At 36.1% G+C, this 55,037-nt stretch carries 71 protein-coding genes, 1 pseudogene and 1 CRISPR repeat array (2 of these 73 only partly in view); of the genes and pseudogenes, 30 read left to right on the forward strand and 42 right to left on the reverse strand.

Features of this window, described 5'->3' with window-relative positions; translation table 11 throughout:
• From AC4CVF_RS09830 to AC4CVF_RS09935, 22 genes are all read right to left on the reverse strand, one after another.
• On the reverse strand, positions 1–196 hold the 5' portion of the coding sequence (locus AC4CVF_RS09830; protein ID WP_270386930.1) for a DUF2280 domain-containing protein. 311 nt of this gene lie to the left of the window's left edge; the window shows 196 of its 507 coding nt (coding positions 1–196); its start codon is at positions 194–196; its stop codon lies off the left edge, out of view.
• A gap of 58 nt (positions 197–254) precedes the next feature.
• Positions 255–896 carry a putative metallopeptidase gene (locus AC4CVF_RS09835; RefSeq protein WP_490789317.1) on the reverse strand — a complete coding sequence of 214 codons (642 nt, stop codon included), beginning with the start codon at positions 894–896 and terminating at the stop codon, positions 255–257.
• A 159-nt stretch (positions 897–1,055) separates the two neighbouring features.
• The gene (locus AC4CVF_RS09840; RefSeq protein WP_490789318.1) at positions 1,056–1,445 is read right to left on the reverse strand and encodes a PDDEXK family nuclease; all 390 of its coding nucleotides are present in this window, start codon (positions 1,443–1,445) and stop codon (positions 1,056–1,058) included.
• 42 nt (positions 1,446–1,487) lie between these two features.
• Positions 1,488–1,712: a hypothetical protein gene (locus AC4CVF_RS09845; RefSeq protein ID WP_004824747.1), complete on the reverse strand. Its 225-nt coding sequence runs from the start codon at positions 1,710–1,712 to the stop codon at positions 1,488–1,490.
• Positions 1,713–1,767: 55 nt separating this feature from the next.
• Entirely contained in the window at positions 1,768–1,938 is a 171-nt protein-coding gene (locus AC4CVF_RS09850) for a hypothetical protein (RefSeq protein WP_490789319.1), read from the reverse strand.
• 1 nt (position 1,939) lies between these two features.
• Positions 1,940–2,236: a hypothetical protein gene (locus AC4CVF_RS09855; RefSeq protein WP_490789320.1), complete on the reverse strand. Its 297-nt coding sequence runs from the start codon at positions 2,234–2,236 to the stop codon at positions 1,940–1,942.
• An 852-nt stretch (positions 2,237–3,088) separates the two neighbouring features.
• Complete coding sequence (locus AC4CVF_RS09860; RefSeq protein WP_239046280.1) at positions 3,089–3,640, reverse strand: hypothetical protein; 552 nt, start codon at positions 3,638–3,640, stop codon at positions 3,089–3,091.
• Positions 3,641–3,649: 9 nt separating this feature from the next.
• Positions 3,650–4,345: a metallophosphoesterase gene (locus tag AC4CVF_RS09865; protein ID WP_490789321.1), complete on the reverse strand. Its 696-nt coding sequence runs from the start codon at positions 4,343–4,345 to the stop codon at positions 3,650–3,652.
• Entirely contained in the window at positions 4,342–4,698 is a 357-nt protein-coding gene (locus AC4CVF_RS09870; RefSeq protein WP_490789322.1) for a hypothetical protein, read from the reverse strand. Before AC4CVF_RS09870 ends, AC4CVF_RS09865 begins: the two co-directional genes overlap by 4 nt.
• Before the next feature lie 25 nt (positions 4,699–4,723).
• Positions 4,724–5,104, reverse strand: a complete 381-nt coding sequence (locus AC4CVF_RS09875; protein WP_490789323.1) for a hypothetical protein — start codon at positions 5,102–5,104, stop codon at positions 4,724–4,726.
• Complete coding sequence (locus tag AC4CVF_RS09880; protein WP_490789324.1) at positions 5,101–5,571, reverse strand: hypothetical protein; 471 nt, start codon at positions 5,569–5,571, stop codon at positions 5,101–5,103. The genes AC4CVF_RS09875 and AC4CVF_RS09880 overlap by 4 nt, the downstream gene beginning before the upstream one ends.
• The gene (locus tag AC4CVF_RS09885) at positions 5,564–6,019 is read right to left on the reverse strand and encodes a hypothetical protein (protein WP_490789325.1); all 456 of its coding nucleotides are present in this window, start codon (positions 6,017–6,019) and stop codon (positions 5,564–5,566) included. Before AC4CVF_RS09885 ends, AC4CVF_RS09880 begins: the two co-directional genes overlap by 8 nt.
• Positions 6,016–6,279, reverse strand: coding sequence for a hypothetical protein (locus AC4CVF_RS09890; protein ID WP_490789326.1), 264 nt, complete (start codon positions 6,277–6,279; stop codon positions 6,016–6,018). Before AC4CVF_RS09890 ends, AC4CVF_RS09885 begins: the two co-directional genes overlap by 4 nt.
• Positions 6,276–6,560: a hypothetical protein gene (locus AC4CVF_RS09895; RefSeq protein WP_419305018.1), complete on the reverse strand. Its 285-nt coding sequence runs from the start codon at positions 6,558–6,560 to the stop codon at positions 6,276–6,278. The genes AC4CVF_RS09890 and AC4CVF_RS09895 overlap by 4 nt, the downstream gene beginning before the upstream one ends.
• 198 nt (positions 6,561–6,758) lie before the next feature.
• Complete coding sequence (locus AC4CVF_RS09900; protein ID WP_419820061.1) at positions 6,759–6,983, reverse strand: hypothetical protein; 225 nt, start codon at positions 6,981–6,983, stop codon at positions 6,759–6,761.
• A complete protein-coding gene (locus tag AC4CVF_RS09905; protein WP_490789327.1) occupies positions 6,980–7,732 on the reverse strand; it encodes an ATP-binding protein in 753 nt (250 codons plus the stop codon). Before AC4CVF_RS09905 ends, AC4CVF_RS09900 begins: the two co-directional genes overlap by 4 nt.
• Positions 7,729–8,598: a phage replication initiator YdaU family protein gene (locus tag AC4CVF_RS09910; RefSeq protein WP_490789328.1), complete on the reverse strand. Its 870-nt coding sequence runs from the start codon at positions 8,596–8,598 to the stop codon at positions 7,729–7,731. Before AC4CVF_RS09910 ends, AC4CVF_RS09905 begins: the two co-directional genes overlap by 4 nt.
• Positions 8,591–8,953, reverse strand: coding sequence for a hypothetical protein (locus AC4CVF_RS09915; protein ID WP_490789329.1), 363 nt, complete (start codon positions 8,951–8,953; stop codon positions 8,591–8,593). Before AC4CVF_RS09915 ends, AC4CVF_RS09910 begins: the two co-directional genes overlap by 8 nt.
• Complete coding sequence (locus tag AC4CVF_RS09920) at positions 8,950–9,246, reverse strand: hypothetical protein (RefSeq protein ID WP_004820837.1); 297 nt, start codon at positions 9,244–9,246, stop codon at positions 8,950–8,952. Before AC4CVF_RS09920 ends, AC4CVF_RS09915 begins: the two co-directional genes overlap by 4 nt.
• Entirely contained in the window at positions 9,243–9,608 is a 366-nt protein-coding gene (locus AC4CVF_RS09925; protein WP_490789330.1) for a hypothetical protein, read from the reverse strand. The genes AC4CVF_RS09920 and AC4CVF_RS09925 overlap by 4 nt, the downstream gene beginning before the upstream one ends.
• Before the next feature lie 68 nt (positions 9,609–9,676).
• Positions 9,677–10,174 carry a phage regulatory CII family protein gene (locus AC4CVF_RS09930; protein ID WP_056517834.1) on the reverse strand — a complete coding sequence of 166 codons (498 nt, stop codon included), beginning with the start codon at positions 10,172–10,174 and terminating at the stop codon, positions 9,677–9,679.
• A 57-nt stretch (positions 10,175–10,231) separates the two neighbouring features.
• Complete coding sequence (locus AC4CVF_RS09935) at positions 10,232–10,480, reverse strand: hypothetical protein (RefSeq protein ID WP_056517835.1); 249 nt, start codon at positions 10,478–10,480, stop codon at positions 10,232–10,234.
• Between the two features lie 117 nt (positions 10,481–10,597).
• On the opposite strand from AC4CVF_RS09935, the gene AC4CVF_RS09940 reads away from it, so the two are divergent.
• From AC4CVF_RS09940 to csrA, 20 genes are all read left to right on the forward strand, one after another.
• Positions 10,598–11,368: a S24 family peptidase gene (locus tag AC4CVF_RS09940; protein ID WP_490789331.1), complete on the forward strand. Its 771-nt coding sequence runs from the start codon at positions 10,598–10,600 to the stop codon at positions 11,366–11,368.
• Positions 11,369–11,382: 14 nt separating this feature from the next.
• Positions 11,383–11,685, forward strand: coding sequence for a hypothetical protein (locus tag AC4CVF_RS09945; protein WP_490789332.1), 303 nt, complete (start codon positions 11,383–11,385; stop codon positions 11,683–11,685).
• 206 nt (positions 11,686–11,891) lie between these two features.
• Positions 11,892–12,395, forward strand: coding sequence for a hypothetical protein (locus AC4CVF_RS09950; RefSeq protein ID WP_490789333.1), 504 nt, complete (start codon positions 11,892–11,894; stop codon positions 12,393–12,395).
• Complete coding sequence (locus AC4CVF_RS09955) at positions 12,392–12,943, forward strand: helix-turn-helix domain-containing protein (RefSeq protein ID WP_490789334.1); 552 nt, start codon at positions 12,392–12,394, stop codon at positions 12,941–12,943. Before AC4CVF_RS09950 ends, AC4CVF_RS09955 begins: the two co-directional genes overlap by 4 nt.
• The gene (locus AC4CVF_RS09960) at positions 12,936–13,250 is read left to right on the forward strand and encodes a hypothetical protein (RefSeq protein ID WP_490789335.1); all 315 of its coding nucleotides are present in this window, start codon (positions 12,936–12,938) and stop codon (positions 13,248–13,250) included. Before AC4CVF_RS09955 ends, AC4CVF_RS09960 begins: the two co-directional genes overlap by 8 nt.
• A gap of 203 nt (positions 13,251–13,453) precedes the next feature.
• Positions 13,454–13,591, forward strand: a complete 138-nt coding sequence (locus AC4CVF_RS09965) for a hypothetical protein (RefSeq protein WP_419299879.1) — start codon at positions 13,454–13,456, stop codon at positions 13,589–13,591.
• Between the two features lie 3 nt (positions 13,592–13,594).
• Positions 13,595–14,131, forward strand: coding sequence for a hypothetical protein (locus AC4CVF_RS09970; protein WP_490789336.1), 537 nt, complete (start codon positions 13,595–13,597; stop codon positions 14,129–14,131).
• The gene (locus tag AC4CVF_RS09975) at positions 14,128–14,436 is read left to right on the forward strand and encodes a hypothetical protein (RefSeq protein WP_004820819.1); all 309 of its coding nucleotides are present in this window, start codon (positions 14,128–14,130) and stop codon (positions 14,434–14,436) included. The genes AC4CVF_RS09970 and AC4CVF_RS09975 overlap by 4 nt, the downstream gene beginning before the upstream one ends.
• A 12-nt stretch (positions 14,437–14,448) precedes the next feature.
• Positions 14,449–15,567, forward strand: coding sequence for an ATP-binding protein (locus AC4CVF_RS09980; RefSeq protein ID WP_004820817.1), 1,119 nt, complete (start codon positions 14,449–14,451; stop codon positions 15,565–15,567).
• A complete protein-coding gene (locus tag AC4CVF_RS09985) occupies positions 15,564–16,250 on the forward strand; it encodes a 3'-5' exonuclease (RefSeq protein WP_490789337.1) in 687 nt (228 codons plus the stop codon). The genes AC4CVF_RS09980 and AC4CVF_RS09985 overlap by 4 nt, the downstream gene beginning before the upstream one ends.
• A complete protein-coding gene (locus AC4CVF_RS09990) occupies positions 16,250–17,338 on the forward strand; it encodes a hypothetical protein (protein ID WP_490789338.1) in 1,089 nt (362 codons plus the stop codon). The genes AC4CVF_RS09985 and AC4CVF_RS09990 overlap by 1 nt, the downstream gene beginning before the upstream one ends.
• Complete coding sequence (locus AC4CVF_RS09995; RefSeq protein WP_490789339.1) at positions 17,335–17,568, forward strand: hypothetical protein; 234 nt, start codon at positions 17,335–17,337, stop codon at positions 17,566–17,568. The genes AC4CVF_RS09990 and AC4CVF_RS09995 overlap by 4 nt, the downstream gene beginning before the upstream one ends.
• A complete protein-coding gene (locus AC4CVF_RS10000; RefSeq protein WP_419318320.1) occupies positions 17,568–17,831 on the forward strand; it encodes a hypothetical protein in 264 nt (87 codons plus the stop codon). Before AC4CVF_RS09995 ends, AC4CVF_RS10000 begins: the two co-directional genes overlap by 1 nt.
• Before the next feature lie 85 nt (positions 17,832–17,916).
• Positions 17,917–18,270 carry a hypothetical protein gene (locus AC4CVF_RS10005; RefSeq protein WP_490789340.1) on the forward strand — a complete coding sequence of 118 codons (354 nt, stop codon included), beginning with the start codon at positions 17,917–17,919 and terminating at the stop codon, positions 18,268–18,270.
• Positions 18,263–18,655 carry a hypothetical protein gene (locus tag AC4CVF_RS10010; protein WP_490789341.1) on the forward strand — a complete coding sequence of 131 codons (393 nt, stop codon included), beginning with the start codon at positions 18,263–18,265 and terminating at the stop codon, positions 18,653–18,655. Before AC4CVF_RS10005 ends, AC4CVF_RS10010 begins: the two co-directional genes overlap by 8 nt.
• Before the next feature lie 2 nt (positions 18,656–18,657).
• Positions 18,658–19,209 carry a DUF262 domain-containing protein gene (locus AC4CVF_RS10015; protein ID WP_490789920.1) on the forward strand — a complete coding sequence of 184 codons (552 nt, stop codon included), beginning with the start codon at positions 18,658–18,660 and terminating at the stop codon, positions 19,207–19,209.
• Positions 19,209–19,454 (forward strand): hypothetical protein, encoded by a 246-nt coding sequence (locus AC4CVF_RS10020; RefSeq protein ID WP_490789342.1) that lies wholly within the window; start codon positions 19,209–19,211, stop codon positions 19,452–19,454. The genes AC4CVF_RS10015 and AC4CVF_RS10020 overlap by 1 nt, the downstream gene beginning before the upstream one ends.
• Positions 19,454–19,669: a hypothetical protein gene (locus tag AC4CVF_RS10025; RefSeq protein ID WP_004820804.1), complete on the forward strand. Its 216-nt coding sequence runs from the start codon at positions 19,454–19,456 to the stop codon at positions 19,667–19,669. The genes AC4CVF_RS10020 and AC4CVF_RS10025 overlap by 1 nt, the downstream gene beginning before the upstream one ends.
• 208 nt (positions 19,670–19,877) lie before the next feature.
• Positions 19,878–21,158 (forward strand): aspartate kinase, encoded by a 1,281-nt coding sequence (locus AC4CVF_RS10030; protein WP_490789343.1) that lies wholly within the window; start codon positions 19,878–19,880, stop codon positions 21,156–21,158.
• 242 nt (positions 21,159–21,400) lie between these two features.
• Positions 21,401–21,652: a carbon storage regulator CsrA gene (gene csrA, locus AC4CVF_RS10035; RefSeq protein WP_004721174.1), complete on the forward strand. Its 252-nt coding sequence runs from the start codon at positions 21,401–21,403 to the stop codon at positions 21,650–21,652.
• 79 nt (positions 21,653–21,731) lie between these two features.
• Here csrA and rnhB read toward each other — a convergent pair whose 3' ends face one another.
• Both rnhB and AC4CVF_RS10045 read right to left on the reverse strand, forming a co-directional pair.
• Entirely contained in the window at positions 21,732–22,301 is a 570-nt protein-coding gene (rnhB, locus tag AC4CVF_RS10040; protein WP_419327381.1) for a ribonuclease HII, read from the reverse strand.
• Positions 22,302–22,548: 247 nt separating this feature from the next.
• Positions 22,549–22,926: a hypothetical protein gene (locus AC4CVF_RS10045; RefSeq protein ID WP_490789344.1), complete on the reverse strand. Its 378-nt coding sequence runs from the start codon at positions 22,924–22,926 to the stop codon at positions 22,549–22,551.
• Positions 22,927–23,150: 224 nt separating this feature from the next.
• On the opposite strand from AC4CVF_RS10045, the gene AC4CVF_RS10050 reads away from it, so the two are divergent.
• Positions 23,151–23,702 (forward strand): cytochrome b, encoded by a 552-nt coding sequence (locus AC4CVF_RS10050; RefSeq protein WP_419330206.1) that lies wholly within the window; start codon positions 23,151–23,153, stop codon positions 23,700–23,702.
• 72 nt (positions 23,703–23,774) lie between these two features.
• Here AC4CVF_RS10050 and AC4CVF_RS10055 read toward each other — a convergent pair whose 3' ends face one another.
• From AC4CVF_RS10055 to AC4CVF_RS10085, 7 genes are all read right to left on the reverse strand, one after another.
• On the reverse strand, positions 23,775–24,131 hold the full coding sequence (locus AC4CVF_RS10055) for a hypothetical protein (RefSeq protein WP_419327378.1): 357 nt from the start codon (positions 24,129–24,131) through the stop codon (positions 23,775–23,777).
• 69 nt (positions 24,132–24,200) lie between these two features.
• Positions 24,201–25,202, reverse strand: coding sequence for an adenosine deaminase (locus AC4CVF_RS10060; RefSeq protein ID WP_336953147.1), 1,002 nt, complete (start codon positions 25,200–25,202; stop codon positions 24,201–24,203).
• Positions 25,203–25,323: 121 nt separating this feature from the next.
• Complete coding sequence (locus AC4CVF_RS10065; RefSeq protein ID WP_004721188.1) at positions 25,324–26,643, reverse strand: NCS2 family permease; 1,320 nt, start codon at positions 26,641–26,643, stop codon at positions 25,324–25,326.
• 981 nt (positions 26,644–27,624) lie between these two features.
• A complete protein-coding gene (locus tag AC4CVF_RS10070; protein ID WP_490789345.1) occupies positions 27,625–29,022 on the reverse strand; it encodes an efflux transporter outer membrane subunit in 1,398 nt (465 codons plus the stop codon).
• Between the two features lie 18 nt (positions 29,023–29,040).
• Positions 29,041–32,136 carry an efflux RND transporter permease subunit gene (locus AC4CVF_RS10075; protein WP_490789346.1) on the reverse strand — a complete coding sequence of 1,032 codons (3,096 nt, stop codon included), beginning with the start codon at positions 32,134–32,136 and terminating at the stop codon, positions 29,041–29,043.
• Positions 32,133–35,246: a multidrug efflux RND transporter permease subunit gene (locus tag AC4CVF_RS10080; protein WP_490789347.1), complete on the reverse strand. Its 3,114-nt coding sequence runs from the start codon at positions 35,244–35,246 to the stop codon at positions 32,133–32,135. The genes AC4CVF_RS10075 and AC4CVF_RS10080 overlap by 4 nt, the downstream gene beginning before the upstream one ends.
• Positions 35,247–35,249: 3 nt before the next feature.
• Positions 35,250–36,458 (reverse strand): efflux RND transporter periplasmic adaptor subunit, encoded by a 1,209-nt coding sequence (locus AC4CVF_RS10085; protein ID WP_490789348.1) that lies wholly within the window; start codon positions 36,456–36,458, stop codon positions 35,250–35,252.
• Positions 36,459–36,715: 257 nt separating this feature from the next.
• Between AC4CVF_RS10085 and AC4CVF_RS10090 the strand changes: the two genes are divergently transcribed.
• Together AC4CVF_RS10090 and AC4CVF_RS10095 are read left to right on the forward strand one after the other, a co-directional pair.
• The gene (locus tag AC4CVF_RS10090) at positions 36,716–37,234 is read left to right on the forward strand and encodes an RNA polymerase sigma factor (protein ID WP_419820533.1); all 519 of its coding nucleotides are present in this window, start codon (positions 36,716–36,718) and stop codon (positions 37,232–37,234) included.
• A gap of 278 nt (positions 37,235–37,512) precedes the next feature.
• A complete protein-coding gene (locus AC4CVF_RS10095; protein WP_490789349.1) occupies positions 37,513–39,750 on the forward strand; it encodes a TonB-dependent siderophore receptor in 2,238 nt (745 codons plus the stop codon).
• A gap of 182 nt (positions 39,751–39,932) precedes the next feature.
• Positions 39,933–40,562: direct repeats of the CRISPR family, unit length 30 nt; unit sequence TTTCTAAGCTGCCTATATGGCAGTGAACTA.
• Between the two features lie 238 nt (positions 40,563–40,800).
• Here the strand turns inward: AC4CVF_RS10095 and AC4CVF_RS10100 are convergent.
• The 3 genes from AC4CVF_RS10100 to AC4CVF_RS10110 all read right to left on the reverse strand — a co-directional run bounded on the left by AC4CVF_RS10100 (position 40,801) and on the right by AC4CVF_RS10110 (position 44,166).
• Complete coding sequence (locus tag AC4CVF_RS10100) at positions 40,801–42,858, reverse strand: TonB-dependent receptor domain-containing protein (protein WP_419820535.1); 2,058 nt, start codon at positions 42,856–42,858, stop codon at positions 40,801–40,803.
• A gap of 510 nt (positions 42,859–43,368) precedes the next feature.
• The gene (locus AC4CVF_RS10105) at positions 43,369–43,548 is read right to left on the reverse strand and encodes a ribbon-helix-helix protein, CopG family (RefSeq protein ID WP_336953158.1); all 180 of its coding nucleotides are present in this window, start codon (positions 43,546–43,548) and stop codon (positions 43,369–43,371) included.
• A 261-nt stretch (positions 43,549–43,809) separates the two neighbouring features.
• Entirely contained in the window at positions 43,810–44,166 is a 357-nt protein-coding gene (locus tag AC4CVF_RS10110; protein WP_336953159.1) for a roadblock/LC7 domain-containing protein, read from the reverse strand.
• Positions 44,167–45,310: 1,144 nt separating this feature from the next.
• Between AC4CVF_RS10110 and AC4CVF_RS10115 the strand changes: the two genes are divergently transcribed.
• Positions 45,311–45,862 carry a DUF2799 domain-containing protein gene (locus AC4CVF_RS10115; protein WP_419327369.1) on the forward strand — a complete coding sequence of 184 codons (552 nt, stop codon included), beginning with the start codon at positions 45,311–45,313 and terminating at the stop codon, positions 45,860–45,862.
• A gap of 233 nt (positions 45,863–46,095) precedes the next feature.
• Here the strand turns inward: AC4CVF_RS10115 and AC4CVF_RS10120 are convergent, their stop codons facing one another.
• The 5 genes and pseudogenes from AC4CVF_RS10120 to AC4CVF_RS10140 form a co-directional block, all read right to left on the reverse strand.
• A complete protein-coding gene (locus AC4CVF_RS10120) occupies positions 46,096–46,503 on the reverse strand; it encodes a hypothetical protein (protein ID WP_336953162.1) in 408 nt (135 codons plus the stop codon).
• 81 nt (positions 46,504–46,584) lie between these two features.
• Positions 46,585–46,788, reverse strand: a complete 204-nt coding sequence (locus AC4CVF_RS10125) for a hypothetical protein (RefSeq protein WP_419327368.1) — start codon at positions 46,786–46,788, stop codon at positions 46,585–46,587.
• A 341-nt stretch (positions 46,789–47,129) separates the two neighbouring features.
• Entirely contained in the window at positions 47,130–47,390 is a 261-nt protein-coding gene (locus AC4CVF_RS10130) for a hypothetical protein (RefSeq protein ID WP_336953166.1), read from the reverse strand.
• A 552-nt stretch (positions 47,391–47,942) separates the two neighbouring features.
• Positions 47,943–48,890 (reverse strand): annotated as a pseudogene (locus AC4CVF_RS10135) (IS5 family transposase).
• Positions 48,891–50,209: 1,319 nt separating this feature from the next.
• Positions 50,210–50,467 carry a hypothetical protein gene (locus AC4CVF_RS10140; protein WP_336953168.1) on the reverse strand — a complete coding sequence of 86 codons (258 nt, stop codon included), beginning with the start codon at positions 50,465–50,467 and terminating at the stop codon, positions 50,210–50,212.
• A gap of 551 nt (positions 50,468–51,018) precedes the next feature.
• On the opposite strand from AC4CVF_RS10140, the gene AC4CVF_RS10145 reads away from it, so the two are divergent.
• Genes AC4CVF_RS10145 through AC4CVF_RS10155 form a run of 3 tightly spaced genes read left to right on the forward strand, consistent with a single transcriptional unit; the run spans position 51,019 to position 51,870 of the window.
• Entirely contained in the window at positions 51,019–51,243 is a 225-nt protein-coding gene (locus AC4CVF_RS10145) for a hypothetical protein (protein WP_490789350.1), read from the forward strand.
• A complete protein-coding gene (locus AC4CVF_RS10150) occupies positions 51,237–51,542 on the forward strand; it encodes a glucosaminidase domain-containing protein (protein WP_419820721.1) in 306 nt (101 codons plus the stop codon). The genes AC4CVF_RS10145 and AC4CVF_RS10150 overlap by 7 nt, the downstream gene beginning before the upstream one ends.
• A gap of 10 nt (positions 51,543–51,552) precedes the next feature.
• The gene (locus AC4CVF_RS10155) at positions 51,553–51,870 is read left to right on the forward strand and encodes a hypothetical protein (RefSeq protein WP_483770011.1); all 318 of its coding nucleotides are present in this window, start codon (positions 51,553–51,555) and stop codon (positions 51,868–51,870) included.
• On the opposite strand, the gene AC4CVF_RS10160 is transcribed toward AC4CVF_RS10155, so the two are convergent.
• From AC4CVF_RS10160 to AC4CVF_RS10170, 3 genes are read right to left on the reverse strand one after another with little or no spacing between them, the layout of a single operon-like run.
• Positions 51,871–52,356, reverse strand: coding sequence for a hypothetical protein (locus AC4CVF_RS10160; RefSeq protein ID WP_483770012.1), 486 nt, complete (start codon positions 52,354–52,356; stop codon positions 51,871–51,873).
• A gap of 32 nt (positions 52,357–52,388) precedes the next feature.
• Positions 52,389–52,748 (reverse strand): hypothetical protein, encoded by a 360-nt coding sequence (locus tag AC4CVF_RS10165; RefSeq protein ID WP_490789351.1) that lies wholly within the window; start codon positions 52,746–52,748, stop codon positions 52,389–52,391.
• A 32-nt stretch (positions 52,749–52,780) separates the two neighbouring features.
• Complete coding sequence (locus tag AC4CVF_RS10170; protein WP_336953176.1) at positions 52,781–53,137, reverse strand: hypothetical protein; 357 nt, start codon at positions 53,135–53,137, stop codon at positions 52,781–52,783.
• A gap of 260 nt (positions 53,138–53,397) precedes the next feature.
• Between AC4CVF_RS10170 and AC4CVF_RS10175 the strand changes: the two genes are divergently transcribed.
• From AC4CVF_RS10175 to AC4CVF_RS10185, 3 genes are all read left to right on the forward strand, one after another.
• Entirely contained in the window at positions 53,398–53,490 is a 93-nt protein-coding gene (locus AC4CVF_RS10175) for a lysozyme inhibitor LprI family protein (protein ID WP_419327541.1), read from the forward strand.
• 385 nt (positions 53,491–53,875) lie between these two features.
• Positions 53,876–54,541, forward strand: a complete 666-nt coding sequence (locus tag AC4CVF_RS10180) for a hypothetical protein (protein ID WP_490789352.1) — start codon at positions 53,876–53,878, stop codon at positions 54,539–54,541.
• A gap of 367 nt (positions 54,542–54,908) precedes the next feature.
• Positions 54,909–55,037: the beginning of a type II toxin-antitoxin system RelE/ParE family toxin gene (locus tag AC4CVF_RS10185; protein ID WP_490789353.1), read on the forward strand. It continues 168 nt past the right edge of the window; 129 of the gene's 297 nt are visible here — the first part of the coding sequence; the start codon lies at positions 54,909–54,911; its stop codon lies off the right edge, out of view.

Raw genomic sequence — 55,037 nt, forward strand, 5'->3', positions numbered from 1 at the left:
CCTTAATAAATTCATCTTTAAATTCTTGCCTTAGATCCTTTCCAGCCACTTTGGTTGGATCGTACACTTCAACTTGCTGAGGTGTAACAATCACATTAAGAGTTTCCTTGATATCCCTAACAACTTCAGTGGGTGTCATGAACTGAGCAAGTGACCGAATTATAAAGAGTTGTTCAGCCTTTTTTAGCCTTGCCATAAATCACCTTTCATCAAGGCTCATCAAGGAAACATGACAAAAAAAAGAGCCTATTGGCTCAATTTACTAGACAAGTTCCGCAGCACTTGGAAATATTTAAATCTGATACAAACGGCGGGTTCTTAGCGACTTCTACCATTCGCTTGACGTTCTCGCTTGCTCCCCAGCGTTTGACCACCCCGATAAATTCCTCTACGTCATGGCCAGCTAAATAGTGTTTAGGTAATCCTGTATGATCGCTGTAAAGGATTTCCCCATCCTCATCACGCTCTACACCAATATGGTAAAGCTCATGCTCAATCAAAGCGCAAAATTCACGATCGTTCGCACGTTCACAAAAGCTTGCATCTACTGTAATGAGATATATAGGTACAAATCCAAACCAGTCGCGCATTTGTTGTTCTTGCCGTGCTTTACGCCATCCGCCCTGGTTAAACATCACCTTTTCACATTGTCCTAATACCATCCTTTTTTTAGCAACGGCGGCAGATGAAGCCCAAGCGAATGTTAAGAATGTTTCATCATCATGTAATAGCTCTGCTATGTGATCGTGGTCAGGATTATGTAATGCGCCACCAAGCGTTAGAAAGTTTGTCATCACCCATTCTTTTAGATCCACGGCGGGTGCCAAGCGAATCGCTTCCTCTTCCTCAGCTTGATCAATCAGGTCTGTTGGAGGGAATGGTCTGATCTGTTCCATCATTCACCCATAAAAAAACCCACATTTTGGAGAAAATATGGGTATCAAATTACATAGGCAATTGGGGAATTACCTACACCAACTATACTACTAGGAATTAAACGCACTTGAAATAGCAAATTAAATCATGTAATAAAATTTAACAAAGGATATAAAATATTAATCAAATTTATTACTGACAAATTTTATAACGTAACCAGCTAGGATTTGATCAGGATGAAAGCGCTCAATTTTATAACCCATCTCTTCAGCTAAATCATATTTACTAAATGCATTTGCTGCTTTCTTGCCACCGCGCCCAACAGACCAAGGACTTCCTACAATTTCAATAAGAAGATTTAGCTTCACAATATAAAAATCAAATCGCCAATTTCTTGTTGATTCAAATTGGAATTTACGGCGATACCCTATTAAGCATTCTTCTAATTCTTGAAATAAGGTTTCTTCAGCTTCTAAATATTTTTGTGTTGCCTTAGGTAAAGGTCTTGTTCTTGGTTTTGTTTTAAGTGGCTTCTTTTTAGTAAGGCTGGTGTGTTGGTTGATTTCCATAAATAGCACCCAATAAAAAACCTCCCGAAGGAGGTTTAGTTGTTAACCAACTAACTGCTTACGAAAGGATTTATGGATCATCTCTTTTATGTCATCTTCTAAGTTGGCTTCAAATATAAGAATAATACTTGCAGATTCAAATTCATAAGACGACTTATCATATTCTTGACCAGATAGATAAAGTTCTAGATTCCCGCTATTACTTATATCTGAGAATCCAAATTTATCTCCACAAATATTTAATAAGATATATTGTTTTGATTTCATTATTATCTCTATAATTAATTTAGAAACAATAAATTATCAACTTATCCAAGCAAGATCAATCACTCAACATACTTCTAATAGCTTTTGATCTATCTTTTAACTGACTAATCTTTCGATCAATGACAATCATTTCGTCACGAGTCATAAGGCCACGAGATAAGCTTTGATATTTATTGATCTCAGATTCATATCGCTTGAGATTGCTTAGTGCTTCCTGTCTATCCATTTCACACATCCTTTAGAGTTCTCTCAGCAACACAAAGCGATACATAGCAATTGAATCTTGCCTTACCATTCGCTATGAACTCATCTTTCATTTGATTAAGTGCATCTATCTGTTCTTGGTAAATATTCAAAAGGAATTCATTTATTTCTTCGTCATGTTTGTAATTGGCTAGATCTTGCTTTGCATCTTTAAGTCTTTGATTGATGAAGTGTCTACGAGATTTAATGGAATTATTTTTGTAGAAATCACACTCAAATTCATCAGGTCCAGAGTGATAAATCATTTCAAAGAAGTTCATCCCACTTTCCTCTAGGCATTAAAAAACCCCTTGGGAGGGGCTTAATCTTAAAGATGAAGTGAATAGCTAACTTAATTCTCACATGTGGCGGTTGAATGCGTGTCGTCATATCTCATCAACTCAAATTAAGCCATCAATGCTTTGAACAGTGGTACTGACGTAATACTGCTAGCCTACTGCTTTTTTATTCACTTCTCTTTAAAATCTATAATGGTTTAACCTTCCCACACTTCCGACACTCTCTCACTGTAAAGAAATCTGAATATTCCCATACGTGACGGCAGAAGATTTGTTTTATTTGGAGCATGTTGTTCTCCTTGGAATTAAAAAGGACGTGGTGATCTGCCACATCCTTGCCTTAGATTACGATATTGATCAGCTCGGCAACTGATCTACCGCTACTCAACACGACAAACTTCTCAAAGTTAGCTATTGATTTGCTCTGTGTCTTTCAATTCCATTGGTCGGGGAGTCACCCACAATTTAAGGCTCTGAGGCTAACTCAATGTGTGACGAAATCACATTGGATTCAAACCGATTTATACGGCTGGTTTCTGCATCCCACCGTTTGCGCTTATAGCTGACCTATGCATTACATAGACCAGCGTCACAAATCAAAATCGCCCTTGGTTCAGGTGGCGCACTACCCTCAAGCATATGCTGGCATGACGAATCTCCCAATCATGTTACTTGTGCACGTCACAAGCACCTTTATGAAATTTTAGACAAAAAAATACCCACTTCATTTAGAGGAAAGTGGGTATATGAAATTTAAACTGTCTTGGTCTCGGATGAACCGTAATACGACCAGTATATAAAAACTATACCTTAGTTATCATTTAAATGATAGCCCTATGCTTTTAAATCTTTGTAAGTATTTTTTCTATACTTTTCAATTGCATCTGAGGCACATTTGATTGATGTCTCTAATGCAATAATCATCATGTTTTCGTATTGCTTCCATGTTAAACGATATGAATTTTGAGTCATCTGCCAAGAGCGAATCCCTGCATAATACAAACGCCCTTGAGCAGTAAAGTTATTCTCAAGCTCAGGATCTATTGAGAAATCAATTACCATTCGAGCAATCAACACTGCCAAATAATCTAATTGAATCCCCTCTGGTTCTCGACGCTTATCACTCAATGCATTTGCAATCATGATTTTTGCTAAATGATTCTGGACAAACTCAAAATCACTCTTACTGTTTTGTCCAAAAATGATCACCGAAGTAATCGACTTCTCCAACTGGGTTTCCATTGACGCAATAGCACCCAAGCGATCTTGATAGTCCAAAGGTTTCTCTCCTGTGCCTTTTGTCTCATCATTGAATTGCGGTGACTTAGCAGTGATGCCATGAGTCAACCACTCGAATTGTTCAAACTTCTCTGCTACTGCGTTCATAATTGCCCCTTAAACCTTACTCAAATCTAAAATCGTCATCGTTCCCCAGTGAACCGCACCAGTATCAATCCAGTAGCAGTTATCGCGCTTGCATGGCTTCTGGGTAACCGTATGCCCCATGATTACCGCATCAATCCCTGATACATGGGTATATTGCGGATTATCATCATTCAGGCGCTCGCGGCCCCACATGGCTAATTCTGTTGGGAATCGCTTGTGATCAATAATGTGCTGAGCTTTATCAAAATTATTAAGCTCATCCTTAAACTCATCCCAGTCATTCTGCTCAATATGACCATGTACGAAGCCGTATTTCTTTCCATGATTAGTGACTTCTAGTGCGATCGGTAATACTGAAAATCTTTTAGCAATTTGGTATTGGTCCTGAACGCTTAACTCATAGAACCATTCTCCACCATTGGAAATATGACAGCGCTTAGATGGGTAATCAGATCGGCCCCAAATACACAAATCCTCATGATTCCCACGAACCGAAGTGAACCAGTCTTCATTCAATAGATCCACACACTCTAAGTTTTGAATGCCTCGATCCACCAAATCACCTACCGCAACCAACAAATCATTTTCAAAATCAAAACCAATTTCATTTAAACGATTCATCAGCAAGTTGTAGCATCCATGAATATCACCGACAGCATAGAGCTTGCCTTTGATCTCTTTGTCCCAAACTTTGACTAAGCTCATACCTTCACCTTCTTAATCGCTTCTTCAATCCAACCAACAACAATCCCTTTCTTAACCTGTTCTGTAGTACCTCGAATCACTACCCAACCAAGAATTGCCGCTGCACTGTATTTCTCACAATCTGCTGAATACCCTTTGCCACGAGTATGCCGACCACCTGAGAACACGCCTCCCTCTACTTCAACTAAGATCGGATAGCCCTCAATGCGAAAATCAGCTTTCCACTTCCGCTCAGGATGAAATTTAAACTCTTGCACATATTCGATTTTTAAAGCGTCTAGGTGACGGCATAAGAGCCGTTCACCTAGTGATGGTTCATGTTTTTGTCTAGGCTTGAGGACTGACCTAGCCACTGGCTTGCTCTACGTTTGCCACCCTTTAGGAATTTGCATTGTTGTCACCCATTAACTTAATTGTTTTTAATAAGGCTCTTTTTTCATTTCTAAGATCAGAATTTTCATTACTGATTTTTGAGTAGTTATCAATCCATTCTTGAGTTCGTTCTAAATAGTGCTTCTTGTAATAATTCTGAGCTTTCTTTTCAGCTTTGCGTTTTGCTAAGCGAACCTTTGGATGCCAATCAAATTCATTGTTATCACAATAGCCACGCATAAAACTTACTAGATCACTACCACCTCGAAACTTACAGATCTTAATAAACCCAAACTCAAAAACAGTTATTGGTGATCGTGTTGGATCTCCAAACTCCCACCGACGCTTTAAACCAAAGCCACATAAGCGAAATTCAATTGTGATCATTGCTCACCTCGCAGGGCTTTACCAATTCGATCCGCATATTGAAAAACCTCTTTGGGAGCAATCATTGCGCAACCTAAAACATGCTCAACCGCATCAACTTTTGCTTGTAGCTCTTCAATCTGCTTGTCTTTCTCACCCAATTCATCTTTCAAAGGTTTTGCAATGTCTTGAAAATATGTACCCAACTTAATGGCTTCTAACCATTCCTTTGTGCGCTCATCTAGAACACCCTTTAATCTCTCAATCTCTTCTTTCGCAACGTCAAGATGAATTTCTGAGTCGAGAGTTAAAAGTTTTTGTTGGTCAATTTCGACTTGTCGGGATTGCCACACTTCCCATTTAAACTGAGTGTGATCACTCTTGTACCGCTGTTCATTTTCAAGCCAGTCAAACTTGTCAAAATTAATATTTCTTTTAGCCCAAAGCTCTCTTACCGACTTTTCATACGCTTCTCTGCACTTATCCATGACGTTCTGCCTCCAAACGGTGACCGGCTTTGATTTCTTCGGGCGTGGCGTGTCTGAAATTAATCTTATGTCCAAAAGAATATTTGATTGAATCCCTCACAAAAGCTCTAATAAAATCTTCATGAAACATTTGAATTTTAAGAACTCTATTCTGTGAGTGACTCTGATTTAAAACCACCAAATCCCCCACCTTAAACTCTTGACTGTCATGCTCTGCAATGGCGGTGCGGAGGTCGTTTAAATCCAAAGCTAAATCCATAGGATCTACTTTTCCGAAATACTCAAGCCACTGGTTATATCCATTACTCCATTTAAACCACTTGCCATCATCTCTTTTAGCGAAATACATAACGTCTTCAAGGCAAGGAATACATACTTCTGCGCGCCCAGGCGCACCCTCTACAATCTCTCTCATCTGCTCAATTGTCAGGTTGTTTATAGTTGTCATAGTGTCACCACTGAGTTCATATCACTGATTAACTGCTTTGCTTGCAAAGTGAGTGAAAAGCCTTGAGGAAATTCACCATCGCCCCGTACCAATCCCCACTCTTCTAAATGCTTCATATATCTCTGAACACTACGTTTTGTTATGCCCATTTTCGGCTCAATAACTGCATGAATTTGTGCTACTGATACACGCCCTTTAGTCATAGCAAGCTGGCGCATAATCATTAGGTTTGTATATGTTCTATCTGCTTCTTTTCTCACACCCCACCCCCTACGCTTTCCACGTCTCGAATGGCTTGAGCTAATCCCTTAAAACCAAAACCCAATTCATTTGCCCAAAGCTCATCTTCTTTGGCATTTTCCAAACCACCATGCTTTTCCACCAACTCATAAGACTCGACTAGACGTTTTAGGTCTTTGCGCCTACAAATAATAAAACCAGAATCAATATCAAAAGCTCTAGAAAACTCAGTGATAGACAGCCACACTGCTTTTTTTGATCTTTCCCACCCAAACTTTTTCACAAACTCAACCGCATTCATACCAGCTCCCCCATGAAACCAACCTGAGCTTTCATTTTTGCTTTAAGTGCAGACCTCTGATTACTAATCGCTTTCGCTTCTTTGCAAAATTCACAACGGCATTTGTGTTTTTGTATGCGTAAACAGTACCGTGATTAATTATTGGTTGGTACTTCAAGCCTTCTAATTCTTCGCACCAGTCCATCGTGTATTGATCTCTCATGACAACCCTCCAATACGGCACATGAATTCAATCTCAATACCGCCATAGCTTGGTTTATCAAATGTTTTAAGCTCTTTGCGAATAACAGATTCAATATGCTTTCTTGTTTTAGTGTTGAATTTGAATGCACGTTTCAAAAGCAATTGACCATTGTTGTTAGCCATTACTGTGAACTGCATTTGTTGTTCATTAATTTCAGTTACTTGTACTTGAACGCTCATACCAACTCCCCTTGCATCCGTTGATCATCCCAATTGCACTCAACCAAAGTCAGTCCATCGTGTTGAAAGCGTGACCAAAGACGATCACCCATATCTTTTTTCAGGTGCTCAAGTGTAAAATTTGAAATCAACATGGTTGGTTTTTTTAAGTCATATCGCTCAGTCAAAACCTTGTGTACTAGTTCTGTACGTTTATCGCGGTCATGCAATCCGTATTCATCAACAATCAGCAATTCATACTGCGCGAGATCATAAATTACAGAATCTTCAGATTGATCTTTGGTATCGCGGTCCCAAGCCTTCATGATTCGGTTTGCAATTTCCTCACTGGTGATGTAACGAGCCTTCAAACCGTTTTTTAAGAGGGTTTTAGCAACACCACATGCAAGGTGTGTTTTACCAGTACCTGTTGATCCAACCATGATCAAATTACCGCGCAAGTTCTTAATAATTTGCTGGGTGTAAATCACACAGGTTTGTAAGGTGTGAGCCTGTCTTTGCGTTTTGGTCAAATAATTCGATAGAGTTGATTTAGCATGTCTTTCAGGAATCATTGCCCCTTCGATGTGTTTTTTGCACACAACCTTGTTCACTTCATCTTGTCGATTTGCATTGTTAGAATTCACCAGAGCTATCGCGCATTTCGGACAAATTAATTCAGGACCTGCTTGAACTTTTGCCACTCCATGCTCAAGACATGCAATTTCAGACTTCAGGAATTTTTTTGAAATCATTGTCATTGTGTTCATACGAAGCCCTCAGGAATATCAACAGTTCCGTAAAACGGTTCATCTGATTGCGGTTGATTAGCCCACGCATCGTTCACATTGCGGTTGTTGTTCGTCGATGGGTTGTTTGACTGGAATTGCTGTTTCGGCTGGAAAACACCCTGGTAATTTCCAATGATTGAGTTTTCTAGGGATTGGTTAGCAAGTGGGCCGAATGATTCAAGTTTTTTCAGAATGAGTTTTACGGCGTTTACAGTGAGTGGTTTTTTGTTTCCAACTCGCATATCAACAAATTGGTTCCACAAGTTACGATCTACCGAGTTTGGTAATTCAATGGATTTAGCATCAAAAATATTTTGCTCAGGTTGTTTTGGTTTTTCAGAACCAGTCGAACTTTTTTTATTTATTTTTTTATTACTTTGAGAGTTGTTTTTGATAGTGATACTTTGTGTGTTAAAAATTTTTACTAGCAGTAGTAAAATATTTTTACTAGCATAGTTAAATTTTTTTACTAGCAGCGGTAAAGAATTTTTACTAGGTTTGGTTGTATTTTTAGCTAGTAAAATATTTTTACTAGGGAATTTCAACGTAAAACCGACGCTAGTTTCATCACCTAATTTGAATGAATTTCCATGAATTGTGCTAGGTTGTTCCACGACCAAGCCTGCCTGAATAAGTTCATTAAGGCACTTCACTACAGTTGGTCTACTTTTACCTGTTATCTCTTCAAATTGACTTAAAGAAATAGAGTCGGTTTCTTTATTCCATCCGCGTGTTTTACGGCAAATCACAAGATACAACTTGCATGCTGCATCTGATATTTTACCCAGCACATCGTCAACAAAAGCGTTGGGAACTTGGAAAGAGTTTGGTACGAATTTACTCATGCTCTCCCCCACTCAACTTCACCAACCCACGCTTTTCCAACTGACGAATGATTCTAGGCTCGACAAATTCGTTGTTGATCCTGTAACGTGTTCTTGATTTTTCTTTGACTTGAATTAGATGCACACCCTCTTGCATCAAGCGGCGCACAACAATAGCTTGCCCCCCCATTTGCGTTGTATGCTCGATGAGGTAATAAGCCTCTTGAGCTGCGATTGCTTCATTCATTTTTGAAAGAGGCATTGCCGCAAGCTCAGTAGCTGTATAAATCCTTACCGGCTCAAGCAAAGGGATTACCGCCTCAATTGGAGCTTTTGAGACAGAAACATCTTGTTTTCGTTTTGCCGAATATCTCATTTAGCACCACCTTTAGGTTTTACATACCCACCAAAAGAAATGACCCGATCAGCTCTTATCAAACTTGTGATAACTTGACTGGCCAACCAAATTGTAATTTTGAATCGGTATGCCATTTTTTGTGACAGCTCCTCTTTTGTAACTGCCGCATTTTCTTCGTTGTAACCACGCATTCTTAAATTATTTTTCTTGATCTCATGCAAGCTTTCTAATAGCTCTAATGTTGGCTCATAAAATGATTGAATCTGCTGAGATTGCTTGTGATCAGGTATTGTTTGGAAGCGACTATTCATGAAACCTCCGCAATTGCTTGTTCAGCTTCAGTTAAACGGCGGTTAGCTTGAATTTCTGCTGTTGTGGCTGGGCGAATACCAGCGCCATTTGCGAATCGTCCTTTTGAGTCACTAACAATGATTCGATCAGGAAAAACACCAACAACCGTTCGTAATTCAGCTGTCATTTGAGGTTCTAAATAAACAACAACATCACCAGGTAAATATTCCTGATTCAAAGTTTTCACATAAGCCTCATCGGGTGCTACACCCAATTGGAACTCTCGATCTTCAATTTGTTGCACCAAGCAAGTTTTACATTGCTCGCCTTTAAATTCTGTGCACTTGTTAGCGCATGGATGTTTTGGTATATTTGGTTTCATTCGATACTCCATTAGTCGTTTAATGTTATTGAATACGCGGTGAATTACACGAAGCCTGACCTAAACCATCAGGCTTTTTCTATTTCTGTACCTGATGTGTACTTCTTCATTTGCTTTAATGCTGCTTGATCTACAGCGGTCGCTAATTCAATTAGATGCAATGTCAGTTGATGAATCTCTTCATATTCCTGTGGTGTCACAACACCATCTTCATAAGCTTCATACACAGCTTTGTTAGTCTTTCCTGACTTAATGTTGTGCTGCATCATTGCCTCAAAGATCGACAACTCATGATGCTTACTGCGGTCACATGTCACAGGAACTAATGCATAGCCAAGTTCATGCGCCCATATTTTCAAAAGAGCTGGGTTTTGTGTGTAGTAAAGAATTGCCTCAAGCTTTTTTATGCTTGGTAAGTGATTTGGCATGTTGATATTCGCGTAATTGCAAATAGTGTTGTGCGAATCTCCAAGTACCTGCGCAATATCCTTAGGCGTAAAGCCTGGTGTATTACTTATCATTTGCCAAATTGCGTTTTGAGCTTCTCGGCTTAAATTGATTTCCATATGTGAATCCTTGTATTTCTTCACGTTTATTTAAGATTTTGGTTAATAGATAATTAACTAAGCGCTAAGTTTCTGGTCTCTTAAGTAATTGAAATCAGCTTCAGGGCAAAGCAAATCGCAAGAAACTAAACCATTGCTTTCTTTATCAATTTTTATTGCTAGTGAAGCACTACATTTGCTATTTCCATACATAATTTGATTTAAGTAACCAACTGTCGTTGAGCACTGTTTTGCAAAATCATCTTTTTCTTGAATGGTAAGGCTAGTTAAAAATGATTTGAGTTGGTGGGTATTGCTAGAAGACATGCTGAATCTCCTTATTAGTGATATTTAGTAAATACTAATTTTAATCACTAAATATGTCAACAGATATTTAGCAAACACGAATTTACTTTTTACTAAAAACTATATGAAATACTAAATATGGATAAAATTGCTTTAAGACGCATAAATTTGCGCACAGCTATTAATGCTGTTAATGAATCGAAAGGTTTTAAGTCTGATGTTGCTTTCTGTGAACACTATGATTTAAATCCAAGCCACATCTCTCAACTTCTTAATGGTCATGGAAGTTTTGGAGAAAAAGCCGCACGTAACTTGGAGCGTAAAGTTGGCTGGGAAGATGGTTTACTTGACAGGGAATTAAATACCACAAGTGAAACACCTGCTCAGTTCAAAAAACTTAATATTGAAGCTTTCAAAAAGCAATACAACATAACAGATGGAGATGATGCTGTTAGATTTACCAATGCACCTGAATTACCACTTTTGAATCGAAAGAGATGGGTTCCAGTTAAGGCCTACAGCAAAATGGGCATGGATGGCTTTTTCACAGATATGGGTTATGAAGGCAATGGTGGAGATGGATACATTCCAACCCGCTCCATGAACGATAGAACTTATGGGATAAAAGGAACTGGTGATTCTATGTACCCTGCTATCCGTAATGGATGGTATGTAGTTTGTGATCCAGATGCAGAATTAACCCCAACTGAATTTGTCCAAGTTTGCTTAAAAGATGGTCGTTGCACGATTAAAGAATTGATTGGTATTAATAACAATGTCCTAAATTTACTTGCTGTAAATGGTGGGGAAAGAATTACATTTGATATGGATGATGTAGAAAGCATTACTGCGATTATTGAAATCATCCCACCAAGTCAACATAAGCAAGAGCATCCAGATTCTACATAAATAAAGAGAACACTATGATCGCAACACTTAATAAATCCAAAACTGCTCTAACAATTAATCGTCAAGAATTTAAATTAGCTTTAGCTAAAATGGGCGAAGGTATTGAAAAGCAGATCGCCTCACTTAAAAAAGCAAAGCAAAGCTATGATCCTGCTGAAATTGCACAAGAAGTCATTATTGAAGCAAATATCTTTGAAGCCATTATTGAAGGATTTAACGAAGCAGAAGAAACCAATCTAAAACTAACTGACATAACCAATCTTGAAGTGGCACAAGGGTGGGTGGATGAGTTTTTAGAGAAGTATTCAGAAGCTTAATAAGCCAAAAGCAATTTTTATAAGAAGAATCTAAGATGAATAAATTTGACTACATGAAACTAGGGATAATTCTTATTGCAGTTGCCCTCTGTTGGGTTTCAATCGTTTTTTAAACTGCGAATCCGAGGCAGTTCAGATGTAAATTAATTTGCTGAATTAAACTAAATCATATTGATATTGGTTCACTTATAAGGTAACTTTTGCGCATGATAGACCCTTACTTTTTTAAATGGGATCAAATAGGTTTTCCTAAAAACCTTCACAGTATTGTGATACCCGAAAATATAAAGGTTTATATGCTTTCATCATCAAGCAGCAAAAGTGATATTTTTCTCTATTGTGATAGAGCAGAGTTTTCTTTAAGTAGTGCCCGCGATGATACTGATGTAATTCGTTTATTTACTCAATTAGCTTCGAAATTGGAGCAGTGTTTAATAGTTAATGAGATGTTTGATTTCTATGATTCAAGTGAGTTGCATCGAGCTCATGTCACAAAATTAGATGGAAAAGATACACCAATATACAGAATTAGAAAGGCTGGTATACGCCTCTATTTGGTATTTACTGGTAACTTAATTATCTTATTTAGGTTGGCACCTAAGCGTAAAGACAAGATTGATAATTCTGAAAAAGTTATCATTGATGAGCGAGTTAAAGCTATTTTTAAATATCCTATTGAATCGAATGATTTTCTAGTGAGGTTATTATGAATAAAGTCTCATTAATTGATGTTGAATACGACATAGATATGTCTATCATCAAAATGGAGCAGGTTGCATCGCATCTCGTTGGTTTGCTTCGTCATCAAAATATTTCACGCAGTGAATTGGCTAAGGATTTGGGTTGGTCAAAAAGTCGTGTAACCAAAGTATTGTCTGGTGATGAGAATCTTACTATTAAAACTATGACAATGATTACTCAAAAACTTGGTTATGATTTTGATATCATATTTCACAATAAAAACTATGAAAAGCCTAAACAGCCATGGCAAATTGACCGAGAAAAAATTACTACACATCAAATTGCAGCTCAACCAAGTCAAAGCCGGCCAGAAATTTTTTTAGAACTTCAAACTGGTGAGCAAGTGGTTAATGCTGTTTTGGCTGGTAGAGAGAAAGAATATTATGTAAGTATCACTTCACCCCCCAATTTTATAAGTGAGAGAGCTATTCAAATTACTCCTGAGCTTAAATCTGATGATTCCCGCATTGATATTACATATTTTAAGCAAAAAATAAAGGTTGCACATTATGAGTAAAGAAAAAGCCAAGATTGTTCATGAAAAGAAAGAAGTTGTAAATATTCAGAATATTAATTTGCAACCCATCTATGCTGATCATGTTATACAGGTTGCGATGGAAACTAACGCTTTAAAACTGGTGCTAGGCTACAGGATAAATAATGAAATAGTAAATAATGCAGTTGTAATATTGCCTATGAATGCTGTTCTCGGTTTACAAGATGCTTTAAATGGTTTTTTTGCTAATCCGGACTTACAAAAAGCTATACTTGAGAGTGCAGAAAACTCAGTTAAAGTTTTAGAAGAAAGATTTAAGAATAGCTAGATTTTAAAAACCAATGATACCAACCCACCCAGTGTGGGTTTTCTTTTGTCTATTAAAACATAATACTAAATAAATTTACTAAATATTTAGTAAATACTATTGACTAATTAATTAGTAAATACTAAATTACATCTCATCAGATAAACAAAACCCCCGAAGCCGGTCAAAGCAATTCGAGGGTTTTACCAAATGGCGAGGTAATTATGTCACACAAAAAACCACAACGTCTACTGACGATAGATCAAATCGTTAAGCGAGCATTTATCCAGGATGTATTTCTTGGCTCAATCATCATCTTTTTGATCGGTGCGATGTTCTATATCGCTTTGGTAAGGGGGTGAGCGATGTTTTACAAAGTCATCAATCAAGTAGCGCTTGATGCCTACAACAAACTTGAATCAGATCGTTTAGAGCTTCGTAAAAACGCTCAACTATTTGCAGATGAATATGCAGCTGATCCTGTGATTCTTCAAGACTCTGACAGTATTTGGTTGTGTGGGATTAAATTCAAAGATAACTCTAAGGTTAATCGTGAAATTTGGACTAAACCTGAACGTCAATATGGGCATTCTTGGATTCGCACAAAGCCTTTAAAGAAAAGCCTACAAAGTGAATTCGATGCTGAAAAATTAAAATGGGATGAACTCAGGGCTAAGTATTTTTCAAAGGTTAGTCGAGTAGATAAAAATTCATTTTATTCAACGCTTGGTTTGGATGGCTCTAGTTTCTTTTTTAGTTCATTCAAATGTTTTGAATATCAAGGTGCTTTTTATATTGAAACAAGTATCGACCTGAAAGTTGGCGTTGAAATACTTGGTTCTGAATATGTTGAAGCCGAACGTGCGGAGAATGCTTTGAAGAATAAGGAGCCACAACAATGAATACTCCTACACAAAAATTCGCTGAATTCCAAAGTAGTGAAAATGGTCAATTCCGTATGCGCCTTGGTCACTCTGTCTATGTGCAAAAAGGGAATGATGTTTACTGGATTAATCGGTCTGGTGTTTTGGTTCTCGTTTCAGAAGAAACACATGCAACAAAGCCGTGGATTCGTGAAAACTTTGAACGTGAGCGCAAATTCCAAAAGCGTAAAGCTAAAGCTGAATTATTCAACCAACCTTGCTTTAAGCGCACACCCTATTCTCCAAATCAACGTATTGCTTATAACAATACGAAATATAATTAAGGGGTTAACACCATGGCTCTAAATATTATTACACCCGCTCAACCTATAGTAGTAAATGCAATCAAGGTTTACTTCTATGGTGATCCTGGTATGTACAAAACAACACTTGGTATGACAGCAAATAAACCTTTAGTTATTGATGCAGATAAAGGTGCTTATCGTACTGGTGCAAATCGACGCGGTGATGTTGTCGTAGCTGAAAGCTGGATGGATATTGCAAATATTACTGAGGCTGATTTAGCACCGTACAATACAGTGGTATTTGACACCATAGGTCGTGTACTTGATTTAATTAAATCACATCTTGCGAATAACAATAAAAACACTAAAAGCGATGGTTCGTTAAAGCTAAATGTTCAGGGTGTAGCAAATAACATGTTTAGTTTATTTGTAAATAAGCTCATTGGTTTTGGCAAAGATGTAATTTTTATTGCCCATGCAACAGAGGATAAAAACGACACTTTAACTCTTGTACGTCCCGATTTAGGTGGTAAAAACCGTCAGGAAATTTATCGCCTTGCTGATGCTATGGCTTACTTGGCAGAGGAAACAGATAGCCGTGGTAATTCCAATAGAGTTCTTAAGTTCAAAGGTGGTGAAGGCTTTCATACAAAGGATTCGGGGAATTTGGGGAATGTAATTGTTCCTGATTTACGTAAACCTGAAAATTCTCAATTTATGGCTAATCTTATTCAAGCGACTAAAGATCATCTAAATACCTTAACACCTGAACAACAACAAACCATGAAGCTTCAAATGGAATGGGAGCAATGGCAGAAATCTTGTAGCGAGGCTCAGTACCCTTCTGAATTTAATGTGCTTTTAGAGGGTTTGGACCAGCAACATCCATACTTTAAAGATATGTGGGAATGTATGAAGCATTTTGCGTATCAAATAGGCCTAACCTACAACAAAGAAAAGAAAAAATGGCTGGAGTTGGAAGTTTTACCTTCAATCATTTCAGATACACAGCGCGATGAGCTTCAAACATTTATATCTGAACGTGGTTTAGATATTAAAGATATCTGTGAGCATTTTGGTTTAGATGCACTCACCCAAATTGAAGCAAGCAAACTGGAAGCCGTTAAAGCTGAAATCGATCAAATGGCTAAAACGAGTATGTCTGCATGAGCGCATTAATTTTAGATACTGAAACCAATAGCTTAAATGGCTATCCAATTGAAATTGCACATATCTCCTGTTCTTTTGAACAAGGGATATTGCGGATCGATGGTAATTCGGCCTTTGATGAGTATTTTTCTTGCCCTGAGCCTATCGAATTAGGTGCTATGGCCACTCACCATATTTTGGAAACTGATATAGCGGACAAACCAAGTTATGAAGTATTTCGCTTGCCAGAGAATACAGAGTACTTGATTGGCCACAATATCGATTACGACCTTAAGGCAATCAAGCTTTGTGATTCATCAATTAATGTAAAAGGCATATGCACTTTAGCTTTGGCACGTATGGTTTGGGATGAATTAGAAACTCATAACCTTACAGCAATGTATTACCACGTTATGAGTACTGATTTAGAAAAAGCTCGTAAGCATTTACGCAATGCCCATAACGCCCGATGGGATATTTATTTCACTGGTGTGGTTCTTCAAGCAATCGTTGAAAAGCTGGCAATTAAAGACATGAATTCACTTTTTCAAATGTCTGAAATTGCCCGCATTCCTAAGCGTATTAACTTTGGCAAACACAGAGGTGAGCTCATCGATGAGTTACCAGATTCATATATCGATTGGCTACTCAAACAACCCGAACTGGATCCATATTTAATCAAAGCTTTAAAAGGACAAAAATAATGCATACTTTTAATGGTGTTGAAGCAATTTCCGCATTGCAATCAGGTAAAACAGTTTTATGTCGTCATATTGGTGGATTGCTCGATTTTGATGAGCTAAATCAATTCCCTGCTACAGTATTTTTTACAAATGATCATGAATTCTGTATAAAACGCGAAACTTTAACTTTGGCAGATATTCAGTTTACAAAACCTGTTCAGCCGCATGACTTGGAATCTGGCCAAGAAATTTTTATTGTGATGCCAACATGTATCTTGCGTACTAAATACGATCCAGAACATGGAGATATAAGTTTGAGTGTGGCAAATGGATTTGCTCAATTAGATGCTGAGAATGCACAGCTGCAGCTTCAGGCGTTTGGTAAAACGTTTGGCAATATGATTACTGAGATTGAAATTAAAGACGGTTTCAGTGAAAAGCCTAAAAAAGCTAGAAACACCAAGAAGAATGTTGAGCAAGAATCGCCACAAGTAGTAGAGACACAGCCTGTTATATCTATAGAAACTGAATTGCAGCTTTATTTAGATGGCTTGCGTGCTTGCTCTACTGCTGCTGAGGTTGAAAGCACTTTATTGAACGTTGATAAGGTGGATTTTTCAGCAGAACAAATGCTTGAAATTACGATGGCAAAAGAAAGCAAATTAGCTGAATTTAGCCAGCCTATCAAAATCGTGTCTCAAGAAAATGTAACTATTTCAGAAGATCCACTCATTTCCGATGATAACTCACTTGCATTACATCCATATCAGTCAGTTCTTGATGAGCTAGTGGAGCGTTTAAAGATAGTTAACACTCCTAAAGAAGCAAATGCCCTTTATAAGTACACCATGCACTGGACTGAAGAGGAACGCAAGCCAGTTATGGATGCTATCCATAAACGTTTAGCTGAATTTAACCCACCAGAGAAATCCAAATCATCATTAATGGTAAGGATTCAAGAAGCAAAAACTTTAATTGACCTTACAAAACTTGAAGAGGAAATCATTCAGTGCGAACCAGCAATTCATGAGCGTTTATTCAGTTATGCAAACCAAAGACGTACTGACTTGACTATGGCGAGTGATCTGCCTTGGGAGCAGTCGGCATGAAAAAATCAATCAAGGTTCACCCTCTTATGAGTGATGCCTTTGTAATTTGGCTCACAAAAATTGGCTACAGAGGTGTAGTGGGTGCAAGCGGGATAACTTTTTATTGTTCAACTGTAAATAACCACTTCCCAAGAAATGTAATGATTTTTTCAAACGGTCGAATGAATAAGCCTGCAGCAAGATTGTTTGAAGAATTTAAGAAATATGATCCTTTTGTAGAGGTAGCGTGATGGAAATTAAAAGCTTAAATCTTGACGGCTCTGTTGATGAAATTGCAGAGCAATTATTCAAGCAAATGATTGGACCTATCTTTGATCACTTAGCCAAAACAGATCCAGAGTTGGCAGTTGAATTTGGTTATTGCATCGCTGGTAATGGGATCGCTTGTTACATGAACAGTCTTAATGATGTAACCAAAGCTGAAAAATTAATTATTGATTCTACTAAATCAATGGCGGCAGATATAAAGCGCCATAGAAATAAAGTTTGCTAAACAGATTAAATAATTCAAGCAAAAATCTACGCATTATCATCAAAAAATTGAGATTTTGCGCAAGGTTTTGCACATAGGTGATGAGATGGATATTAATAAAGAACGTGAAGATTTTGAAGCAGCTCTTATTTCTAAGAGAATTTTTGATAAAGCTGATATTGAGAATTATGTAGTTTTTTATGCTGACCAGAATAAATACCAGCCTTCAACAACATGTACCGAGGATGAGGTGTTTGCAACTGAATGGATAAATGTTGGCTGGCGAATGTGGTGTGAGGCTAAAAAACAAGCCATTCCCACTGGATTTGTTTTAATGCCAAAAAGGCCAACAGATTCAATGATCAAATATGCTCATGAACATCATGAAGGTCAGCCGTACCTACCTTATAGCTTGTATGAGTCTTTTGTAAAGGCAGCACAGGAGCCAACCAATGACTGAAATTCAACAAACAAACATTGCTGTGGCCAACTACATCATTGATGAGCTGCACAAGGATAAGCCTTTCACCATGTCTCTTGATTTCGATCAGACTGTTGCATTGAGTGAAATCTTGTCGGAATCTCGCCATTTGCATAGCAATTGTATTAATGCGTTAGCCGTTGAGGTGCGAGTTCATGTAATCAACGATAATGGTTTAAAGTTCCCTATTACAGATAAAAACGCTGACGTTATCTATCACGTACTGTCAAATTATATTGCAGTATATGAGAAGCCGAAAAACTGCATTGATACATTCATTGCAAGCGGTGAATTTGATAAGGCTTTCCGTGATGTGTTTGGGTTGCCGAGTGAAGTGGTCAAGAGTTTGGGAGAAGTGGCGTGAAAATGTCAGAATTTAATGCTCTCATCAAACCAATAGAACGCCCATTGCGAAGTTTTCATTGTGGTTTTGATTATCTTGAAACATGGATCAAAGATGAAAGCGAATATTGTGCTAAAGGAATTGATTTTACACCTGATTTTCAGCGTGGGCATGTCTGGACTGAAAAGCAACAAATCTGCTTTTTAGAAAATGTTCTAAGAAGAATTATTGATGAAAGCGGACTAACAATCCGTTTCAATAATCCAATTTGGAGCGACACCCATCTAACTGGTGATCTTCCTGATCAAACTGTTTGTATAGATGGATTGCAACGTTTAACAGCGATTCGAAAATTTATTAATGGTGATTTAACTGTTTTTGGAATTAAGCATGAAGATTTACCGTTCAGAGTGATCATGCGTGATTTGCGTATTGTCATTCAGATGTATGACTTCAAATCTAAAAATGAGTTATTAAAATTCTATTTAGATATTAATAGTGGTGGTACAGCTCATTCAGATGATGAATTAAATCGAGTGCGCAATTTGTTAAAAGAAGAAAAGGAGGAAGGTTGATGACTAAAACTTATGAAATCCGAACCCTTTCTGATTTCCTCAAAGTTCCAAATGATCGAATTGAAGATTGTTTAAAAGAGTTTGCTGTTAGTTTGGAATTCTTAAAAGCAAATCATGAGTTAATGGGACTAGAAAATGGGCAGATGGAATTTTTTAACTGGACAGATGATGGGAAGAAAAACATAACTGCCGATTTTAAGTTTGGCAAAGATGTGATTCGTTCTGAAGTGACGGAGGAAGGTTGATGGAAAAATATCTAACTTCAAATAGCGTGTGTGAAATGTTTCATATTTCAAAACGCACATTAAATAGATGGCAGGAAAAAACGCCATGGGGTGTTCCATTCCCTGCCCCTGCATTTGGTTCGGATGGTGGAACAATGAAAAGATATCTTACAACTGAAGTAATAGCATGGGAAGAAAAGTGCCAAGTTTCTGAACCTGTTAAAAAGGCAATATAAATAGTATAAAAGTTAAAAATCGCAAAACTTAGTACTTTTAGTCTATTTCAATGATTGTTAGCGTATTTACGTTGCTATATACTGTCCCGAATTTTACGGCTTGCTAAAAAATTCAGTATTTTCATTTATGTACATATATGTGTACATAATAAAAGTCACGGTAAGCAGGAATAAACTTTACCTATATCAATTCAAGGGTTTAGGCGTTATGGCATTAATCGTTCAAAAATATGGCGGTACTTCTATGGGTACTCCCGAGCGCATTTTAAATGTTGCTCGTCGTGTAAAGCGTTGGCATGACCACGGCCACAAGGTCGTAGTGGTTGTATCCGCAATGAGTGGTGAAACAAACCGCTTATTGGCTTTAGCGAAAGCCATTACCGAAACCCCTGATCCTCGTGAACTAGACCAAATGGTGTCTACGGGTGAACAGGTAACGATTTCAATGTTAGCAATGGCGCTCAATTCAATTGGTGTTGAAGCTAAGTCACTCACAGGTCGCCAAGTTGGTATCAAAACTGACAGCGCGTTTACCAAAGCCCGTATCGAATCTATTGATACAGATGTGATGACAAATCATTTGGATGCAGGTCGTGTCATTGTTGTTGCAGGCTTCCAAGGTTTCGACATTGATGGTAATACAACAACTTTAGGCCGTGGCGGTTCTGATACTTCTGGTGTTGCACTTGCTGCGGCATTAAAAGCTGATGAATGTCAGATTTACACAGATGTGGATGGGGTTTATACCACTGATCCTCGTGTTGCACCTAAAGCAAAAAAAGTTGATCGTATTTCATTTGAAGAAATGCTTGAAATGGCATCTCTCGGTTCTAAAGTATTGCAGATTCGTTCTGTTGAATTTGCAGGAAAATACCAAGTGCCTTTACGCGTATTATCAAGTTTTGATAATGACAATGATGGCGCATTCGACGAAGATTTCAAAAACAATGTCGGAACACTAATCACTACTGAAGCGGAAGACAATATGGAACAGCCAATTATTTCTGGTATCGCATTTAACCGTGACGAAGCTAAATTAACAATTTTAGGTGTACCTGATGAACCAGGTATTGCGTCTAAAATCTTATCACCTATTGGTTCTGCAAACGTTGAAGTGGATATGATCATCCAAAACGTTGAAGAAGATGGTACTACTGACTTTACCTTTACAGTGAATCGTAGTGAGCTTAAAAAAGCCAAAGCAATCTTAGAAGAAACTGCTACAGCGATTGGTGCACGTGAAGTTGCTACACGTGATAATATTGTCAAAGTTTCGATTGTCGGTGTAGGTATGCGTTCTCATGCAGGTGTTGCAAGTAAAATGTTTACTGCACTTGCAGATGAAGGTATCAATATCTTAATGATCTCAACTTCGGAAATTAAAATTTCTGTGATTATTGAAGAAAATTACTTAGAACTTGCTGTTCGTTCACTACACACAGCTTTCGGTTTAGATCGTGAACATGGCGAATCGAGTGCGCGTGCGTAATTTTTGATCAAATATAGCAACTTATTCGCTGTTTTGACCAAGAAAAAATCAGAGCCACTATAGTGTTTTCTATAGTGGCTCTGTTATATTAGTTTTGAGGTTTTAGAGAAATTTCAATAGAGCTATGTGAAAATGAAAAACTTGTCACATTATTCTGTTAAAATTATCGGTGCTATTTAAAGTTGTGTTTTCTATTTTTTAGAAATTCATCGCAGGTTTAGCGTTTAAGCAAGGAGATAAACATGCTGATTCTGACCCGCCGTGTCGGAGAAACTTTGATGATTGGGGATCAAGTCAGTGTTACTGTGCTTGGTGTTAAAGGCAACCAAGTTCGTATTGGTGTAAATGCCCCAAAAGAAGTTTCTGTACATCGCGAAGAAATTTATCAACGTATTCAACATGAGCGTGCTATGCACGAGCATTTGCAACATATTGATCAAGATTATCAACCTTCTTTTGAAGATGATAATTCGCAAAACACCTATAATCGTTAAGATTATAGTGGTTTTGGAAACTAAAGCGGCTTTTAAGCCGCTTTAAATTTTTATTGATCAGTAAAAAACATCATCCGTTTTATTCAAGACCCAGTGCTTTTTTGACTGGCGAATAGCTACGGCGATGCTGATCAATCACCCCATGCTCAGCAATGGCTTCAAAGTGTGCTTTGGTTGGATAGCCTTTATGTTTTGCAAAACCAAATTGTGGATATTGCTTGTCTAACTCAACCATTTCATGATCACGTGTTACTTTGGCTAAAATACTTGCCGCACTGATCTCAGCATGTAGAGCATCCCCTCCTACGACCGCATCACAGCTCATGCTTAAGCCTTTAGGAACTTTATTTCCATCCACAAGCACATGTTCAGGTATGGTTTTAAGGGTCTCTACTGCACGTCTCATTGCCAATAATGAAGCTTGCAATATATTCAGCTCATCAATTTCTTGATGTGTTGCTTCAGCAATTGCCCAAGCAATCGCTTTTTCTTGAATTTCAACAAACAACTTTTCACGTTTTTTTTCAGTTAATTTTTTAGAGTCATTTAACCCTTGAATTGGATTGTTTGGATCTAAAATAACAGCAGCTGCAACCACAGAGCCAACCAAAGGACCTCGTCCTGCTTCATCTACACCAGCAACTAACATTTTCTTTCCTATCATAAAAGAAGCTCAATAGATTTTATCTGAGTTCTTACATCATCACCTTGAGATGATGACAGATTTTAGACCTTTTTCTTTCTACATAAATTCAATGGACTGAGCAAAATTTAAAATACTTTGCTTAGAGTGAATGACTTAATTTTAAGAAAAGAGCATCAACCCTAAGACCATGAATTTATTAAAATACAAAAATCTATATCAATAAATTCATATATCTTTGGTTTTAATGCAATTATTTCATTGCTTCAGCAACACATGCATTGATTGTTTTTGTCACAACGTTTGAAACAATCGTTGCACGTGCTTGAGGGTCTAAAGCAGCCGTTGCCAAATCTACAGTACTGACACTTTGTGGTGCTTTTTCACTGACACAACCACAAATTTCACTTTGTACATTGTTTTTCTGATCTGTAGTCATGACTTTTGTTGCAGTCTTCCAAGCAGGTAAATTATTCAGTTCAGTTGTACATTTCGCATTTATCGCGATTTTAAGCGCAACACCCCCTAACTGCTGAGTTGTTGACGCTGCTACAGCACCTGTTGGGTCATTGGTCGCGCAAGCCGTTAGACCTAAAGCGATTAAAGCAAGCAAGACAACACGATTTTTCACAATTTTTTCCTTTTTATGAGATAAAGCTAGGGTATTTTGCCTAAACTTATACTTGTATTAAACTAATTATTTCAATAATCAACTCATTAGATGCTAAATGGATAAATATTTCACAATTATTGCTTTAAGCGTTGCAAATTTAAAACAATACGTTGAGTTTTTAGAAATGATTTCTTTAAATAAAATCCATATCATAAGCACTAAATTAAACTGGAATCTGTGTCATGCAACAAAAATCACAATACTATACAAGGACAGCACAATGGTTGCATTGGATTATGGCAATCATCTTTATTACCGCTTGGGTCATTGGTTTTTATAGTGGCAATTTTTTAAGCTATGATGTCGATGGGCCGTTTAAAGGTGATGTCATCACCTTACATAAAAATATTGCATCGGTAATTATCTTTTTAGTCATTATCCGTATCTTTTGGCGATATACCCACCCTGTGCCTGAACTACCTGAAACAATGTCACCATTAATGAAAACTTTGGCTCATTTAGGACATTTAGGTTTATATTTCATGTTATTGGCATTGCCAATCACTGGATGTTTATTTAGCTGGAGTGCTGGTCATCCCGTGCCTGTACTGTACTTATTTGAGATTCCAAGACTTGTACAAGATAATCCCGATTTAACAGCGATTGTGAAACCTTTACATATTTATATTTCATGGGCTGCTGGCCTACTTCTTGTCGGACATGTTCTCGCTGCGCTCAAACATCACTTTATTGATAAAGACAATGTGTTGAAAAGTATGACACGACAAGGCTAGTCAAATACAAATTAAAAGCACATCAAACGGTGTGCTTTTTTATATTTTTATTATGTTTTAAATTCTAGATCTTTACTTTAATGCTTCTTTTGCACAACCTTTTAAACTATTTATCACCGCCTGTTGAATCAACTTATTTTTTGTAGCTTCATTAAAAGTTGCCATAACCAGCTGTTTAGCAGGGATATCATTCAAAGCATTCTCACTGACACAGCCACAAACTTTTTGCTGTGCATGTTGCTGCTGTGTAGCAGTCCATAAAAATGAAGATGCTTGCCAAATTTTTGAAGCTTTCAATTCACTTGCGCACTGCTGTTCGATTAATGGTTTTAACATTTTATGCGTAATCGTTTCTGTACTTGAGTCTGCACATGCAACAGTCACAGGTAAAATAATGAATAAGGTTAAACTTGTTGTTAAAAATTTCATTCTATTTTCCTTATGAAAAAAAGCAGTGTTCACACACTGCTTTTATAGGCTTAAAGAATATAGCTTGATTTAAGCCAATTGATCAATTTGATTGTTCCATTTTTGCTTTTCTTCATTTGAAATAAATGACGCTTCAAATGAATTTTTTGCCAATTGCTTTAACTCTGTATTGGAAAGATCTAGTGCTTCAGCAATCGAAATAAAATTATCATTCATATAGCCACCGAAATAAGATGGGTCATCTGAATTAACAGTCACATGCACTCCTTTTTGCAATAAACGATGAATATTATGTTGTGCCATATTATCCACCACACACAATTTTAAATTACTCAGTGGGCAAACAGTCAAAGGCATCTTTTCTGCAATTAAACGTTGCATCAGGGCTGGGTCTTCTTCTGAACGTACCCCGTGATCAATACGGTTTACTTTTAATAAATCTAAAGCTTCCCATACATATTCAGCAGGACCTTCTTCTCCCGCATGCGCAACCACCAAGAAACCCTCTTTACGTGCTTGAGCAAAAACTCGTTCAAACTTAGCTGGTGGATGTCCAACTTCACTTGAATCTAAGCCTACAGCAATAATTTGATCTTTATAAGGCAAGGCTTGCTTTAATGTTTCAAATGCTGCTTCTTCACTTAAGTGACGTAGGAAACACATGATTAAATGAGAGCTTATACCCAACTTTGTTTGGGCATCATCACACGCGCGCTGTAAACCATTGATTACCGTTTCAAATGCTACACCACGGTCGGTATGTGTTTGCGGATCAAAGAACATTTCAGTATGTACAACTTTATCTTCAGCACATTTTTCAAAATATGCCCAAGCTAAATCATAAAAGTCTTGTTCATTGATCAGTACATTTGCACCTGCATAATAAATATCAAGGAAAGACTGTAGGTTATGAAAGTTATATGCTTGTTTGACTTCTTCTACAGATTTATATGGGATATCAATTTGATTACGTTGAGCTATCGCAAACATCAGCTCAGGCTCAAACGTGCCTTCGATATGTACATGGAGTTCTGCCTTAGGTAAGGCACGAATAAGTTCTAATCTATTCACGTTTTTCCTCAAACTTATTAAATTAAATGTCAATCATCCAAATCGCTTGGATTCATTTCAATCTGATTAAAACAAAAAAGGGTGCAAACTTGAGTTTACACCCTTTCCTTATTTAAATTTATTAACCACCAAATGCAACGAATTTAATCACCCAGAGCACAGCAATGATCCAAACCATATATGGAACAGTTTTGGCTTTACCTGTAAATAATTTAACCAATGCATAACTGATAAAGCCCATTGCAATACCGTCTGCAATTGAATAAGCAAATGGCATAAATACAATGGTTAAAAATGCTGGAACTGCTTCGGTAATATCATCCCATTCAATATTGATGATGCCTTGAATCATCAACACTCCAACAAATAATAATGCTGGAGCGGTCGCAAATCCAGGAACAGATTGAGCCAGTGGCGCTAAAAATAAACACGCTAAAAATAAAATACCAACAACAACTGCAGTTAAACCTGTACGACCGCCTGCAGCAACACCCGCAGATGACTCAATATAAGGTGTTGTTGATGATGTACCCAAAGCAGCACCAGCAACAATTGCAGTTGAATCAGCAAACAGCGCTTTTTTCAAACGTGGTAATTTACCGTCTTTCAATAAACCCGCACGATGTGAAACCCCGACCAATGTTCCAGTTGAGTCAAATAAATCAACCAAGAAGAATACGAAAATCACGCCTACCAAACTTACTGTAAATAAGTTTTCAAAATTCATTTGCATGAAAGTCGGTGCAATAGAAGGAATCGAACCAACAACTCCTTTAAATTCGTTCAAACCTAAAGCTGTTGCAATACCAGTGATCGCTAAAATACTGATAATAATTGCGCCACGAATTTTATAGTGGTGCATAATCACAATCAGGAAAAAACCCAATAAAGTCAGTAAAACTGTAGGTTGCTTTAAATCACCCAAACCCACCAAAGTTGCTTGATTTGCAACAATAATGCCTGAATTTTTCAATGCAACCAGTGCAAGGAATAATCCAATACCACCACCGATTGCAAATTTCAATGACATTGGAATTGCATTGACAATGGCTTCACGGATTTTAAACATGCTAATTGCGATGAAAACGAGTCCGGAAACAAATACAGCAGCCAAAGCGGTTTGCCATTCAACGCCCATACCTAGACAAACGGAATAAGTAAAATAAGCATTCAGCCCCATACCCGGTGCAAGTGCAATCGGATAGTTTGCAACCACCCCCATGACCAAACAACCAATCGCAGCGGCCAAACACGTTGCCACAAATACGGCGCCATGATCCATACCTGTTTCTGAAAGAATCAATGGGTTAACAATAATGATGTAACACATCGTTAAAAATGTCGTTAAACCTGCCAGTATTTCGGTTCTAAACGTTGTTTTATTTTCGCTCAGTTTAAATAAGCGTTCGAGCAAACCCGCTGAAGGATTTGGATTCGTCATTGTTGAGCCCCTGTTAAGTTTGAGCTATTCGTTGATAAAATCGAGTTCATTTAAAAAAAATGCTAAATGCCTTCAATTTAGGCCATAATTCAGCATTCAATAAACATACCAAAATGACATTTCCGATAAAAAACTTGAATTAAAAAAGCTGCAGATTAGCAGCTTTCATTTTCTAGAAGGTTTAACGGTCGTTATCGATTACATATTACAAATTATAACATACAGTTTAAATAATTTTATCAATCTGACTCTTTTAGTCATCCAATTCATGTGAACTCAGAAGTTTAGTGCTTTAAGGATATACAGCACTTAAATCAAATCACGGTATTACTTACTTTTAGATGATTGTGATTATTAGGATTAGACTCAATTTTCCGAATGGTTAAATTCGCATCTTTAATAATATTTTGCATTTCTTCATATTTTCTTTGTTGAGAATCCACATAAGAGAAATAGCCTAGAAATATCACACTACTTAGCACGAAAAAAGTTACAAGCTTTACCATTTCAAAATCAGATCGAGGTATAAATTCCCACAATTATACACATAAATGTGACATAAATAACATTTTAACAATAAAATTGTTTAATTAATCACTAATCTAAACTTGCACTTTCTTAGTGCATACAAAACGTTGAATTGAGTCATACATATAAAGTACTGCTAATTATCAAAATTGTGATTTAAAACATCGAATTAAATAACAATATGAAAAAACACAATAGCCCTATTCGGTGCACTCGCTAGCTAAAATATTGTTTTAGCAAAATACGCGTTGTTCTCACATGAAGCACAGCAACCTTTTTATAAAATGATCATTCTCATTGCTTAAATCGAATTCAATAATAATCTTTGAAAGCATAAAATAGTCACCAATAAGGGTTTTCACACTTTAGATTACACACCTTAAAAATAACATAAGATATTGAATTAATTAAATTTAAGTTATAAATCCAGTGGTTTAATTGCTTTTTAGAACCTTAACTTATATTACCACCTAAGGCGGCAATCAGTTGAGCTGTGTTTTTTAACTGTAATTGCTTAAGTTGTAAAGTTGCCTGTTCTGCCTGTAATCTTAAATTCTGTGCAGTGATGACTTCTAAATAGCTGACTAAGCCTGCATTATAACGTCGAGTCACGACTTGTTCATTTTCCAAAGCAATCTTAAACAATTCAAATTGTTCAGATTGTTGTTGTTTAAAACTGGATGACTGAATAAGTGCGTCCTCTACCTCTTTCCAACCCGTTAAAACAGCCTGTCTATAAGCCGCTGCTTTTTCAGTATAACTCGCTTGTGCTTGTGCAATCTCAGCCTTACGTTTTCCACCATCAAATATCAATGCCGTTGTTTGTAATCCAGTCGACCACAAGTACTGTGGTGCTTGAAACAGTTGACTCAATACGCGACTATTTAATTCACCCGTTAGGCCAATACTGAGATCGGGTAACCATGCCGTTTGAGCCAAGCCCAATTGGGCATGTGTTGCAGCCAATTCACGTTCAGCACGTATCACATCAGGACGCTGGATAAGCATCCGACTTGGTAGCTGACTTGGTAATATTGGAACTTGAAAGTACTGTTTTTGTTTGGGCAATTGAAATTGAGCAACCGTTTTACCTTGTACCACAGCTAAAATATTTTCTTGTAAATCACGTTCTCGTTGGGTTTCTATCTGCTGGATTTGCACTTGCTTGAGTTGTGTTTCAGCCTGTATCACATCCGCTCGCGCGCTCATCCCGGCAACATATTGGTTATTTAAAATTTTGACGGAACGTTGGTAGCTGTGTTGAGTTTGTTGTAAAACATCCAACTGCGCATCCAGTACTCGGATATTCCAATAGGTTTCTGTGCCCAATAATTGCTGATTAAGTTTAACTGCGGCTAAGTCAGCCTGTGAAGCATCTAAATTTGCTTGTTGCCCTTCAATCGCTTTGGCGACTCTGCCCCATAAATCAGGAATCCAACTGACTTGAACACCCGCCGTAAATCGGTTGCTTGGTGTACTACCCTTTGTTCCACTACGTTGTGCAGAACCATTTAACTTTAAACTTGGCAAACGGTTTGCGTGTTGCTGCTCAAGTAAGGCATTGGCTTGTTGATATCGTGCTTCTGCCTGTTTCAGACTCAAATTTTCTTGATTCAATTGTTGCATCAATTGACTGAGAATAGGATCTTGAAAGATTTCCCACCAAGTGTTGGCATTGACTTCTATGTTTGAGGTTTTTTTCCAATTTAAAACAGCATATTTATAATGATCATCCGTTTGAAGGATAGGCACTTTATATTCAGGCGGATGCAACACAACAGTAGAATTGCATGCAGTTAACATCAATAGAACACTAAGGCACATGACATTTTTAACGATTAAACTCTGCATTATATTTTCCTATTTACCTTAATGAAGTGCGTATTTACTTTTAAATTTCAAACAAGATTCAGCACATTTTTCCAACACCAAATACAAGACTGGCGTTGTATACAACGTCAATAATTGACCCAAAGCTAAACCACCCACAATGACAACACCTAGAGGCTGACGTAGCTCTGCCCCTTCTCCCCAGCTAAGTGCCAGTGGAATTGCACCCAGCAACGCTGCGGTATTAGTCATCAGAATTGGACGAAAACGAAGTGCTGCGGCAGACAAAATAGCCTGATATGCAGTCTTGCCTGCTCTTCTTTCCAATAAAGTAAAATCAATTAAAAGAATGGCATTTTTTACAACAATTCCAATCAATAAAAACATGCCCAAGAGTGCAATTAAGGTAAATTGGAAATTAAATAACCATAAGGTTAGCAAAGCCCCCAAAGCCACAGCGGGTACTGTCGATAAAATCGTCAATGGATGAACCAGACTTTCATAGGTAACCCCGAGAACAATATAAATAAGTAAGATCACCACACAGACAAGTAAAGGGGTCGATAAACCAGTCTGCAAACTTTCTGCCTCTACATCTTTATCTGTCATGATAAAAATTTCATTGGGTAACATGACTTCGGGTAAAACACTCCGAATAGCTACATCCGCTTGTTCATAGCTATAGCCTTGTTTAACCACATAACCAATCCCCATTGCGGCATATTGGTTGCGTCGATAAACCCGATCATTGGTGATGCCATAAGACCATGTGGCAAAATTACTCAAAGGCACTGCAATACCTTGTTGATTTGGAATACGTACATTTGCCAGCGCTTCAGGGTGTTCAGTAAAGTGTTTATCAACTTCCATCACCACATAAAACTGTTGGGTTTGATCATAAATAGTCGAAATTTGGCGCTGCGAAAATGAGTTATTGAGTACGCTTGAAATATTGTCTATATCCACCCCCAAACGACGTGCAGCTTCACGGTCAATGTCTAAAGTCACATGCTGAGCACCTTCATCGCCCATGGTTTCAACTTCTTCTAACTCTGGAAGTTTCTGCATTGCCTGAGCGACTTTAGGCACCCACTGACGTAATAACGCAACATTATCAGATTGCAGTAACAACAAATAATCTTGCCCACTTCCACTTGAAAATGGATCATCTAATTCTAGTTCCTGTTTGACTTGTGCAGAGAAAATCGCACCTGCCAACCATGGGGCATTTTTTTTAATTCTGTCTACAATTTCATGTGAAGATTTGCCATCTCGCTCTGCTTTAGGTTTTAAACTCACCATTAAAAATGAATTGGTGATTCCGCCAGCACCACCAGACGTACCAATCACATCTTTGACTGCGGGATCCTTTAATACATTTTCACTAAAGGTGGCGATTTTGGGTTGCATAATTTGAAAGGAGAAGCCATCATCCCCTCGAATAAAAGCTTCAACCCGTCCGGTATCTTGCTCAGGTAATACACGTTTGGGTAATGTTTGATACACATATACAGAGGCAGCAATTGCACCGCCCCATAGCAAAATGACCAAATAACCGTGTTTAATCATCCATTTTAGTGAATACAAATAGAGCCGACTCAAACCTTGCATACAGCGATGGCTATAGCGATACAAAGCCTGATGTTGATAACGCTCCAATGGTTTTAAACAGCGTGCGGATAAACTTGGTGTAAGGACCAGAGAGACAAATACAGATAGAATAATGATAAAAATCAAGGTTAAAGAAAATTCTCTAAACAGTCTCTCGATTACACCACCCATAAATAGCACGGAAATAAAGATCACTACCAAAGCTAAATTCATTGCTAACAAGGTCAAACCGACTTCTTGAATACCCTTTAAGGCAGCTTGTACAGGTTGTTCACCCTGTTCTATATGGCGTTCAATATTTTCCAAAACCACAATGGCATCATCAACTACAAGTCCAATCGCAACAATGACTGCCATAATTGACAAGTTATTCAGTGAAAATCCCGCGAGATAAACCAAACTGCATGCGCCAATCAAAGTCACAATCAAGGCAATACTTGGAACAAGAGCACTTTGCAGACGACCTAACATCAGAGCGACCACAATAATCACCAAAAGCATGGAAAATAATAAAGTATCTCTTGCCTCATTTAAGCCTGCCCGAATAATTTCCGATCCATCCATCACTGTGGTCAGTTGTGAATCTGCTGGAATTAATGTGCTTAACTCAGGTAGTTTTTCTTTGATCTTTTCGATTGTGGCAACGGTGTTTGCATTGGGCTGACGGCTGATTTTAATAATCACCGCTGGTTTGCCATTGTGGAAACCACTTACATATCGGTTTTCGACAGAATCCTGTACCTCAGCCACATCTTTTAAACGAACAACTGTCTGACCATTTTGATGCACGATCAAATTGGCAAAATCATCCGCTTTTTTTAAATGATTTGGAAGCTCAACTTGCCAACGTAACTGTTCAGTCTCAATTACCCCTAAGGCTTGTACTGCATTACTTTTTACAATCGCTTCACGAACTTGCTCCAAAGACACCCCTTGTGAAATCAAGGTATTTGGATTGAGTTGAATTCGCACAGCTGGCATAGATGCCCCGTCAATGACAACTTCACCAACCCCATTAATTTGCGCAAGATTTGGCTGGAGCTGATTGCTGGCAATTTCATAGAGTTTGCCCGCAGAAAGATGTTCCGAACTCAATGCCAAATAAAAAATTGGACTCTGGCTTGGATTGATCTTGAAATATTCAGGGGGGCTTGGCATTCCAGAAGGCAACTGTGACATCGCAACATTGATTGCAGCTTGGACCTCTCTGGCGGCTTCATTGATGTCAGTCTTTAAATCAAAATGCAAAACCACTTGGGTTGCGCTTTGATTACTTGAAGAATTAATCGCTTTTACCCCTGAAACGCCCATCATGGCACGCTCTAACGGCGTCGCCACAGTGGCAGACATGCTTTCAGGACTTGCACCAGGTAAACTTGCTCGCACCACAATCGTTGGAATATCTGCCTGTGGTAAAGCGGCTACAGGTAAGCGAAAATAGGCCAATATACCCAATAATACAATTGCGATCCCAAGTAAAATACTGGCAACAGGTCGATGAATAAAGGTCGAGAGAAAGGTCAAAACTCTCTCCTTGTCGTATCATGATCTGGGGGGAAATCATCTACAGTTAAATCTGAATTGGTGTGTTGTAATGAATATTGCAGACGATCAAAAAACAAATAAACTACTGGTGTGGTAAATAACGTGAGGACTTGACTTAAAATCAGACCACCCACCATGACGACCCCGAGAGGCTGACGTAATTCTGCGCCTGAACCTGACGCAAGCATCAATGGGATTGCCCCAACCAGCGCCGCGAGTGTGGTCATTAAAATTGGGCGAAAACGCATCAATGCGGCTTGATAAATCGCTTGCTGTGGTGACAATCCTTCATGACGTTGTGCAGCCAAAGCAAAATCCACCATCATGATGCCATTTTTCTTGACCAGACCAATCAATAAAATGATCCCAATCAAGGCAATCATGTCCAATGGCCGATTGACCAAAAACAATGCCAACAAAGCACCAATTGCAGCAGAAGGCAAAGTAGAAAGAATAGTTATCGGATGAATAAAACTTTCGTACAGAATGCCTAACACAATGTACATGGTCACTATTGCTGCAATCACCAACCAGAAAGTATGTTGTTGTGAGTTCTCATAAGCAGCGGCTGCACCTTGTAGTGTCACCTTTACTTCTGTTGGTAAATTTAGACGCTGTTGTATGCGATCAATCGCTTTGATCGCATCTCCGAGCGCGACCCCTGATGCAAGATTAAAAGATACCCCATTGGCTGGAAATTGTGATTGCTGTTGCAGAATAATAGGCACGCGTTTTTGCACAATATTGGCAACAGAACTGAGTAATATCGGCTCTCCACTTTTATTATGAATATAGGTTTGCCCTAAAGCATCTATACTTTGAGTGAATGTTGGGTCAAGTTCTAAAACAATACGATATTGATTAGATTGTGTGTATAAAGTTGCGATCTGGCGCTGCGCAAATAAATTTTGTAAAGCTAAACTGATATCTTCAATGTTTAAACCCAAACGTGCTGCGGCATCTCGATTGACATCAATAAATGCCTGTAAGCCTTGCCCACCGTCTTCACTGGTCACCTCTGCAAATTCAGGTTGTTGCCGTAAAGCATCAACAAATACAGGAGTCCATTGTGCTAAATCTGTCGTTTTAGCAGCGCTTATACTGAGTTGATATTGAGTTCGACTGATTTTATCTTCAATGCTCAGCTCTTGTACGGGTTGCATCCAACCTTGAATCCCTTTAACTTGAGCGAACTGTTCTCGTAGACGTGCCATGATCTGATCTACACGGTCTCTTTCAGCATGCGGCTTCAAATTAATTAAAATACGCCCATTACTTAGTTTTGGGTTATTGGTATCTATACCGATAAATGAAGACAAACTTTCCACAGCAGGATCTTTTAGGATCTGACCTGCAAGTGCTTGTTGACGCTCACTCATAGCGTGGAATGAAATATCATCGGGTGCTTGAGTGACCACTTGTATGACACCGCTGTCCTGTACAGGGAAAAAACCTTTTGGAATCATCCAATACAACAGCCCAGCTAAAATGACGGTACTCAACATCACCGAAAGTGTCAGCACTTGATGCCGAAAAACCCACTGTAAAGCTTTACCATAATGCTGAATAATGCGATCTAGACTCCAGCGACTGTGTGAACTTGAATGTTTGGTACTTTTTAATAAATATGCACACATCATCGGGGTCAATGTGAGTGACACCACCAATGAAATTGCGATTGCAGCTGCTAAAGTGACAGCAAATTCGTGGAACAGTCTTCCAACAACATCGCCCATAAACAGTAATGGGATTAATACAGCAATTAGAGAAATCGTCAGGGAAATCAAAGTAAAAGCTATTTCCTTAGACCCTTTGAGTGCTGCTTGTAATAAACTTTCTCCTGCCTCACGATGTCGTGCAATATTTTCCAACATCACAATTGCGTCATCGACTACAAATCCTGTCGCAATGGTGAGCGCCATTAAGGTCAAATTGTTGACCGAGAAGCCTAAAAAATACATCACAACAAAGGTACCAACAATCGACAGTGGCACTGCAATACTTGGAATTACGGTTGCAGATAAATTTCTTAAAAAGAGAAAAGTGACCATCACCACCAAACATACGGCAAAAACCAATTCTTTTTGCACATCATCAATGGAACTACGAATACTCTCTGTTCGATCTGTTAACACCCGAATTTCGACATTTTCAGGCAGATTCTTTTGTAGTTCAGGCAATATCTGTTTAATCTGATCTGCAACTTGAATCACATTGGCATTTGGTTGACGCTGCACATTGACTAAGATTGCAGATTGACTATCTGCCCATGCAGCCATATAGCGGTCTTCACTACCTTCGATGACTTTTGCCACATCTTTCAGACGTATCGGAGCACCATTGTTCCAGCGTAAGATTAAATTTTCATAATCTGCAATCGAACGAATCTGATCATTGGCATCCAACATTGTGGTGCGATATGGACCATCAAAGCTTCCTTTGGGTTGATTCGCATTGGCAGAATTAATTGCGGAGCGTACATCCTCAGCACTCATTTTATAAGCAGCAAGTGACATAGCATTCATTTGCACGCGTATTGCTGGACGTTGCCCCCCTGCAAGGCTCACCATCCCGACACCTGAAAGCTGAGAAAGCTTTTGTGCAACTCGGGTATCCACCATGTCGTAGACAGTGGTTAAAGGTAAAGTTTCTGAGCTGATGGCAAGGGTAATCACAGGAACATCAGCAGGATTTACTTTACGGTAAACCGGTGGTGCTGGTAGATCATTGGGTAATTTACTGCTGGCGGTACTGAGTGCTGACTGTACTTCTTGTTCAACGACACCAAGCTCTGCGCTCAGTTCAAACTGCAAGGTAATGACGGATGCCCCCACTGAACTACTGGAAGACATTTGTTTTAAACCCGCAATTTTGCCCATTTCTCGTTCGAGTGGTGCGGTGATTGTACGTTGTACTGTATCGGGATTGGCGCCAGGTTGAAAAGTATAGACTTGAATAATTGGATAATCGACCTGTGGCAAAGCAGAGACAGGTAACAATCGCCAAACCAAGAAGCCACTTAACAATAGTGCTAACATCAATAATGTGGTTGCGACTGGACGTAAAATAAAGAACCGTGAAATATTCATGATTTATCCAGCAGTTGGCTTGGCCGTAGAAATTGGCTGTTGATTCTCTACAACAATTTGAACTTCTTTGCCTTCCGAAAGACGATCAATTCCTTCAAGTACGACCTTTTCGCTACCCTTTAATCCGTCTAAAACTTCAATTTGACCATTCGAGGTCATGCCCAGTTTTAGCATCCGAATTTCGGCTTTGTTTTGCGGATTGATGATATAAACATAGCTGCCTTTTGCGCCATGTTGTAGAGCATCATTAGGGATGCTGAGTGCATTTTGAATGGTTTGAGTATTTAAATGCACATTGACAAACTGATTTGGAAATAAAACATCATCATAATTATCAAAAATTGCTTTTATTTTTAAAGTCCCTGTACTGACATCAATCTGGTTATCTATTGCTTGTACATGGCCCAGCGCAAGTTGTTTTTGTTCTGTTTTATCCCAAGCACTTACCAGCACCTTGTCTCCCTTTTTTAAGGATTGACGCAGTTTTGCTAAGTAGTTTTCTGCCACGGCAAATTGCACAAAAATTGGATGAACTTGAGCAATACTAACTAAACCAGCACTTTCATTGGCTTGAATCAGGTTACCAGCATCTTTTTGTCTAAATCCAACCCGCCCATCAATAGGTGAATAAATTTTAGTATAAGACAACTGTAGTTTTGCGGCATCCACTTGCGCCTTGTTCGCTTGTATCTGTCCTTTGAGTTGATTGACCAGAGCGAGTTGTTGTTCTACTTGTTGTTTCGCAATTGAATCTTGTTTAAACAATAATTGATAACGTTTCAACTCTGTTTCAGCATTTTGCAATTGTGCTAAGTTCTGTTGTCGTGTTCCTTCTGCCTGTGCAAGCACGACTTGGAATGGTGCGGGATCAATTTGTGCAAGGAGCTGACCCTTTTTTACGGTTTGCCCTTCTTTAAAATAAATCTGCTGTAAAACCCCAGAAACCTGACTTTGTACATTCACAATATGTGTAGGAATGACTGTACCAATTGCTTTGATGTCAACCTGTAAATCTTGTCGTTGTACTGGCACAGTTCGCACGGGTACAGGTTTACTCCATTGGCTATATTCCTCTGCGGGTTTGGATGAGGTTTTTTTCCAATAGAAGCCTGCTAGTCCGAAAATAATCAGCAGCATAAATCCAATTAAATATTTAAATTTACGGCCAATAAAACTTTTTTTGAGGTTTACATTTACAGATGGCTTACTCATAAGAACTCTTATTCATACATTCGTAGAACGATCAAAATTTACAATTACGAACCAAATAAAGTGAAATCTCACATTTATTAATTATTCATCTCATTAATAATTAAGGTGAAAGAAGGTTCAAAACAACTCAATTATTCATGTTGCATTTTGTAAGTTTTATTATTGCATTTAATAATCATTATCACTATCATTATTTTCAACACTTTCCCCACCTTAGCATAACTGTGTGTTGTTCGCTTATTAAACAGGCAAATCTAATGAATTTGAACGTACAAAAGCAACAGTGGTTTGATCATATTTATCAAGACCATCAAAATACTTTACTTCTGTGGTTCAAACATAAACTTCACAACCATCACCACTCCGAAGATCTAAGTCAGGAAGTTTTTTATCGTGCATTAAAAAGTAACTATAGTTTTGAAAATATTAAAGAACCCAAAGCATGGTTATTGGGGATTGCCAAACACGTGATTATTGATCATTGGCGCCATCAGCAAATTGAGCGCTTATATTTAGATGCACTAATACATACACCTCAGGATAGTCACCCATCTGTAGAACATACAATATGTATTCAGGAAAGTTTATACCAAGTTCATCAAACGCTAGAAATGCTCCCCGACCGGGTTGCACAGGTTTTTTTATTATCACAGATGGAAGATATGACTTACCGATCTATTGGCGAAAAACTTAATATTTCTGAAGCCACCGTTAAAAGAGATATTAAACAAGCTTTTCACGCCTGCTCTAGTATCTATAGTACAACATTTAATTAATCATCATTTTTACGTATAAAACAATTTAGTAAATTAAAATTAAATCTATAAATTCAATAAAGTATATTGCAATACTTACCCCAAACTTTTGAAATCCCTCTATTGATAAAACAAATAGTTAAAAAATATTTGTTCTTTTAACACTCTCTATCTTATTCACTCCTGTTATCTACTGTTGTTGCAACTAAATACATATCCAGTATTTAAATAATAAAAAAATGAGCTTTTTTTAAGACAAAAACGACTAAGTACATGAATATTACTCATACGAGAATCTAATGAAGGAACATCAAACTAAAGATGCTTTAGCGATTGCAATTCGTACAGCACTCTGGGGCGGATCTATTTTTCTAGTAAATGGATCTGTATTCTCAGCAATAAGTACATCTGATGGCCAAGAACAAAATTCTACTCAGCTCCCTACCATCACTGTATCGGTCAATAATACAAATAGCCTGACAACTGAAGACACAGGTTTATATACCGCAAAAGCCACCACTGCATCAACAGGCTTAGCACTCAGCCTAAAAGAAACACCTCAATTGGTCAGTGTAATCACACGTCAGCAAATGGAGGATCAAAACTTAACACAATTAACAGATGTCGTAACGCAAGCTGCTGGATTAACAATCAATCAAGGTGGAAATATTGGCTCAGATAACTCACCAATTTATGCAAGAGGTCAAACTGTAGACAACTATTTATTAGATGGTGTGAAATTACTGAATTCATATTCCAACATTTTTCAAAGTCAAGATACTGCACTTTTTGACAGAATTGAGATTGTTCGGGGTGCTAATGGTTTGATGACTGGTGCTGGTTCAGCCAGTGCCAGTATTAATATGGTTCGAAAAAAACCATTACAAGACTTTAAAGCTTCTATAAGCTCTAGTGCTGGATCGTGGGATACCTATAGAACAGATATCGATGTTTCAACACCGCTGAATCAGTCTGGGAATATCCGTGGTCGTGCCGTACTAGCTTATCAAGATGGCGACTCTTATATAGACCGTTATGCGGAAGAACGTAAAGTTGCATATGGCGTACTTGAAGCTGATTTAACAGATCGAACCAAAGCAAGTCTTGGAATTAGCTATCAAAAAATTGATATTTCAGGCATTGCTCGTGGAGGTTTGCCTTCATATTATACGGATGGTTCACAGATTGAATGGTCACGCTCTGATTCAGCAGCTGCAGGTTGGACGTATTCAGATCGATCAACGACTGGTTATTTTGCAGATATTGAACATAAATTTAACGATAACTGGAAAATCAAAGGGACGGTATCTCGAACTGAGACGTCGTCTGACGAAGTGGTCGGTTATGCATATAATAGTTCAGGAATAGATAAACAAACTGGAAAAGGTGCTTTAATTTATGCGACACGCTGGGATTATGAACCAACACAAAACTTATTTAATTTAACGCTGAATGGTTCTTTTAATCTATTCAATCAAACCCATGAAGTTGTTTTAGGTACAACCTATACCAAAAGTGAAAATCAACGTCCTACCTACTCGGGTTGGAATAATGGAATGTCTTGGAATGGAAAATTAGACAATATTTTCACTTGGGATGGTCATACACCAAGTCGACCTGAAACGATAATTGACGGCTGGTATAGTGGAAATGATAGTAGTCGTTCTATATTTGGTGCAGTTCGTTTAAAGCCATCAGACAAGGCAGCGATTATTTTAGGTACGCGCGTTGAAGACTGGAAACGTGTTGCTGTAAATCATGATAATGCTAAAAATACAACAGATATCAAAACTCATAAAGAGACTGGTGAAGTCATCCCGTATGTAGGGCTTAGCTATGATTTAACTGACAATTGGACAACATATGCCAGTTATACCAATATTTTTTCTCCTCAGGATAAAAAGACAGTTAAGGGAGATTATTTAGACCCACTTGTCGGCAACAGTACAGAAGTAGGCATTAAAGGTGAATTTTTCGATAATCAATTAAATATAGGTGCTGCTGTTTATCAAACTAAAGAAGATAATTTTGCAGTCGCTGTCCCTGAACAAGCAGATAACTCTCACATAGCTCCTGATGGATCTCAAGCATATACAGCAGAATCGGGAACAAAGAGCCGCGGTCTTGAAGTAGAAGCCACAGGAAAACTCAATGAGTTATGGCAAGTTTCAGGAAGTTTTACTCGAAATTTGTCGAAAAACAGTCAAGGTAATAGTATAAACACCAACATTCCAAATAATACTGCTAAATTATTTACCACCTATACTCTGCCTTACTTTGACAAGGCTCTGACAATAGGTGGCGGTCTACGTTGGCAAAGTGATATTTATTCAGATATAACCCTCCCTGTAAAGACTCGTTTTATCCAGAACAGTTATACTTTAGTTGATTTAATGGCACGTTATAAAATCAATGAAAATTTATTGCTGAATCTGAATATCAACAACCTGTTTAATGAAAAATATCATTTAGCGACAACCAATAGCTATTATGGTGCACCGACTAATTTTAGAGTGGGCTTAAAATACGAGTGGTAATACTAAAACCTATTTATAATTGGCTAAATATTGATTTAAATTAAAATAAATTAATAGGTTTAATCAGAGAAAGTTATCGCTAAGGTGGCTTTCTCTACTGATAAAATTATCACTGCTTAAAATACACAAAATAAAATTCTCAATTAACTAGCAGTCAACATCATCTATTGCTCATCTATTGATTTTTAATCTACCTATATGGCAGTGAACACAAGAGTATCAGTTTAATGAGAATCGTAAATTTTCTAAGCTGCCTATATGGCAATGAACCAATGGCAAGCAAATGAAGGCATGACCTTGATTTTCTAAGCTGCCTATATGGCAGTGAACATGTGCAGTAGTAGTTATGCTGAAAAGATAATTTTCTAAGCTGCCTATATGGCAGTGAACTACATAATCAGTCATGTCTATTTTCCTTGTCTTTTCTAAGCTGCCTATATGGCAGTGAACTACAAATTGGTGTACCTTTTAAACAGTATCAATTTCTAAGCTGCCTATATGGCAGTGAACTAATGAAAGATTTTTATGAATCATTTACTTTTTTTCTAAGCTGCCTATATGGCAGTGAACTATTTTTTCATGTCTAAACTTTTTATCACATGTTTCTAAGCTGCCTATATGGCAGTGAACTTACAACTGATTTACAGCCTGCTTTAGTTGCGTTTCTAAGCTGCCTATATGGCAGTGAACATATGGATACATTACAAGATTTAGGCGTTATCTTTCTAAGCTGCCTATATGGCAGTGAACATCAACAAATTCGAATTAAAGCAGCAGTTGAATTTCTAAGCTGCCTATATGGCAGTGAACAATAATTTTAAATCAAAAAACACTCTGATAACAGCAAGTTAATTATAAAAATCATAAAATACCAAAGTTTTTTACAATATATATAACCACTTGATTTTATTAAACTATAAGAGTGTAAAAAAATATTAGGGTAAATTTTTGATATGAATAAAAAACATAGCAAAAAAACCATCCGCAGATGGTTTTTTAACACATGATCTATTATTGAAGTGAAGTCTGTCTTCACTTCAATATAATTGATTAAAATTTAAAGGTTGCACCTACAAATACTTTTTGACGTTCAACGAAGTATGCATCTCTACCATTTGACAACTTTTTATCAAGTAAATTAGTAAAACCGCCACGTACAATAAGCTTATCATTGACTTGATAATTACTTGCTAGATTTACGATCGTATGTGGTTTTTGCATCGTAGGGGTAGCGCCTTTATCGGTCAAATATTGTTTACCCAAATATTGTGCGGACAACTCTAAATTGAGTGGATCGGTTGGCTGCCAATTTAATGCGGAATTCACTGTTAATTTTGAAGTAGTCAGTAAAGTTGCACCAGTATCTTCATTTTTTGCTTTTAAGAAATAGGTAGCATTATTATTCCATTTTAGATTATCTAAAACTGGGAAATTTACAACCATTTCGATACCACGTGTTACCGCTTTTTGAATATTTTCATTACGGGTAAACCAAATACCACCTTCGTGACCTAATGGTGAATAAGCGATTTTATTTTTAAAATCTGTATGGAAAAGTGTCAAACCTAAGTCCGCACCAGAACCAGTATAATTCACACCAATTTCATAGTTTGTGCTTTCTTCAGGTTTTAAGTTGGGATTACCTGTCATATAGCAACCACCGCCTGTATAGGTATCTGGTTTTTGCTTACTGTCATACCAAGTTTTACCTTTTAAACCATTACAGCCATTCCCGCCAGACTGAGTAGCTCCACCAGGAGATGATTCTTTCACTGTTGGTGCTCTAAAGCCTTTTGCGACCCCACCTTTAATTACCAGATCATCTGTTAGACTATAAACTAAATAACCTCGTGGACTATGATGTGCACCGTATTTATCATCATGATCTAAACGATTCCCTACGGTTAATGTCAAATTATCCAACAATGAAATATTGTCTTCAAAAAATAATGCCCAATTCTTATTATTCACTGTAGGATCGGTATAACTTTTCCCATCCCAACTCCCTCCTGGTAGAGTGCCAATCGTGTCAGTATTGGTTAATTCTTGTTTTTTCCATTGACCGCCAACAGTTAAGACTTGCTTAAACATTGCCTCAAATGGCATGGTTAAACTACCTTCAACAATCATTTCATTTGATTTAGTTTTAGAACCAAGCACACTTGAATCATAGTCATTGTAATATGCACTTAATTTAGATTTACCAATTGCCCACTCGCCATCATGCGATATGCTATATGAGTTATGTTCTAATTTATTTGCGCCCCAACTGGTCTCCTGCTCAGCACCTGTTGTGGCGTTAATTTGAGAACCCTTTTCATTCTTTTGAATACTATGCCCCGCTTCAAAACTGAGTGAGTGTTTATCTGTTGGCTGATAATGCAACATCGCATTGTAGTTTTGATCTTGAGAACCTGTGGTCCCATTTCCTGCTTTATATTTTTTATCTGCCTCTCGCTCAGTCATCCCTGCTGTCAAGCGCAGACCTAAGGTATCCGTTAATGGGCCAGCAGCCATGATGCCTGTTTGTAAAGATGTACCTAAATCAGAAGAGGTCGTTGGCTGAGTATAATTTAACGTAACATTACCACCCCAAACACTAGGAATTTTCTTGGTAATAATATTAATTACTCCCCCCATTGCATCTGAACCATACAAAGAAGACATTGGACCGCGGACAACTTCAATTCTTTCAATCATATCAGGAGTAATCCAATTTAAATCCTGTCGACCTAAATCTGGACGATAATTTGTATCTCTTGAAGACCCGATGCGTTTGCCATCAACTAAAATCAGCGTGTAATTATCTGGTAAACCACGTAATTTAATCTTAGAACCTTCGCCTGAGGGACTAATTCCACCCGTTACCCCCGGGACTTTACTTAATAATTCTCCAAGACTCCCCACTGGTTGTTTTTCGATATCTTCGCTTGTAATAACACTAATACTTGCTGGTGCTTCTTTAACATCTACAGCTTGACTACTCGCAGTCACCACAATTGTTTTTAATTTTGTCGCATCTTCAGAAGTATCTTTTGCATATGCGGAAATTGACATTGCGGTGAGTATTGAAATTGACAGTGTCTGGAATCTTAATTGTTTATTCATGTTAATACGCAACTTAAATACGGAGGAATTGTGAAAGAATTGTTGCGTATTGTATTTGAGCAAAACTTCAAATGCAATTACTAATAATAATAATTATCATTTATATATTTTTAACTTGAGGTAAATTTATGCAAATACTCTTAATCTAAAATACATGAAAAGTATTTTTTTAAAGACCAAATTCAAGAAGTAGTTTTGTAAAATTGAATTCAAAAATTTCTTTTTAAATGTCCTTTTTATAGCTTTCTTTTTCTACAAAAAAGAAAGCTTACAAGCCATAAAATGCTTGTAAGCTCTCTTTTACTTATTTGCTGAATATCATCAAGCTCAAATTGGTCAGATTTAAAGAATAAAATACATTAAAAATTTATAAATATCAGAATCTTCAATAATTAGTGCAACGTTTTTGATCAATTTTACTCAATTTCTTCTAATTCAATATTAATAAGACACACTTTTCCCCAAAAAAGCATAGTCCTATTTATTGATAAAATAGATAAACTAAAATTCTTACTTTTTGGGTAAATTAGGTTTCGTTGCGTAATCTACACCATGCTTTTCTAAATACTCACGAATTAGTTGGCGAACCACTTGTGAAGGCTTTAGATCTTGACGATTGCACAATTCTTCAAAAGCTTCCTTTTTGTTCGGGTCTATCAAAATAGTTAATCTTGCTGTTTTATTTTCCATATCCCCAATCTCTTAATTTATTTAGAAATAGAATTCTAATAACATTTATGAGATTTTCAATGATATTTTTTTATTTTATAGTATTCATATTTATAACTTTACATTCATAGACTTAACTCGACTATTTCACTCAAGTTTCAACGTCTTTAGATAACCTATATTCGGGCTGTATTTATATGTTAAATATATTTTCTAATTTCTTAGTATTGATGACTTAAAATGGCTATTACATCGTATCAAATATAATAGCCAATCAATGTTTTAAGAAAAATCTAACTCTTTTTCAAAAATACGAAGCTCATGTCTTGCCATCGCTAAGTTCGATTTTTGGCGATCTAATACCAGATATAAAAATAAATCGCTATTCTTTTCAAGTGGTCGTAATAAATGGTATTGCTTCCCAAGTGTGATCAAAACATCATCAATCGTATCTTGCAAATTTAATGCTTTTGCTGTTTTAATTTTTGCTCTCAAAACTTCCGTATTTCCCGCAGCAGCAAGTTCTAAATCGATCCCCGTTCCTTGAGCGGCAAGTGATAATCCACTGGTATAGTCTACAAGTGCTGCTGCTGTGAATCCATCAATTTCCGCTAATGGATTTAAGTCAATTTTAGCCATTATTTTTAACCCCTTTATTTAATATAAGATGATTTATATAGATTTATAACGCTCTATAACAACATAAAAATATCATAAAATGATAATAAAATATTATATTATTATAATAATATGTAATTTTTTTACTGTTTTTCAGCACCTTGACATACAAAAACCCTCTTATGAGGGTTTTATCAAATTTTTAAATTTCGTTAGCTTAGCGCTTTATCAAAGCTTACACTCTATTTCAGATCACAATATTCCACTTGATCGAATCATATCTAAACCTTTAGCTAAGTTTATAATTTTATCTGTTCTCTTTTGATTGACAAATAGTAGAAGAGAAATCTGAAAAAGACTTCAATTCAAAAATTTACTTTGGATTTTTAACATTCACTCACCGCCCCCATACCATTGTGAAAATAAAATAGCCAGAAGCGCTATTGTTTAAACCACAAAATTAGTCGTCACTCTGCTTGAATGATATTTTCATTTGTTTAAAAACCAAGCCAGATGCTATAAAACCGAGGCATCCAATAACGATAAACTCAACAATAGCTTCGATTAAACCTAGAACAAAAAAAACTATGGATAAGACTACCGATACAGTAAAAACGATCTTCCCAAACATTAGAATTAAGCCACTTTAAAGATCAATGTAAATTTAACTATAAAATCATAGTATATAAGTTTTATGAAATTAAAAAATTAACGATAAATTTCTGTGTAATCTTGACTGTACTTAGCTCAACGGCTGTCTATGTTCTCGAATTGTAGTCTTGCTTTAATCCCCGTAATTTTTAGATAAAAGGTCCTGTTTTTTAAAAGAAATCTGAACAAATTATCAACTAATTAAATTTAACTATCCATCAACTATTTTTAAATTAAGTTATGAATTTGGCAGATCTACTCTTTTGGAGATGGAATCCCTAAGTTTATATCGATCAACTGCGATACAAATATTATGCGCAAGCTGAAGATACGCCAAAGTTAGAATACGATATCGGCAATAACTGCAGAATCAAGATAAAAACTCTTTTGTATTTTTAAGAATTTAAATGCACTTTTCATGTAGTACCACATTAATGATCAGGAAATTATTGATCTTGTCATGATAAAATCATTTTTTAAAAAGTAATTCAAAAATCGTTTGGAAGAATTTTTCATGAAACTTATAGTAATTTTATCTACTTTTATGGTTTTACTTTCTGGTTGTGCTGCAATGAGTGTTGAACAATGTAAAACTGCGAATTGGTTTAACGTTGGTGAAAAAGATGGCGCTGCTGGAAATAAATCCCATATAGATAAATACTATTCTTCTTGTAAAAAAGCCAATATTATTCCTAGTCAAAATCTTTATGAAATGGGTTATCTAAAAGGTTTAGAGGCTTACTGCCAACCTGAAAATATCTTTTACGAAGCTTTAGAGGGGCGCGGTAATTTTCGAGTTTGCCCGGCAGAGAAACGCGAATCCTTACGTCATTATTTTCAAGTCGCCAGTAACTTTTACTATGCGAATACAGAATTTAATACTTCACAGAATAATATAGATTACTATCTTGGAAAATTAGACAGTAAAGATCTGTCTAACAAAGATCGTGATGACTATAAAAAGAAATTATCTGACCTCCGAAGCAATAGCAGTCAAGTACGCTCACGTTACCAAGATGCGCTTCGGAATCTAGAACGTTTTAAAGCAGAACATCATCTATATTAGATTTAAACAAAATCACAGACATATACTCACTGATGATTGCAAACGCCGCTTGGAATAAATCATTCAAATAAAAAAGCCCCACATCACTGTGAGGCTTCCCCTTAATTTTTGCGCTGATTAAGGATTATTGTATGTTTATTCACTATAATGAATTAACAATCACAGTTTTACTAAATAACGTGAAATGTGTCAATTTAAAACATAAAATAAGCATGTTTTACAGCTATTCACCGTCATTCATTGATACAGACTTGTTTTCTTAATGGACTATCTTGAGGAAGATCGCCATTAGACGAACCAATACCATGCGTAATACCATTTTCATCATAAAATGACAAATATGTATAGGTTTTATTTTCATCACAGTCTAGATAAGTGATCATTTTCATATATTTAAAAGAATTACCCTGCCTATCCTTAGCAATTCTCAACATAACTGCTTTATATTTAAATTGGTCCAATTCTGGCTCTCTTTTTACAAGAAAAAGGGATTTTTTAATTTTAGATGTATGCTTATCATCTAGCTCTTTTTTAAACTTTTTAATATCTAATTTTTCTTCAAGAAAAGTTGGTTTTATTGGATCAGCAAAGCTAAACTTCGAATTCAATATAAGAAACGCCAAGACAAATTTTTTCATCATTGATTTAAATGTCATATGCAAAGAAGTTTAATCTCATAAATTAAAGCCTTAATTTTAGATGGGTGCACTCGCTCAGTAATTTTAAAGACTTATATCAATATCGATGTTATTGGCAATGTCAGAAACAATATCTTTACCCGTATTCACAATCAACCGACCTGCTTCCACAATCAGATCAACAGCATCCAATGGATTGATCGAATTCACGATATCATTCATTACGCTAGAATCTTTTTGCTCTTGTTGGGATTGCTGTTCTAAATTTTCATTTTCTAGATTACTCACTTTCTTCTCTCATAAAAATCATAAATCCTATCGGGTTATCTCATAGATTTCCAGCACGTGATTCAATACAGGTGAAATATGCCCAACTCACTCATAACACCAATCGCTAGCATTTATTAACTGTCTTTATCAAAGATATGTTAAGTTGAAGTTTGATCTTGTATATTTACTTTTGACTAGTATTTAAGCAATATAATAAAACTAAGCTAACTATTTAAATAATTTTCTAATTAAGCCTATCCTGTTTAAAAATCAAATCCTATCAAAAAATAAAATATAAATCGTCAAAATGTCGAAATAAAATTATTCTTATTTTTGGAAGTATAAAAACTCGCAGTTATTTAATTCCAAAAAACAGAAAATATTTTTTCTTCGCCTGTATTTCTAATCTTAACTTTATACCCTGCTTTCTTAAATTCCTCACCCAAATTAATTATTTCATGATGAGTGAAATCTTTAGTGATATATTCACTTATAAACAGCTCTCCTTGATCCGCTTTTAACCGAATTTGGGTCTTCAAAAAACTTTTAAGCTGATCAATTGAAAAATACAGCATGTGATTTGAATCTATTTTATTGTCACTCATTTTTGGTTTTGGCATTAAAAAAACTCATATTAAAGAATGTCAAAAATATTATGATCAACTTAACTTTGAATTGAGTATAAATATTGAAATATCATGTATTCGGTTGAAATCAATCTATACGATTATTTTTTAACAACTTTTAAGCAATGATGACAAACTTCCAACTCACCATCTTTACAATAATGTGTTTCAATTACGCGATGAAAGCCAAAAATACATTTTATGAATTGAATCAAAATCAACTCCTCCATAGGGTAAAAGCTCACCTCAAGATGAGCTTTCCCAGCCAGCAATTTTATTATGGAAGCCATATTCCAGTTGGAACATTTCCCAATAAGTGTACGAGTAATGTTAAAGCTACAAACATGAAAAAGAAAAATGCAATGCTTATTGATTTGTGTATCATGATTTCACCTCCACTTTATTGTTGTTTCTTTTTTATACAATAAATCATTTAAAATATCAAATAATTTAAATAACTTATAATTTATTTTTTACCATTTGTTAAAATCAACCTTTCGATTGCAAAAAGATTGCAAAGCTAAAACTAGCCTAATCAACTCAAATTTAAGATACAACTGGGGTATAAGGTCTACCTATTTCAGTGAATTTATTCGAAACTGCAATTCTCGTATGCACTTCATTGACCTGACTTAAAAAGTACTTTGCTGATAATTTATCTCCTAATAACCTAATTCAGTGCATCTTGGTTTCAACCAAACTTCGAAGATGATAGCCTGACCAATTTTCCCACATTGTCCTCCCCAAATACTTAATCGTTCTTAGTTGTTGTTTTCTCTTTAATGTATGAGCTTTTGTATCTTTCCAAGGCTTTGCATTTTTTCTCGACAGAACGATAGAACGTGTATGTCTATCTGAAATCACCTATCAACAGTATTTTTTGTCATAAGCTCCATCCGCATAGTTGGAATCTATATGTTTATTTTTGGAATTTAATCAAGTAAATCCCTGAATACTTTTGAATCTCCCACGATATTTGTAGTGAGCTGAACAGCACGTATTTACAATGTTTTAGTATCAATACCAATGTGGAGTTTACACCATTGTCGACAATATTCAGGCTAAGGTTTTTTACGCTTCCATTCTCCTTCAACTAAAAATTTCATACCTGTAGAGTCAACTCATAGGTGAAGTCCATCTCTGCTTTGTTCTAAGCTAATTGCAATATCAGTATACTTTTTTTCTTCCAAAAAGGGTTGAATAATCTGGTGCAGTCCAGTCTAATCTGCAAAGACGAACGAGACTTTGAACAAATCCTGTGGTTATTCGTAAAGTTAAACGAAAGAGAGATTTAATTATTAAACAGTACTGAATCGCTTTATCTGAGTAGGTTTGATTTCGTCCTTGTTTGTATATTGATTGTGCATAGCGCTGAGTAATTGGAATCAAACCAAATAGTGATATTGCCACAATTAATTTAAATCTTCGCAGTATACTGCTCATGTAAGGAAACCAATTCGTTATACGATATATTTTGGATGCAGACTCATTCATCTAAGAGTTATATTGCTGAATGAGCCTTTAGAGATAGCTTTGTGCAACTAAGCCAAAATTAACTACCAAATAATAAAAATAAGAGAATTCATAGATTATCCTAAATTATAGATATCTGACTTTAAACCAAATATTCCAAGGCAAAGCTGACTGATATAAAAAAGGCACATTTGCGCCTTTTTTATATCTAAAGTATATTTAAACAATAATATTTAGTTTTTTAGTAAATAAGTTTTAATAATTTCATTCTCATCTAATATCATCAACTCATCAGCTACCCAAAAAATATAAAACTCGTTTTTAAACTTAATCTTTCTTTTCGAATAGTTTGTTACTGAGTCTGACTGGTTAGCTTTTACTTTAAAAGACTTTTTATTATCATGTCCTAGCAGCTTACTTCCGTGCCAAGGTCCACCTATACAAATATTCATAATGTTTGAATTAAAAAATGTGGTCTTGAATGTACATTTAAATCGTGGAATAAACAATCTATACCTTGGTATAAATTTTAATCAAAAACTTACTCTCATAATTCGTCCCTATGGTGCATTATTTAATACTTTATCAGCTAAAGCTAAAAAACCAGCTCAACAATTTACGATAGCAATTCCTAATATTGACTCCCTCCAAAAATAACGTGATAAAAATCACATTAAACACACAATATTTTTGAAATAAATAGAACAATTCATCTTATTTCCTATTTTTAAGTAGAAGTCAGAAACCGATTGTTTATTGTCTAACATAAAATTAATCAACCCACCTAAAAAAGGTGGGTTGATTAAAGACTTAGATAGCAAGTCAAAGTGAAAAGCACAACCTTCTTCACTGATTAAATTTTACACAATTCATATTAACATTCAAATAAAATATTTTACCTTTTGGTAAATCTTCATATATGTATCGTCAACTTTATGTAACAGCCTCATTATTTAGACTAGAAAAATCAAAGATTTTGTGCGAAAAAAGCTAAATCATCAATCTTTATAGATTCACAACCCTCACATTTTCTATTCTAAATTTATCTCATATTATGCATATAAAAACTAAATAAAATACTGATATATATACTATTTTATTTAAAATAATAGAACTTGATTTTTTTTGGTTATTTTAAACACTATTAAAAAAAAGCGATTTTGAAATATTTAATACTCACTGATGACCATAATGCTCATTGGCATTTATTTTAAAGATAACACAAATAAATATTCATAAAGAGAGGGTCATGTGGGTTTGTAAATCATACAAAATGATAGAAAAATAGAATAGGTTCACTACAATAATAATAGGAAATCTTGCATGTAGCCAGTCAGACACTAAACAATGAACTTAAATTCAAATTTCCCTTTATAATCAATTTCATCCAAATAATCTTTAATGTCATGCGCTATATTTTTAAAAGTATTTAAAACATCACTTGGTGGATCAATCATAACTTCAATTTTATAATTTTCATCTTCTCTATTTATAGTATGTGTATATGCACCATCACAACTCATTCTTAATTCTAGATCATGCTCAATCTTTTTAGTTAAGTTATTTGTTATCAACACAATTTTTGAAAATCTATGCATATTCCTTCTTTCCATAATCAGATAAAGAATCTCGCAATTCCAACCAAAAATCCTTTTTAATTAAAAGTTTGATCAGTCAGAGAAGCGATGGCGCTTGAGCTACGATTCACTATATCGTATTTTATAGATATAATAATTCAGGTTTAGTAAAATAATCAACTGTTAAAATTTAAAAGATTCTACTATTATGAGATTTCTTTCTCAAAAAATTAAATTTTTTAGAACTTTTATAGATAAATTATTATCATTAATAATAGCACATTTAAATAAAAAATTTAATAATATCAAAAATATACATAGGATAATTTTATCAAAAATCATTGTAACATTTCAAATCATGTTCTTAAACTTCAATTCCCAATAAGACTCTATCGATCTGAGCTTGATTAATAAGATTGTGGCTTAGTAGGTTTCTTAAACAAGTTAAATGGATTAGATTGAATCAGTCGCACTGTCGCAAAGGGTCTAGCTTTATTGGTAATAAAGAAGCTCAAGCAACACTTGATGCTGAAAAATCCAGTACAGATAATACTAAATAACAAACAATCCAAATGCTTCAAAAAACGGCTTTAGCTGGAGTGAATGCAATTGTTGGAATGGCGAATGTTGTAGCTGGTGATGTTAATGCGAGAACTCAGTCGAATAACGAATATTCGGATAAAGCAGCGATTAAAGAAGGGGCTAAAGGTAAAAAGCAAATAGATTTTTTAAAAACTTATTGGGGCATGGTAGTTAGAATCGAAAAACGTTTGATGTTAAACCAGAGTATATATTAGCTCAATTTTCAGGTGAAACTGGGTGGGGAGAACATATAAATCCAGGGGCAAAATTTAATCTGGGAAATATTATGGCAGGTTCTTCTTGGAAAGGAAAAACGGTGAGAGCATGGGATAAAATAGAAAAGTCCTACGACCCTTACAGAGTTTATGACAGCCCTGAACAATTTGCAGATGACTATATAAAAACAATAGCAAAAGCAGGACGATATAAAACAGCTAAAGGTGCAAAAACTCCTGAAATGTTTTTTCAGTTCTTAAAAATTCAGTTTATGCTTCCTATAAAACTATGTATCTAAAAATTTAACCATGGTCAAAGATGTTAGTCAGCACCTTAGTCTTAACAATGTATCTCAATCAGATAACCCATCAAAGCCTAAAACCCAGATTAACAAGGAGATACTTTCTAAATTTGCTCAAAATGCAGAAATTCCAGACAATATTAAACCTGTCTTTCCTAATTTCTATAATACTCAGTCATCTAATCGTATTGTGAATATCAATCAGAAAACAGATATTCACGTTAGCGGTATTTCTGATCCGATGTTGGCAACTCGAAATGTTCGTAATGAACAAGACGCGATTAATCTGCAAATCACTAGAAATTCTAAGGGAGTGAAGGTTTAGTTAATTAATACTCACTGGTGTATCTGATCTTTTGAACTCTTTGCCATATTCAGAGTATTCATTATCTTGAATTGAATAACATGTTTTTACATTATCATAATCATCTCGATAAGCAAAAATACTTCCTTGAGTGCATAAGAGTGAATTATTAACTGAGTATTGGATTACGGGAGGTTTTCCTGTTAAATCTCCTTTTTTATCTTTAAAACCTAGAATTCCATCTCTTAAAGGTAAAGCTAAGCCATTTTTTGTATCTAAAGCAATAAATCTAAATATTTGAGGTGATGAGCTTAGGTTGAGAAGAATGTACTTTTGGTTAAAATTAGGTTTTTGTGTTTTTAGAGCATTTTTGTATTTAGCCACGTTTACTTTTGAGCAAAAGTCGAAATCATCATAATCAAATTGGCATTCGGTTGTAGCTTTGTATGGAGCATTAGCCCAAGCCCCACCACTAATTAAAAGAGTTAAAAGGAATAGTTTTTTCATTTGTTTGCTTCTCTAAAATTGTGTTTACTTGATTAATTGATAGGACTAAGGCGACCAAATAATTTAAAATCTTTAGCTTTAACCCAACCTGAAGTATCATTGCCGTTTTTATCTATATACATTACATAAAGCCAAGTTTGATTTTCGTTCTTAAATTCCTGATAAGCTATAACTGAATCATTCTGAATAATAAATACACCTTTCAACTTACATTCGCTTGATGGTGCTGAATGAAAATATGATCTAAATCCCTTTTTTGTACCTTGAACTGTATAGGAATACTTTGTTCCGTAATGCATGCCATTATCATCTGCTATCTTCGATAGGTAATCACATGTCTTAGCCCAAGCCCCGCCGCTTAATAAAAGGGTAAGAATTATTAGTTTTTTCATTTATTTTCATCTCTAAAAGTGTGCTTACTTGATTAATTAATAGGACTGATACGATCAGATATTTTTAAGTCATTTTCTTTAATCCATCCTGAAGTATAAACTCTATCTTTAGAGCCATACATCACATAGATCCAATTGTGGTTATCATTAGTAAACTTTTGATAACCAACCACTGAATCATTAGGAATTAAGTAAGTCTTAGCATATTTACATTTATTCGCCGGTGCAGAATGAAAGTATGCTCTATGTCCCTTTGGTCCTTTAACAACAAAGCTGTATTCAGTTCCATAATGTATGCCTTTTTTATCAGCTATTCTGTTCAAATCTTCACAACTTGCCCATGCCCCAACACTAAACATACAACAAGCAATTAAAATTAGTTTTTTCATTTATGGATCCCTTTTTTATTCACTCTATGATAGATTTTTTACTGAAAAGAACAAGATGCAGTTAATTTATAGATGACTAGAAACTCGGGGGAATATTTTTCATGAAACATATTATCTTTTTTAGCTTAATAAGCCTTATAAGCTGTTCAGTAATTGCTAAAGATTGCCTTGAATTGGTATCCTCTACAAATATTAGAGATATGCTATTCTAAGAAATTAAACTCGGCAGCAAAGAAACTGCTTTTAATATATCAGAGTAAATAAAAACTCTTGAACCTGACTATAAGCAGCAACTAATAAAAGCTCAAAGGCTTTGGGTGCAATTTAAAGAAGCAGACTGTATCATGAGTTAAGTTATTCAACCATCATACACATACACACGATGATACAAGGATCGATCTGCTGTATGTGTTTATGTTAGTTTATATAAAGCAATAAAAAATCCCTAAATCATTATAATTTAGGGATTTTTTAAATCATACAAAGCTATTTGAGTTTATATGACTTTAATATCTTGGTAGGTATATCCAGACTCGAACTGGAGACCTCTACGATGTCAACGTAAAGTTATTTTATTAAATATCAATTTGATAAGTTCCAATTGTCGTATATTTGTCGCTTTCAATAATTAATCTCAATAGCATTAATCATGTAATTTAATTATTACGCATGATATTGTTGTTTTATGCATAAAACTAATATAAAGTGCAGTTACACAAACAATTTAGGATTATTCTTATGGCATTTCGAGCTAATGAAATTGCATTAGAAAATAAACAAAAAGCTGAAAGGTTCTTACTTTCAAATTTAATGGATCTTACTGAAATAGAGAGACAAAAAAGTCGTGCTTATCTTCATAAGGTGATTAACGAATTGGGACCAGTTGTCGATACATATCCAATATGGCATCCCTTAATTGTCGATAAATCTAAATGGCAGTTTTACAATACTCCTCACAGAGAAACTGGCTACAATAAGTTAGATCATACGATATTTTTCATGAACGGATTTATCACTTGTCCATATAATGCCGCTTCTAATTTTGGACAAGACGTAATAGATGCTGTAAATGCATTTCCACCAATTCATGGTGTAACTATTACTGCTGATAGAGCACCTGTAACTCTATATAATTCAGATACTACGGCTATAATAGTTAAGTGTATATGGCATTCAAAATCCATCAAATCAACCACACTTCCTTTATCGGAAATTATGCCAAAAGTAATTAATACGGCAGTTGAAATTAATAAGTTGAAACACGCGAGTTTCTCACTTATTGATATGGAACCTTACTTGTTAGGCCAACCATGCGGGAAAAGGTCATCTCTTTTTGTAGACCAAAATACAGGTCTTGCTATTAAGAAAATTTGGCAAACTTTAATAGATTCAGAAATGATTTAAAATATTAATAATTTCAGACATCATTTTTGATGTCTGTATTATTTGATAACACTATTTGCCTTAGTCAGGGACGCGGGAGTTGAACCCGCTTACACAATAAACAATAAAGCTGTATAACATTCAGCGTGTTTAAAATCAATGAGTTAAAACATTTAAGATTGATAGTATATCACTAGATTTCAAATATCTGTGGCAAAAAATGTGGCAAAATCTCAAAGTAATTTTTTAACTTTTAACATTCGTTAATCCACCCTTGTGTATAAAAAACATACATCACATAAATTTATTTAATCAATGGTGTTTATCTTATAAAATTTATTCATTATAATAATGTGTATTCGATCGACTACAATAAAGAGGAACTTTCATGGTTGATATCAAACGTCTTCCAACTTTCGATGATTGGATAGAAAGCATCAAAGATAATACGACTCGCATTAAGTTGAATAGAAGGTTAGACAAAGTTCAACGTGGTATTTGGGGTGATGTTAAATAT

Source organism: Acinetobacter sp. LipI_19, assembly GCF_058242925.1.

Excerpts from the sequence above, each read along its gene's own strand:
- AC4CVF_RS09835 (WP_490789317.1), bottom strand. The coding sequence starts at position 896 with ATGGAACAGATCAGACCATTCCCTCCAACAGACCTGATTGATCAAGCT.
- AC4CVF_RS09840 (WP_490789318.1), bottom strand. The coding sequence starts at position 1,445 with ATGGAAATCAACCAACACACCAGCCTTACTAAAAAGAAGCCACTTAAA.
- AC4CVF_RS09845 (WP_004824747.1), bottom strand. The coding sequence starts at position 1,712 with ATGAAATCAAAACAATATATCTTATTAAATATTTGTGGAGATAAATTT.
- AC4CVF_RS09850 (WP_490789319.1), bottom strand. The coding sequence starts at position 1,938 with ATGGATAGACAGGAAGCACTAAGCAATCTCAAGCGATATGAATCTGAG.
- AC4CVF_RS09855 (WP_490789320.1), bottom strand. The coding sequence starts at position 2,236 with ATGAACTTCTTTGAAATGATTTATCACTCTGGACCTGATGAATTTGAG.
- AC4CVF_RS09860 (WP_239046280.1), bottom strand. The coding sequence starts at position 3,640 with ATGAACGCAGTAGCAGAGAAGTTTGAACAATTCGAGTGGTTGACTCAT.
- AC4CVF_RS09865 (WP_490789321.1), bottom strand. The coding sequence starts at position 4,345 with ATGAGCTTAGTCAAAGTTTGGGACAAAGAGATCAAAGGCAAGCTCTAT.
- AC4CVF_RS09875 (WP_490789323.1), bottom strand. The coding sequence starts at position 5,104 with ATGATCACAATTGAATTTCGCTTATGTGGCTTTGGTTTAAAGCGTCGG.
- AC4CVF_RS09880 (WP_490789324.1), bottom strand. The coding sequence starts at position 5,571 with ATGGATAAGTGCAGAGAAGCGTATGAAAAGTCGGTAAGAGAGCTTTGG.
- AC4CVF_RS09885 (WP_490789325.1), bottom strand. The coding sequence starts at position 6,019 with ATGACAACTATAAACAACCTGACAATTGAGCAGATGAGAGAGATTGTA.
- AC4CVF_RS09895 (WP_419305018.1), bottom strand. The coding sequence starts at position 6,560 with ATGAATGCGGTTGAGTTTGTGAAAAAGTTTGGGTGGGAAAGATCAAAA.
- AC4CVF_RS09900 (WP_419820061.1), bottom strand. The coding sequence starts at position 6,983 with ATGAGCGTTCAAGTACAAGTAACTGAAATTAATGAACAACAAATGCAG.
- AC4CVF_RS09905 (WP_490789327.1), bottom strand. The coding sequence starts at position 7,732 with ATGAACACAATGACAATGATTTCAAAAAAATTCCTGAAGTCTGAAATT.
- AC4CVF_RS09910 (WP_490789328.1), bottom strand. The coding sequence starts at position 8,598 with ATGAGTAAATTCGTACCAAACTCTTTCCAAGTTCCCAACGCTTTTGTT.
- AC4CVF_RS09915 (WP_490789329.1), bottom strand. The coding sequence starts at position 8,953 with ATGAGATATTCGGCAAAACGAAAACAAGATGTTTCTGTCTCAAAAGCT.
- AC4CVF_RS09920 (WP_004820837.1), bottom strand. The coding sequence starts at position 9,246 with ATGAATAGTCGCTTCCAAACAATACCTGATCACAAGCAATCTCAGCAG.
- AC4CVF_RS09925 (WP_490789330.1), bottom strand. The coding sequence starts at position 9,608 with ATGAAACCAAATATACCAAAACATCCATGCGCTAACAAGTGCACAGAA.
- AC4CVF_RS09930 (WP_056517834.1), bottom strand. The coding sequence starts at position 10,174 with ATGGAAATCAATTTAAGCCGAGAAGCTCAAAACGCAATTTGGCAAATG.
- AC4CVF_RS09935 (WP_056517835.1), bottom strand. The coding sequence starts at position 10,480 with ATGTCTTCTAGCAATACCCACCAACTCAAATCATTTTTAACTAGCCTT.
- AC4CVF_RS09940 (WP_490789331.1), top strand. The coding sequence starts at position 10,598 with ATGGATAAAATTGCTTTAAGACGCATAAATTTGCGCACAGCTATTAAT.
- AC4CVF_RS09945 (WP_490789332.1), top strand. The coding sequence starts at position 11,383 with ATGATCGCAACACTTAATAAATCCAAAACTGCTCTAACAATTAATCGT.
- AC4CVF_RS09950 (WP_490789333.1), top strand. The coding sequence starts at position 11,892 with ATGATAGACCCTTACTTTTTTAAATGGGATCAAATAGGTTTTCCTAAA.
- AC4CVF_RS09955 (WP_490789334.1), top strand. The coding sequence starts at position 12,392 with ATGAATAAAGTCTCATTAATTGATGTTGAATACGACATAGATATGTCT.
- AC4CVF_RS09960 (WP_490789335.1), top strand. The coding sequence starts at position 12,936 with ATGAGTAAAGAAAAAGCCAAGATTGTTCATGAAAAGAAAGAAGTTGTA.
- AC4CVF_RS09965 (WP_419299879.1), top strand. The coding sequence starts at position 13,454 with ATGTCACACAAAAAACCACAACGTCTACTGACGATAGATCAAATCGTT.
- AC4CVF_RS09970 (WP_490789336.1), top strand. The coding sequence starts at position 13,595 with ATGTTTTACAAAGTCATCAATCAAGTAGCGCTTGATGCCTACAACAAA.
- AC4CVF_RS09975 (WP_004820819.1), top strand. The coding sequence starts at position 14,128 with ATGAATACTCCTACACAAAAATTCGCTGAATTCCAAAGTAGTGAAAAT.
- AC4CVF_RS09980 (WP_004820817.1), top strand. The coding sequence starts at position 14,449 with ATGGCTCTAAATATTATTACACCCGCTCAACCTATAGTAGTAAATGCA.
- AC4CVF_RS09985 (WP_490789337.1), top strand. The coding sequence starts at position 15,564 with ATGAGCGCATTAATTTTAGATACTGAAACCAATAGCTTAAATGGCTAT.
- AC4CVF_RS09990 (WP_490789338.1), top strand. The coding sequence starts at position 16,250 with ATGCATACTTTTAATGGTGTTGAAGCAATTTCCGCATTGCAATCAGGT.
- AC4CVF_RS09995 (WP_490789339.1), top strand. The coding sequence starts at position 17,335 with ATGAAAAAATCAATCAAGGTTCACCCTCTTATGAGTGATGCCTTTGTA.
- AC4CVF_RS10000 (WP_419318320.1), top strand. The coding sequence starts at position 17,568 with ATGGAAATTAAAAGCTTAAATCTTGACGGCTCTGTTGATGAAATTGCA.
- AC4CVF_RS10005 (WP_490789340.1), top strand. The coding sequence starts at position 17,917 with ATGGATATTAATAAAGAACGTGAAGATTTTGAAGCAGCTCTTATTTCT.
- AC4CVF_RS10010 (WP_490789341.1), top strand. The coding sequence starts at position 18,263 with ATGACTGAAATTCAACAAACAAACATTGCTGTGGCCAACTACATCATT.
- AC4CVF_RS10015 (WP_490789920.1), top strand. The coding sequence starts at position 18,658 with ATGTCAGAATTTAATGCTCTCATCAAACCAATAGAACGCCCATTGCGA.
- AC4CVF_RS10020 (WP_490789342.1), top strand. The coding sequence starts at position 19,209 with ATGACTAAAACTTATGAAATCCGAACCCTTTCTGATTTCCTCAAAGTT.
- AC4CVF_RS10025 (WP_004820804.1), top strand. The coding sequence starts at position 19,454 with ATGGAAAAATATCTAACTTCAAATAGCGTGTGTGAAATGTTTCATATT.
- AC4CVF_RS10030 (WP_490789343.1), top strand. The coding sequence starts at position 19,878 with ATGGCATTAATCGTTCAAAAATATGGCGGTACTTCTATGGGTACTCCC.
- csrA (WP_004721174.1), top strand. The coding sequence starts at position 21,401 with ATGCTGATTCTGACCCGCCGTGTCGGAGAAACTTTGATGATTGGGGAT.
- rnhB (WP_419327381.1), bottom strand. The coding sequence starts at position 22,301 with ATGTTAGTTGCTGGTGTAGATGAAGCAGGACGAGGTCCTTTGGTTGGC.
- AC4CVF_RS10050 (WP_419330206.1), top strand. The coding sequence starts at position 23,151 with ATGCAACAAAAATCACAATACTATACAAGGACAGCACAATGGTTGCAT.
- AC4CVF_RS10055 (WP_419327378.1), bottom strand. The coding sequence starts at position 24,131 with ATGAAATTTTTAACAACAAGTTTAACCTTATTCATTATTTTACCTGTG.
- AC4CVF_RS10065 (WP_004721188.1), bottom strand. The coding sequence starts at position 26,643 with ATGACGAATCCAAATCCTTCAGCGGGTTTGCTCGAACGCTTATTTAAA.
- AC4CVF_RS10070 (WP_490789345.1), bottom strand. The coding sequence starts at position 29,022 with ATGCAGAGTTTAATCGTTAAAAATGTCATGTGCCTTAGTGTTCTATTG.
- AC4CVF_RS10080 (WP_490789347.1), bottom strand. The coding sequence starts at position 35,246 with ATGAATATTTCACGGTTCTTTATTTTACGTCCAGTCGCAACCACATTA.
- AC4CVF_RS10085 (WP_490789348.1), bottom strand. The coding sequence starts at position 36,458 with ATGAGTAAGCCATCTGTAAATGTAAACCTCAAAAAAAGTTTTATTGGC.
- AC4CVF_RS10090 (WP_419820533.1), top strand. The coding sequence starts at position 36,716 with ATGAATTTGAACGTACAAAAGCAACAGTGGTTTGATCATATTTATCAA.
- AC4CVF_RS10095 (WP_490789349.1), top strand. The coding sequence starts at position 37,513 with ATGAAGGAACATCAAACTAAAGATGCTTTAGCGATTGCAATTCGTACA.
- AC4CVF_RS10100 (WP_419820535.1), bottom strand. The coding sequence starts at position 42,858 with ATGAATAAACAATTAAGATTCCAGACACTGTCAATTTCAATACTCACC.
- AC4CVF_RS10105 (WP_336953158.1), bottom strand. The coding sequence starts at position 43,548 with ATGGAAAATAAAACAGCAAGATTAACTATTTTGATAGACCCGAACAAA.
- AC4CVF_RS10110 (WP_336953159.1), bottom strand. The coding sequence starts at position 44,166 with ATGGCTAAAATTGACTTAAATCCATTAGCGGAAATTGATGGATTCACA.
- AC4CVF_RS10115 (WP_419327369.1), top strand. The coding sequence starts at position 45,311 with ATGAAACTTATAGTAATTTTATCTACTTTTATGGTTTTACTTTCTGGT.
- AC4CVF_RS10120 (WP_336953162.1), bottom strand. The coding sequence starts at position 46,503 with ATGATGAAAAAATTTGTCTTGGCGTTTCTTATATTGAATTCGAAGTTT.
- AC4CVF_RS10130 (WP_336953166.1), bottom strand. The coding sequence starts at position 47,390 with ATGCCAAAACCAAAAATGAGTGACAATAAAATAGATTCAAATCACATG.
- AC4CVF_RS10140 (WP_336953168.1), bottom strand. The coding sequence starts at position 50,467 with ATGCATAGATTTTCAAAAATTGTGTTGATAACAAATAACTTAACTAAA.
- AC4CVF_RS10145 (WP_490789350.1), top strand. The coding sequence starts at position 51,019 with ATGCTTCAAAAAACGGCTTTAGCTGGAGTGAATGCAATTGTTGGAATG.
- AC4CVF_RS10155 (WP_483770011.1), top strand. The coding sequence starts at position 51,553 with ATGGTCAAAGATGTTAGTCAGCACCTTAGTCTTAACAATGTATCTCAA.
- AC4CVF_RS10160 (WP_483770012.1), bottom strand. The coding sequence starts at position 52,356 with ATGAAAAAACTATTCCTTTTAACTCTTTTAATTAGTGGTGGGGCTTGG.
- AC4CVF_RS10165 (WP_490789351.1), bottom strand. The coding sequence starts at position 52,748 with ATGAAAAAACTAATAATTCTTACCCTTTTATTAAGCGGCGGGGCTTGG.
- AC4CVF_RS10170 (WP_336953176.1), bottom strand. The coding sequence starts at position 53,137 with ATGAAAAAACTAATTTTAATTGCTTGTTGTATGTTTAGTGTTGGGGCA.
- AC4CVF_RS10180 (WP_490789352.1), top strand. The coding sequence starts at position 53,876 with ATGGCATTTCGAGCTAATGAAATTGCATTAGAAAATAAACAAAAAGCT.